The following is a 55,628-nucleotide window of genomic DNA, read 5'->3' as shown; positions in this document are numbered from 1 at the left end:
CGCGACGAAGCCGAAGTACAGCTCGGTCCGCGAGCCGATCGTGCCCGCTCGGCCCACCGCGGGCGGGTTGGCCGGGTACTTCAGGAACGGCACCAGGAACACCACGGTGAACGCGCCCGCGGTGAGCAGCAGCGCCGTCACCCTCGGGCGCAGCGAGCCGAGCCGGCCCTGGGCGAACGCGAACGCCAGCGAAAGCAGGCCGCCGATCGCGACGCCGTAGACGAGCACGCCGGTCAGCAGCCCGACGGTGCTCTGGATGTCCCGGGGGACGAGCTCTTCCTCTTCGGCGGCGGGGGCGGAAGCGGCGGGAGCGGAATCTTCGTGGGAGTGTGCGTGGCCGCCGGACTCCTCGAGCCCGATCGCGACGTTCACCGACGGTTCGCCGAAGGCGTAGGCGAACCCGAACGCGAGCACGCCGGCGACCAGGCCCGCGAGCATGCCGCGGACCAGCAGGGTCTTCATCATGGGAAGTCGTGCCCGCCGATCAGTGGCAGGGGAAGGCCAGCAGGTGCCGGCCGTCGTGCACGAACTCGTGGACGTACATGTTCGCGAACACCGCGGTGGCGCCCTGCTCGGCGCTCACGAAGTACAGCGCGATCAGGGCGAGGAGCACCACGAACACCGCCCACGGCACGATCTCACGGATCGGGATGCGGATCGGGAGCGGAACGGCGGGAGCTGCCGTGTGGGTCATGAGCGTGGCCTCCTCGGGCTTTCGCGGCCTCATCGGGGTCGGTCACGACGGTCCGGGTCTGGCTTCCCCCGGGTGGGGGTCACAGTGGCGCGACCGCGCGGACTTGCACCGCGTTCCGGAATCCGTCGTCTGGCCGGATGAGCGTAGGTCCGCCGTTCGGGCCGCGTCAATGTGACAATGCCGCGGTGACTCGAATGGTGGCGGCCCTGGACGTGGGCGGGACGACGATCAAAGCGGCGTTGCTCGACGAGCAGCTGCAGCCGAAGGCGGCGCTGCGCGCGGAGACGGCACGCAGCGCGGACGGCACGGCGCTGGCCGCGCAGGTCGCGGACATCGTGGCCGCGCTGGCGGACCAGGCGGGCACCGGGCGGCCGGCGGCGGTCGGCGTGGTGGTGCCGGGGATCGTCGACGAGCAGACCCGCGTCTGCCACTTCTCGGCCAACCTCGACTGGCGCGAAGTGCCCTTCGGCGAGCTCCTCGAAGACCGGCTCGAGCTGCCGGTGGCGTTCGGCCACGACGTCACCGCGGGTGGCATCGCCGAGTTCCGCGTCGGTGCGGGCCGGGGCGCGGCGAACGCGGCGTTCATCCCGGTCGGCACCGGCATCGCGGCCGCGCTGCTGCTCGACGGCCGGATCCACCGCGCGCACGGGCAGGCCGGCGAGGTCGGTCACATCGACGTGGGCCACCCGGGCCGGTGCGGCTGCGGCGCGACGGGTTGCCTGGAGGCGATCTCGTCGGCGGCCGCGATCGCCCGCCGCTACACCGAGCGCACCGGTCGCCCGGCCGACGGCGCCCGCGAGGTGGTGGAGCTCGCCCGCCGCGGGGACGAGGTCGCGGTGGCGGTGGTCCAGGACGCGCTCGACGGCCTCGGCCACGGGATCCGGACGCTGCTGACGCTGCTGGGCCCGGAGGTGATCGTCCTGGGCGGTGGCTTGTTCACGGCCGCCGACTACGTGCTCGCGCCGGTGCGGGAGTGGCTGGCCGCGCACCTGACGTTCCAGAAGATGCCGGAGCTGCGGATCGCCGAGCTGGGCGACGAAGCCGGCCGCCTCGGCGCGGGCCTGCTGGCCTTCGACCTGCTCGAGGCTTGATGCTCCGGAGGCCACCACCGGTCGTCCGGTGGTGGCCTCCGCACCCCCAGCGTCAGAGTGACCGCAGGAACGCCAGCGACGGCATGAAGAAGTACTCGCCGCCCCGCAGCGTCACCGCCTGCGGTACCGGGCCCGCCGTGCGCTGGGCGGCGCCACCCCAGTCCACGGTGTAGTCCGACGATCCGCGCTCGCCCTGGCCGATCACCGGGTCCAGCCCGGGCGTGACGCCGTCGACGATCGGGAAGCCCGGGTTGTCCGCCCAAAGCGCTTGCGTGAACTCGAACTGGTTGTCCAGCACGGAGTTGAAGGCCATGAACAGCAGCCCGACCCCGCCGCTCGGCCGGACGGCGGGCGGCACGTCGGCGTTCGGGTCGTCCGGGCGCTCCCCGTACGTGACGCCCCGGCGGGCCATCAGGTGCCGCCGCTCGCCGGCCGGATCTTCGGCGCTGCCGGAGCCGCGCGGGTTCGTCTTGCGGATGTGCGCCTGGAACGGGCACTTCAGCGCGGCGCGGTCGCTGTCGTAGGTGAAGTTGTTCGACACCGGGCTTTCCGCGCCGTCTTCCCGCTGGGTGGTCAGCGGCGTGCCGTCCTCGAACCGGCCGATGATCATCGCCCCGGCCCGCTCGCGGTCTTCGCCGGTCAGGCCGAGCGTGTCGGCCAGATCCGCTTCGGCCTGCTTGAACCGCCGGACGTTCTGCTCCAGTTTGCGGAAAACGAAATAGCTGCCGAAATGTACGAGGGGATCCGGCGCCGCGGAATCGGGCACCAGTACCTGCTCGAGCGGTGCCGCCGGATTCCACACGTTGATGCCGTCGGTGTTGTTCTTCTCCGCGTCGACGTCTTCGGTGAGGAACAGCGGCTGGCTGCGGCCGTCGACGTACCCGAAGTGCTCGATGCCTTCGCCCCGCGCGTTGACCCGGCCGAGGCCGGTTTCCTCCGTGAGCACCGTAGCCGAGTCCGGCAGCAGGCCGAGGATTTCGGTGCGGCGGGCGGTCATTGCTTTGTCGGTGGCGTCGCCGACGAGCACGACGGCGTGGACTTCCCCGCGGTAGCCCGGATCGAACGTCGAGCGCGGCGGGTCGTTCAGCTTCCGCCGCGTCTCCGGTGCCGTCATCCCGCGCAGGAACGCTTCGTCCTGCGGGAAGTTCTCGACGCCGAGAGCGCGGTAGCCGGCCGCGGTGAGCCCGACGCCGACGTACGGCGTCCCCGCGCCACCGCCGGTCTTGAACGCGGCGACCTCGTCGAGGTGGGCCTTGGCGGACTTCATCTTCCCGGTGATCGAGACGAGGAAGGCCCGCGCTTCCGCCTCGTTCCCGAACGTGAGCAGCAGTGCGGACAGGTGATCGCGGACGTGGGCCTTGAGGATGTTCGGCTGCAGTTCGCCGAGCGTCGTCGCGGCGTCACCGGTCACCGTGGTCCAGGACAGCGTGGTGGACAGATCGATACTCATTCGGGTCCCCTCCCGTGTGAAAAGCCCGCCTTTCGGCGGGCACCCGGCCGACCGAATCCCCCCTCGGCCGGCCGGGTCCCCTGACTACAGGGTGCAGTGCCGGGGGCGGGGTGTGCCACCCGTCCGCCGGTTTCACACGAAAGTTTAAGTTGAGCGCGAAATTGTTCGCGGAAAAGAAAAACGCGGGCCCCGGCCGGGGCCCGCGTTTTCACCTTGCCTGCCGGATCAGAACCACCACTGGGACTTGGCGCCCGCCATGAAGTCCCACAGCTGCATCCGCGTGCCGTTGCCGCCGACCGAGCCCTCACCGGTCAGGTAGCGGTTGCTCGCGACGGTCTGCAGCCGCAGGTAACCCTCCGGGTTCACGGTGTCGATCCACTGCTGGTTCTTGCCGCCGGGGCTGTAGGCCCACAGCTGGACCTTCGTGCCGTTGGCGCCGATCGTGGTCAGGTCGGCCTCGAGGTACCGGCCGCTCTGCACGTTCTGGAAGCGGAGGTAGCCCTCCGGGTTCCGGGTCACGTAGAACGCCTGGTTGGCGGCGTACACGTTGCAGTCCCACAGCGCCATGATCGTGCCGTTGCCGCCGATCGTGTTCAGGTCGGCGTCCCAGCAGCGGCCGAAGGCGGCCGACTCGATCAGGTAGGCGTCGGCCTCGGCGACCTGGGCGCCGGCGACCCCGGCGGTGGAGCGCTGCGCGGCAGCGACCTTGGAGGGCCGCAGCTTGATGCCCCCGGCAAGGGCCTGGACCTGCACGTCCCCCTTGCCGTCGACCGGCTCGGCACCGGCCTGCGGAACGGCCACCAGGCCGAACAGCCCTGCCGCCGCGGCGACCGTCACCATCAGGCGCGTCATCTTCGTCATGGTTCCCCTTATCGTCGCTTCACCCGTGACGACGAAGGGAGAAAGCATGCGGCAACCGGCTCCGGGCCACAGTGGACCCGGCGCGTGGTCGTGCCGGCGATTCCCCCTCGTCGAGACCGTCAAACCCCCGAAAGCGGTCTCTCCAGACATCATTCAGGGCCTTCCGCCCGCCGTCGAGGAGATTTCCGGGAGAGGCCAAGACACAGGTCAGCGGTGTAACGGAACGAGATCATCGGCCGATGGACGGGCAGACACTCCGGGGGGGAACGTGCGCATCGGACTGACGTTGCCGGACCTCGTCCGCGTCGCCCTCGCGGCCGCGGCCGATCCGATGGGGGAGCTGACCGCGAGCTTGCAGGTGCTGCAGCGGCGTGACGGCGGCCGCCAAGCGGCCTCGGCGGCGTTCAACCGGTGGCGCCACCGGGTGTGGCAAGGACTGCCGGACTCGGCGTCGGTGCTGATGTGGCTCTGCCGCCCGGACGCGCCGATCCCGGAGTTCCTGCTGCCCGCCGCGGGCCGCTACGACCTGGAGTCCGGGCTCGCCGCGGTGCTCAAGACCGAATCGGTGAGCCTCAAGGTCGCGTTGCGCACCGCCCCGGTCGAGCGCGACCTGCCCGCATGGGCGGCCGCGCTCGCCGACGGCGACACCGCGGGCCTGCCGCGGCTGGTGCAGGCGTTGCAGGAGTACCACGACCTCGCCGTCGCACCGTGCTGGGACATCGTGTGCGCGCAGGTGGACGCCGACCTCGGGATGCGCACGCAGGTGCTGCTCCACGGCGGGGTCGAAGCACTGTTGACCGGCCTGCGGCCGAAGGTGCACTGGGCGGCGCCGGTCCTCGAGACCGACGACGGGATCGCCGGGACGGTTCCCTCCGAAGGCACCGGCCTGCTGGTGGTCCCGACGTACTTCTCGGTGGGCCCGGCCCTCGTTCCGCCGTCCCCCGGTGGCACGCCCCGGCTGCACTACCCGTGCGTCCGCCACGCCGTGCACCCCGCGGGATTCGCGAGCCCGAGCGCCCGAAGGGCCCCGGGCAACGCACTGGCGGCCCTGCTGGGCCCGACCCGCGCGGCGGCGCTGACGGTCCTGGCGGTCGGGTGCTCGACCTCCGAACTGGCGGCGCGGCTGGGGGTCACGCCCTCGGCGGCCAGCAAGCACACGACGGTGCTCCGGCGGGCGGGGCTGATCATCACGCACCGGGAGCGCAACACGGTGCTGCACTCGCTGACCCCGCTGGGAAGCGCACTGCTGGACAGCTGACGCCGGTTCGTCGCAGCGCGGCGGTGAACCAGGCGCCGCCGGGCGTGGCCCGCGCAGCCGGACGACCGTGAAAACGATTGCTGCGGCTGAGAAGGGGAACAGCGCCGGCGGGGGTGGCGACAGTGACACCCCCGCCGGCGCCGGGTCTTACGCCATCGGCCGGTCCGTCGGCGCGATCGGCGCGGGCAGGAAGCCACGCCCGGTGAGGTAGGCGTCCACCCCGGCCGCCGCCGAGCGGCCTTCCGCGATCGCCCACACGATCAGCGACTGGCCGCGGCCCATGTCGCCGGCCACGAACACGTTGTCCAGGCTCGTCTTGAACGCCTTGTCGCGCGCCACGTTGCCGCGCGCGTCCAGCTCGACGCCGAGGTCTTCGAGCAGGCCCTTCTTCTGCGGTCCGAGGAAGCCCATCGCCAGCAGGACGAGCTGTGCCGGCAGCTCGCGTTCCGACCCGGGCACGGGAACGAACCTGCCGCCCTCGTTGCGCACCTCGACCAGCTTCAACGCCCGGACCCGGCCGGCCTCGTCGCCCAGGAACTCCTGCGTGTTCACCGCGTACAGCCGCTCGCCGCCTTCTTCGTGCGCCGAGGACACCCGGTAGATCATCGGGTACGTCGGCCACGGGTGGGCGTCGGAACGGGCCTCCGGCGGCTTGGGCATGATCTCCAGCTGCGTCACCGAACGCGCGCCCTGGCGGTGCGACGTCCCGACGCAGTCCGCGCCCGTGTCGCCGCCGCCGATGACGACGACGTCGAGCCCCTCGGCCGAGTAGGGCGATTCGGCCAGCTCGCCCGAAGCGACCCGGTTGGCCGGCGGCAGGAACTCCATCGCCTGGTGGATGCCGTCCAGCTCCCGGCCGGGAATCGGCAGGTCGCGCCAGTCGGTCGCACCGCCTGCGAGCACGACGGCGTCGTAGGAAGCCGTCAGTTCCGAAGCGGAGACGTCCACGCCGACGTGCACCGACGTCCGGAACTCCGTGCCTTCCGCCTCCATCTGCGCGAGACGGCGGTCGAGGCGGTGCTTCTCCATCTTGAACTCGGGGATGCCGTAGCGCAGCAGCCCGCCGATCTTGTCGGCTCGCTCGAGGACCACGACGCTGTGGCCCGCGCGCGTGAGCTGCTGCGCCGCGGCGAGTCCCGACGGGCCGGACCCGACGACCGCGACCTTCTTCCCCGTCTTCGACGTCGGCGGCTGCGGGGTCACCCAACCCTCTTCGAAGGCGCGGTCGACGATGGAGATCTCGACGCGCTTGATCGTCACCGGGTCGTCGTTGATCCCGAGCACGCACGCGGTTTCGCACGGGGCAGGGCACAGGGTGCCGGTGAACTCCGGGAAGTTGTTGGTCGCGTGCAGCCGTTCGATCGCCTGCCGCCAGTCGTCCCGCCACACGAGGGTGTTCCACTCCGGGATGAGGTTCCCGAGCGGGCAGCCCTGGTGGCAGAACGGGATGCCGCAGTCCATGCAGCGGCCGGCCTGCTTCTCCAGCTTCGTGGTGGCGAAGTCTTCGTAGACCTCGCGCCAGTCCATCAGCCGCAGGTCGACCGGACGCCGCGTCGGCTCTTCGCGGGTGGTGGTCAGAAAGCCCTTGGGGTCAGCCATGTGCGGCCTCCATGATCGCCTCGTTCACGTCGCGCCCGTCCCGCTCGGCCTGCACCTGGGCGGCGAGCACGCGCTTGTAGTCCTTCGGCATGACCTTCCCGAAGCGGTCGACGCCCGCGTCCCAGTCGGCCAGCAGTTCCCGCGCGACCGCGGATTCCGTTTCGTTGTAGTGCTTTTCCAACGTTTCCCGCAGGAAGTCCGCGTCCTCGGAGTCGAGCGGGTCGAGGTCGACCATCTCCGGGTTGACGCGGTGCGCGGGCAGGTCCAGCACGTACGCGACGCCGCCGGACATGCCGGCCGCGAAGTTGCGCCCGATCGGGCCGAGCACGACCATCCGGCCGCCGGTCATGTACTCGCCGCCGTGGTCGCCGACACCTTCGACGACGGCCAGCGCGCCGGAGTTGCGCACGCAGAACCGCTCGCCGACCTTGCCGCGGATGAAGATCTCGCCGCTGGTCGCGCCGTAGGCGATGACGTTGCCGGCGATGATCTGCTCTTCGGCGACGTACTGCGCTTCACGAGGCGGCCGGACGATCAGCCGTCCGCCGGAGAGACCCTTGCCGACGTAGTCGTTGCCGTCGCCGTAGAGCCGCAGCGTGATGCCCTTCGGCACGAACGCGCCGAACGACTGGCCTGCCGTGCCGGTGAAGGTGACGTCGATGGTGTCGTCCGGCAGGCCTTCGCCGCCCCACCGCTTGGTCAGCTCGGAGCCGAGCATGGTGCCGACGGTCCGGTTCACGTTGCGGACGGGCAGTTCCAGCCGCACCTTGTCGCCGGAGTTCAACGCGCCCTCGGCCAGCTGGATCAACGTGTTGTCGAGCGCCTTCTCGAGACCGTGGTCCTGCTTCGTCTGCTGCAGCCGCAGCCCGGCCGGGGCCACCGCGGGCACGTGGAAGATCGGCGACAGGTCGAGCCCGGCCGCCTTCCAGTGGTCGATGGCCTTGCGCTTGTCGAGGAACTCGGCGTGGCCGACGGCCTCGGCGATCGACCGGAAGCCCAGCTCCGCCAGGTACTCGCGGACCTCCTGGGCGATGAACTCGAAGAAGTTGACGACGTACTCGGCCTTGCCGCTGAACTTCTCGCGCAGCTTCGGGTTCTGCGTCGCGACACCCACCGGGCAGGTGTCGAGGTGGCAGACGCGCATCATGATGCAGCCCGACACCACCAGCGGCGCGGTCGCGAAGCCGAACTCCTCGGCGCCGAGCAGTGCCGCGATGATCACGTCGCGGCCGGTCTTGAGCTGGCCGTCGGTCTGCACGACGATCCGGTCGCGCAGCCGGTTGGCCAGCAGCGTCTGCTGCGTCTCGGCCAAGCCGAGCTCCCACGGGCCGCCCGCGTGCTTGATGGACGACAGCGGCGACGCACCGGTCCCGCCGTCGTGGCCCGAGATGAGCACGACGTCGGCGTGCGCCTTGGAGACGCCCGCGGCGACCGTGCCGACGCCGACCTCGGACACGAGCTTCACGTGGATGCGCGCGTTGGGGTTGGCGTTCTTGAGGTCGTGGATCAGCTGCGCCAGGTCCTCGATCGAGTAGATGTCGTGGTGCGGCGGCGGGGAGATCAGCCCCACGCCCGGCGTCGAGAACCGCGTCTTCGCGATCCACGGGTACACCTTCGCGCCGGGCAGCTGCCCGCCCTCGCCGGGCTTCGCGCCCTGCGCCATCTTGATCTGGATGTCGTCGGCGTTGACGAGGTACTCGCTCGTGACGCCGAACCGGCCCGACGCGACCTGCTTCACGGCACTGCGCCGCTCCGGGTCGTACAGCCGCTCCGCGTCTTCGCCGCCCTCACCGGTGTTGGACTTGCCGCCGAGGCGGTTCATCGCGATGGCGAGCGTCTGGTGCATCTCCATCGAGATCGAGCCGTAGGAGATCGCGCCGGTGGCGAACCGCTTGACGATCTCGGAGATCGGTTCGACCTCGTCGATCGGCACCGGCGCGCGCTTGCCGTACTTGAAGTCGAACAGCCCGCGCAGCGTCAGCAGCTTCTCGGCCTGGTCGTCGACGGCCTTCGTGTACTCCTTGAAGACCTCGTACTTCCCGGCCCGCGTGGAGTGCTGGAGCTTGAACACCGTCTGCGGGTTGAACAGGTGCGGCTCGCCTTCGCGGCGCCACTGGTAGTCCGCGCCGGTCTCGAGCTCGCGGTGGGCGGCCCGGACGCCGTCGGCGGGGAAGGCGTATGCGTGCCGCTTCGCGACCTCGTCGGCGAGCGTCTCGAAGCCGACGCCGCCGAGGCGGGACGTCGTGCCGGTGAAGCAGTTCTCGATGACCTCTTCGCCGAGCCCGATCGCTTCGAAGATCTGCGCGCCGGTGTAGGACGCCACGGTCGAAACGCCCATCTTGGACATCGTCTTGCGGACGCCCTTGCCGAGCGCCTTGATCAGGTTCTGCGTCGCCTGCTTCGGCGTCACGCCGGGGATGAGGCCCTGGTGGGCCATCTCCTCGACGGTCGCCATCGCCAGGTACGGGTTCACCGCGGCGACGCCGTAGCCGATGAGCAGCGCGATGTGGTGCACCTCGCGCGCGTCGCCGGCCTCGACGATGAGGCCGACCTGCGTGCGCGTCTTCTCGCGGACGAGGTGGTGGTGCACCGCGCCGGTCAGCAGCAGCGAGGGGATCGGCGCGTGGTTCTCGTCGACACCGCGGTCGGACAGCACGATCAGCCGGGCGCCGTCCTCGATCGCCTCCGACACCTCGGCGCGGATCTCGTCGAGCCGCTTGATCAGCGCGTCGCCGCCGCCGTGCACGTTGTACCGGCCGAGCACGGTGACCGCCTGGAACTCCGGCAGGTCGCCGTCGTCGTTGACGTGCACCAGCTTGGCGAGCTGGTCGTTGTCGAGCACCGGGAACGGCAGCACGATGCGGCGGCAGCTGGCCGCGTTGCCGGCCAGGAGGTTCGGCTCGGCGCCGATCTGCGTGCCGAGCGCGGTGACGAGCTCCTCGCGGATGGCGTCCAGCGGCGGGTTCGTGACCTGAGCGAACAGCTGGATGAAGTAGTCGAAGATCAGCCGCGGGCGGCTGGAGAGCGTCGCGATCGGCGAGTCGTTGCCCATCGAGCCGATCGGCTCCGCGCCGGTGCGGGCCATCGGCTCGAGGATGGCTTCGAGCTCTTCCTCGGTGTAGCCGAACGCCTGCTGGCGGCGCACGAGCGCGGCGTGCAGCGGCACTTCGCGGTCGCGCTCCGGCAGGCCTTCCAGGTGGACCAGGCCGGCCTCGACCCATTCGTCGTACGGGTGCGCGGTGGCCAGTTCGTTCTTGACCTCGTCGTCTTCGACGATCCGGCCCTCGACGGTGTCCACGAGGAACATCCGTCCGGGTTCGAGGCGGCCCTTCCGGACGATCGTCGCCGGGTCGAGGTCGAGCACGCCGACCTCGGAGGCCAGCACGACGAGGCCGTCGTCGGTCACCCAGTACCGGCCGGGGCGCAGGCCGTTGCGGTCGAGGACCGCCCCGATCTGGCTGCCGTCGGTGAAGGCGACGAGCGCCGGGCCGTCCCACGGTTCCATCAGCGTCGAGTGGAACTCGTAGAACGCGCGCCGCGCCGGGTCCATCTCCTGGTGGTTCTCCCAGGCCTCCGGGATCATCATCAGGACGGCGTGGGGCAGTGAGCGGCCGCCGAGGTGGAGCAGCTCCAGCACCTCGTCGAAGGACGCCGAGTCGCTGGCGCCGCGGGTGATCACCGGGTAGATCCGCTTGAGGTCGCCCGGGATCAGGTCGGTCTCCAGCAGCGCCTCGCGGGCGTCCATCCAGTTGCGGTTGCCGCGCAACGTGTTGATCTCGCCGTTGTGCGCGACGTACCGGTACGGGTGCGCGAGCGGCCACGAAGGGAACGTGTTGGTGGAGAAGCGGGAGTGCACCAGGCCGATGGCACTGGTGACGCGCTCGTCGGTCAGGTCGGCGAAGAACCGCTCGACCTGGGGCTCGGTGAGCATTCCTTTGTAGACGATCGTGCGCGAGGACAGCGACGGGAAGTAGACGTCCTCCTCGGCGAGCTCACGCTCGGCGCGCTTGCGGACGCAGAACGCGCTGCGCTCGATGGCGAGCGGGTCGGAGTGTTCTGGTTTCGGGCGGCGCGCGGCGAGGAACAGCTGCGTGAAGTGCGGCATGGTCTCGGCCGCGGTCGGCCCGCAGTGCTCGGTGTGCACCGGCAGCTCGCGCCAGCCGAGGACGCGCATGTCCTCTTCGGCCGCGATGCGCTCGATGGTCGTCATGGCCCGGCCGCGGCGCTTTTCGTCCTGGGGCAGGAAAGCCGTGCCGACGGCGTACGTGCCGGGCTCGGGGAGCTCGAAGCCGACGACCTCGCGGTAGAACTCGTCCGGAATCTGGATCAGCAGGCCGGCGCCGTCGCCGGTGTCCGGTTCGGCGCCACGAGCCCCGCGGTGTTCCAGGTTGCGCAACGCGACCAGGGCCTTGGCGACGATCGCATGATCTCGGCGCCCGGTCAGGTCGGCGACGAAGGCGACACCGCAGGCGTCGTGTTCGTAATCGCTCCGGTAGAGGCCCTCGGCCTCGGCGTTGCTGAGCTGCTCCCCGGACGGGAACAGGGAACTGGCACGGTGGGTCACGGCTGGCCGCCTCCCAAGGCGTTGGCGCGACCGGTACTCACTCCATCGGGTGGTTCGAACTGAACCGGTTAACGAAGTGGTCCGATACTGCGATGGTCAGTCGAGAACAGTTGCTGTCGTCGGCGCTGCTGTTGTCGGCGTTGTCGGTTTCGAAGTGCAAGATGCCGCGCGGGATTTGCCGGACGGTTCGTCTTCGCACCGCCGGAAACCGGACGCGGGTCATCTGGGAGGCCGCACAACGCTGGGCAGCCGAACATGCCGGGTCCTGCGTGCGCGCACAGAGCGGCCACTGTGGTGGGGAGCCGTCCGGAGCGCGCGGTGTTACTCCCGGGTTCGCCGGGTCTTATGACGATAGTGTGAATTCGCTGTTATCGACATACGTCGTTGCGCCCGGGTGGGAAATGCCACGCTGGCGTTGACGCGGCCCGGGGTAGTCCCATATGCCGGACCGGGTCTCCCGAATAACGATCGCGAACCGGTCTGACCTGCGGAAACGTCTGCCCCAAGTGGCCTGGGGTGGCTGTCGCGACCCCGGTCCAGGGTGCGAAGCTGGGTGCATGGCGGACTCGTCCGATGACTGATCGTTATCTCTCCGTGGCTCGTGAAGGGGTCCACGAGATCGAGATCAAGCGCTCCCGGTTCCGGTGCGCGCTGGCGCCGGTGTCGTCGGAGGCGGCCGCACGCGAGTTCATCGCCGCCCGCCGCCGCGCGGATCCGGGGGCGCGGCACCACTGTCACGCCTTCGTCCTCGGTCCGGACGGGCGGACCCGGCGCTCCAGCGACGACGGTGAGCCGGCAGGCACCGCGGGCACGCCGATGCTGGAAGTGCTGCGCCGCCGTGAGCTGACCGACACCGTCGCGGTGGTGACGCGGTACTTCGGCGGAGTGCTGCTCGGGGCCGGGGGACTGATCCGCGCGTACGGTCAGTCCGTTTCGGATGCTCTGGAAGTCGTCGGTGTACTAGAACACCGGCGTCTCGATCTGGTCGAGGTGGCGGTGGGCTACGACCGCGCGGGCCGGCTGGAGAACGACCTGCGCGCGTCGCCGTACCCGGTGCACGCGACCCGCTTCGACGAGCGGGCCCGCTTCGAGATCGGTCTGCCTCCGGGTGCGGCGCCGGCTTTCGCGAGCTGGCTCGCCGACCTGACGAACGGCGAAGCGACGACGACGGAACTCGGCGAGACCTGGGTCCAGGTCCCGTGATCCGGGCCGGCTCTCACGTGACTGAGCCCGTAACTCGCGTGACTGAGCCCGTAACTCGCGAGATCCGGCCTCGGTCACGCGAGTTACGGGCCTGATCACGCGAGTCCCGGCTTCGGTCACGCGAGTCCCGGCTTCGGTCACCGGGTGGTCCACGGCCGCTGAGTGGTCCGGTCGCGGAATCCCTTTGCCGGGCAACGAACTTTTGGTGCTACCGCGAAGGAGTCCTCTCGTGCCACCATGTCGTGCCACCGAGTTCCGGTACCACTTCGATCCCCTGGATGTTGTCAGCACGGCGCAAGCCGCGCTGACAACGTTGTCACCACGCCCGACAACGTTGTCGCCCGGCGTTCGCGTGCGACAAGGAGAGGAAAGGTTCCATGTCCGGACCACTCGCCAGACGTCTGCGCGCGGCCGTGCTCGCCGCGGTCCTCGTGGGTGCGGGGCTCACCGCGCTGCCCGCCACGCCCGCCGGCGCCGCCACGCTCGCCCTCACCCAGTACGTGAATCCCTTCATCGGCACCGACAACAGCAACTCGCCCAACCCGGTGCCCGGCGGCGCCGGCGGCAGCACGTACCCGGGTGCCGCCGTGCCGTTCGGGATGGTGCAGTTCAGCCCGGACACCCCGACGGCGTCGCCGTCCGGCTACCGCTACAGCGACACGAGCATCGAAGAGTTCAGCCTCACCCACTTCAACGGCGCCGGCTGCGCGAACAACGAGGATCTCGGCCTGCTGCCGATCACCGGCGCGCTCGGTACCTCGCCGGGCACCGGCTGGACCGGGTACGCCGGCCACTACACCAAGGCGAACGAGTCGGCCGCGCCCGGCTACTACAAGAACAAGCTCGACACCTACAACACGACCGTCGAGCTGGCCGCCACGAAGCGGTCCGGCGCCATGAAGCTGACCTATCCGAACACGACGTCCGCGCGCCTGCTGGTCAACACGAGCCGCAGCGCGACCGGCAGCCGGAACGGGTCGATCGCCATCAACGGCAGCCAGGTCACCGGCTCGGTGACCGGCGGCGGGTTCTGCGGTTCTTCGAAGACGTACCAGATCTTCTACGTCATCCAGTTCGACCGCGCGCCCAGCGGGTTCGGCACCTGGCTCGGCGGCACCGTGAACGCCGGTTCCGCGAGCACCAGTGGCACGAACTCCGGCGGCTACGTCACTTTCGACACCTCCACCAACACCACGGTGCAGGCGAAGGTCGGCATTTCGTTCGTCAGCCTGGCCAACGCGCAGGCGAACCTCGCCGCCGAGAACCCCGGGTTCGACTTCGCCGGGGTCCGGGCCTCGGCCGACACGAGCTGGAACGACGTCCTCAACCGCGTCCAGGTCGCCGGCGGGACCGCCGCGGACCTCCAGAAGTTCTACACCGCGCTGTACCACGTGTTCCAGAACCCGAACATCGCCAGTGACACCAACGGCCAGTACCGCGGGTTCGACCAAGCCGTGCACACCGCGTCCCACACCGTCTACCAGAACTACTCCGGCTGGGACATCTACCGGTCGTGGGCCGCGCTGATCGGGCTGATCGCGCCGAACGAAGCGAGCGACATCGCGAAGTCGATGGTCCTGGACGGCCAGCAGGGCGGGCTGCTGCCCAAGTGGTCGCACAACAGCAACGAGCACTTCGTGATGACCGGGGATCCCGGGCCGATCATCGTGGGCAGCATGTACGCCTTCGGGGTCCGCGGCTTCGACACCGCGGCGGCGCTGACGCTGATGGACAAGAGCGCGAGCGGTGGCACCACGCAGGGACAGGCGATCCGCGGCCGGGAAAGCGGCTACCTCAGCCGCCACTACGTCTACGAGGACCCCTCGGACTCGCTCGAGTATTCGGCGTCCGACTTCGCGGTGGCGCAGTTCGCGAAGGCCGTCGGGGACACCGCGAAGTACACCACCTACATGCAGCGGGCCCAGTGGTGGCAGAACGTGTTCGGCCCCGACTCCGGCTACATCCAGCCGCGGGGCAGTGACGGGAACTGGGCGTGGCCCGTCGTGCCGTCGAGCAACAGCGGCTACACCGAGGGCAATCCCTCGCAGTACACGTGGATGGTGCCCTACAACTACCAGGGCGTGATCAACCTGATGGGTGGCCGCCAGACCGCCGTGCAGCGGCTGGACCACCACTTCACCCAGCTCAACGGCGGCCTCACCCAGCCGTACTTCTACATCGGCAACGAGCCCGAGCACGGCGTGCCGTGGGCGTACAACTACGCCGCCCACCCGCAGGGCACCAGTTCGGCGGTGCGGCGCGTGCTGAACGAGTCGTTCACCACCGGCGCGGGCGGGCTTCCCGGCAACGACGACCTCGGTGCCACCTCGGCGTGGTACGTCTTCGCCGCGCTGGGGATGTACCCGGCGACCCCGGGCGCGGACGTCCTGGCCCTGCACGGCCCGCTGTTCCCGTCGGCCTCGATCGTCCGGCCGAGCGGGACGATCCGGATCACCGGCACCGGCGCGGGCCAGGGCGCCCAGTACGTGCAGAACCTGAGCGTCAACGGCGTTTCGACGACCAGGTCGTGGATCCGCTACGGCGACATCGCGGGCGCGTCCACGCTGGACTACACGATGGGTTCGTCCCCGGGGACGTGGGGCACGAGCGCGGCGGACGTGCCGCCGTCGTACAACGACGGGTTCACGCCGCCACCCGCCGCGCCGGCGCTCGGCACGAACCTGGCCCAGGGCAGGACGGCCACGGGCTCGGCGCCGTGCAACTCGGCCGAGGGCGCGGCCAACGCGTTCGACGGCAGCCTGGCGGGCAACAGCAAGTTCTGCACCGCAGCCGCGACGAAGTTCCTCCAGGTCGACCTCGGGTCGGCGCAGAACGTGTCCTCGTTCGTGGTCAAGCACGCCGGCCTCGGCGGGGAGACCACGAGCTGGAACACCGGCGCGTTCACGATCCAGACGTCGGCCGACGGCTCGACGTGGACGACGGTCGCGTCCGTGACCGGGTCGCGCGCCAGCCGCACCTACCACCCGATCACGACGCGCTCGGCCCGGTACGTGAAGCTGAACCTCGGCACCCCGGCCAACGACGGCAACGGCGCTGCGCGGATCTACGAGTTCGAAGTGTACGGCTGAGCGGTCTGCCGCAGCTGTCGTGAGTGGTAATTCGGGTTAGAACCCGAATTACCACTCACGAGCCGGCGGCCCACTCCTCGCGGGTGATCGCGTACTCCACCTCGCCGTGCTCGCTGCCCGGGGCGCGTTCGTGCTCCGGGAACTCCTCGAAGTAGGTCCGGACGAGCCTCATCCCCAGCTTTTCCATCACTCGCCGCGAGCGCTCGTTCACCGCCATGGTGGCGGCTGTCACCCGGGTGACCCCCAGTTCGGTGAACCCCTTCGCGAGCAGTGCCGCCGAACCTTCGGTGCCGTACCCCTGGCCCCAGGCCGCCTGGTGCAGCCGGTAGCCGAGTTCGGGCTCGTCGGGCGGATCAGCCGGCCGCGGACGGTAATGGAACCACCCCAGGAAGGCGCCGGTGCGCTTTTCGATCGCCGCCCAGAACCCGTAACCGGGGAAACGCTCGTAGTAATCGAGGAACGCGGGGAGATCCAACGTGACGATCTCGGTGCGGTCCGCCGGCTGTCCCCCATTGAGGTACTTCATCACGGCGGGGTCGTTGTAGAGCGCGTAGAGCGCGTCCGCGTCGTTCTCGGTGAACCGGCGGAGGATCAGCCGCTCGGTTTCGAGGAATACGTGCATCGGATGATGCTGGCAGTAACCCCGGTGTGTGGCAACGCGATTACGCGGCGGCGGCGAAGACCTCGCCCAGCGCCCGCGAGCCGTCCTCGGTGAGCAGGGCGGGCACGCGCTCGCCGCACTTGCCGGGCCGGGCCGGCGCGATCAGGCCGAGCCGGGCGAGCCGGTGCACGGTGGACTGGTCGCAGCAGCTCAGGCCGTCGATGAAGAGGTCGGGCTCGCAGCTGCAGCTGATCTCGGCGTGGCCCCCGGCCACGGCTCTCAATGTGGCCCGCTCACGATGGTTCAATGTGGTGATCATGGCGGCGCCTCCTTCCCGTCGTGCTCATTAGACGCCCCGCCACCGACAGTTTCCGCCTCCGAGCGTGCGAACCCGGGTATTTCAGGGGTACACGTAGGGGTGGCGTGTCGCCCGGTTACGGGATACCCCTACGGGAGCGGTTCAAGCGTCGTCTTGCGCAGGTGCCGGAAAACGATCGACGTGCGGAAGCCGACGATCTCCCGGCGCAACGCCAGCCGGTCGGTGAGGAATGCGTGCAACCCGTCGATGTCCGGAGTGGTCACTTCGATCAGGAAATCGTCGTTGCCCGCCGTGACGTACACCGCCAGCACTTCCGGGAGTTCGGTGATCGACCGCTGGAAGGAATCGATCACCGCCCGGCTCAGCGGCCGCACCTGCGCCGTCACCAGCGCCCGGACGCCGCGGTTGAGGCTCGGCAGGTCGATGTCGGCGTGGTAGCCGCGGATGACCCCGCGTTCGCGCAGGAGCCGGATGCGTTCGAGGCACGTCGACGGCGCGATGCCGACCTTCCGGGCGATGTCCCGGTTGGTCTGCCGCGCGTCTTCCTGCAGAAGCCGCACGATCGCCGAATCAAGTTCGTCCAGCATGGTGCCCTCCGGGTCCCTTCCGAATTTCGTTCGGCAGCGATATCAGTCCGCCGTTGTCCGACCTAATTTCAACGCTCATGACCGCACATGAGCAACTCGTGGCCCGACGTGGCCGTCGATCCGGCATCACCACCATGGTCGCGATCCATTCCACCGCGCTGGGCCCGGCCGTCGGCGGCTGCCGCCTGCGGCCCTATCCGGACCTGACCCACGCCGTCGACGACGTCCTACGGCTGTCGGCCGCGATGACGGCGAAGTGCGCCGTCGCGGGCCTCGCGTTCGGGGGCGGCAAGAGCGTCATCGCGCTGGAGCCGGGGCGCGTGCTCTCGCCCGGGGAGCGCCGCGCTGTCCTGCTCGACCACGCCGACCTCATCGCCGAGTTCGAGGGGAGCTACCGGGCGGGGCCGGACGTCGGCACCGGACCGGCCGACATGCTGGTGTTCCGGGAGGCCTCGCCGTACGCGTTCTGCACGCCGGAGGCCGCCGGCGGAACCGGTTCCTCCAGCGGCCCGACCGCCGTCGGCGTGCTCGCCGCGCTCCGGGCCGCGGCCGGCTCGGCGGACATGACCGGACGCCGGGTGGTGATCAGCGGCTACGGCTCGGTGGGTGCCCACCTCGCGGCGAGCCTGCACGCGGCCGGCGCCGACGTCGTCGTCTCCGACATCGACGCGGCGAAGCGCGCCGAAGCCGAGCACTGCGGCTTGACCTGGGCCGAGCCGGAGAAAGCGCTGACTCTCACCGCCGACGTCGTCATCCCGGCGGCGGTCGGCGGCGTGCTCGACCCGGAGACGGTGGCCCGGCTCGACACCCCGCTCGTCGTCGGGCCGGCCAACAACCAGCTCACCGACGACACCGTCGCCGACGCCCTTGCCGCCCGCGGCATCCGGTGGATCCCGGACTACGTGGCGAGCGCGGGCGGGATCCTCTACACGCTCTCGCGGGAAGCCGAGGGCCTGGACCACGACGCCGCGCTGGCCCGCGTCGAGACGATCGAACGGACGGTCGGGGACCTGCTGCAGGCCGCGAAGACCAACGGGACCACCCCGTTCCACGAGGCGGCCGCGCTGGCCACCCGACGGCTCGCTGCGGGGGCTCCCTAGCTTCGGTGGGCGGCCTCGCGCAGGGCGGCCAGCACCTCCGGCGACGTCGTGCACTCGCCGAGGCGGACCGGCTTGCGGTCGCCGTGGAAGTCGCTGGACCCGGTCGCGAGCAACCCCAGCCCGGCGGCGACTTCGCGCAGCCGGTGGCGGACCTCCGGCGGCTGCTCGGGGTGGTCCACCTCGATCCCGGCCAGCCCGGCCGCACCGAGGCGGGCCAGCTGGGTGTCCGACACCTCGGCGCGCCGCTTGACCGAGCGTGGGTGGGCCAGCACCGCCGCGCCCCCGGCCGCGCGGACCAGCGTGATCGCCTCCACCGCGGACAGGACGTGCTTCGGCACGTCGGCCCGGCCGCCGTCGGCGATCCAGGCGGGGGTGAAGGCGTCGGTGACGCCCACGGCGGCCAGTGCGGCGGCGATGTGGGGGCGGCCGAGCGGGGCGCCCCCGGCGATCGCCCGCACCTGCGCCAGGGTGATCGGCGCACCCAGCTCGCGGCAGCGCTCGACCATCCGCACCGCGCGCCGGTCCCGGTCGGTGCGGATCAGCTCCAGCTCCGCGGCCAGCGGCTCGTGGCCGGGATCGGCGAACAGCCCGAGCAGGTGCACCTCGGCGTCGTCGAGGCGGCACGAGATCTCGACGCCGGGGAGCACCTCGACCCCCGCGGCGGCCGCGGCGGCCGCGTGCAGGCCCGCGAACGTGTCGTGGTCGGTGAGGGCGAAGACGGTCAGCCCGGCCGCGGCGGCCAGCCGCGGGAGCTCCGCCGGTGGCGTCGTGCCGTCCGAGGCCGTGCTGTGCGTGTGCAGGTCGATCGTCATGCGCCGGATCGTCGCACGGGTTCGGCACGACGACGTCCGGTCGACTTGAATGGGGGCGTGGAGATCCTCACCGACGCCGCCACGCTCGCCCTGTACACCACCGACGCGTCCAACTACCGCCACGTGCCCCGCGGCGTGGTGCTGCCGGAGACCGTCGACGACGTCGTCGCGGCGGTCGCCGAGGCCCGCGCGCGCGACCTGCCGGTGATCGCGCGCGGCGGCGGGACGAGCATCGCCGGGAACGCGTGCGGGCCCGGGCTGGTGATCGACACGTCGAGGCACCTCGGCGGGGTGCTCTCGCTGGACCCGGGGGCACGGCTCGCGCGGGTCCTGCCCGGCACGGTGCTCGACGACCTGCAGGCGGTGGCGGCCCCGCACGGCCTGCGGTTCGGCCCGGATCCCTCGACGCACAGCCGGTGCACGCTCGGCGGGATGATCGGCAACAACGCGTGCGGCTCGCACTCGGTGGCCTGGGGGCGCACGGTCGACGTCGTCCGCTCGCTGGAGGTCCTGCTCTACGACGGCACCCGGCTGCGGGTCGGCCCCGGCGAGCCCGCCGAAGGCCGGATCTTCGACGAGCTGCGCGCGCTGGTGCGCGACAACCTGGCGTTGCTCCGCAAGGAACTCTCGACGTGGCCGCGCCGGGTTTCCGGCTACGGGCTCGAACACCTGTTGCCGGAGAACGGCTTCGACGTCGCCAAGGCGCTCGTCGGTTCAGAAGGCACCTGCGTCACGGTGCTCGAAGCCACGGTCGCGCTGGCCGAACTGCCGCGGCGCCGGGTGCTGGCCGTGCTGGGTTTCCCGTCCGACATCGCCGCGGCCGACGCGGTGCCCTCGATCCTGCCGTGGTCCCCGCTGACCGTCGAGGGCGTGGACGCCGAGCTCGTCGCGATGCTCCCGGCACGGGCGGGCGACCTGCCGCCGGGCGGAGCGTGGCTCTTCGTCGAACTGGCCGGCGACGATCCGGCCGGGCGGGCCCGCGCGCTGGCCGCGTCGCTCGACCTGACCGGGTTCACGATCCTCGACGACCCGGCCGCGCAACGCCGGTTGTGGCGCATCCGCGAGGACGGCGCCGGGCTCGCGACGCGGCTCGCCGACGGCTCGGAGGCGTGGCCCGGCTGGGAGGACGCCGCCGTCCCGCCCGAGCGGCTCGGCGCGTACCTGCGCGAGTTCAAGGAACTGATGCGGTCGCACGGGCGGCGCAGCGTCGTCTACGGCCACTACGGCGAAGGCTGCCTGCACCTGCGGCTGGACTTCGACCTGCTGTCGGCGTCCGGCGTGGCGGACTTCCGGCGGTTCCTGGAAGAAGCCGCGGACCTCGTCGCCGCGCACGGCGGTTCGCTGTCCGGCGAGCACGGCGACGGCCAGGCGCGGTCCGAGCTGCTGTCCCGCATGTACAGCCCGGAGATGATGGCCCTCTTCGCGCGGTTCAAGGCGATCTTCGACCCGGCCGGGCGGATGAACCCCGGCATCCTCGTGGCGCCCCGCGCGGTCGACGCGGACCTGCGCGTCCGGGCCGCCTCGCCGTCCGTCGAGGCGGCTGTCTTCCTCGGCTACCCGGAGGACCGGGGCAGTTTCGGGCAGGCGATGCGGCGCTGCGTCGGGGTGGGGAAGTGCCGCAACACCGGCGGCGGTGGCGTGATGTGCCCGAGCTACCGGGCCACCCGCGAGGAACAGCACTCGACGCGCGGGCGGGCGCACCTGCTCGCGGAGATGATCAACGGCGAGGTCATCACCGACGGCTGGCGCTCGGCCGAAGTCCGCGATGCCCTCGGCCTCTGCCTGTCCTGCAAGGGCTGCCTTTCGGACTGTCCGGTCGATGTCGACATGGCGACGTACAAGGCCGAGTTCCTGCACCAGCACTACCGGCGCCGGCTGCGCCCGGCGTCGCACTACTCGATGGGCTGGCTGCCGTTGTGGCTGCGGCTCAGCGCGCGGTTGCCGCGCCTGGCCAACGCCGTCGCCCGGTCGCCCCTGGCGCCCTTGGTGAAACGGCTCGGCGGGATCGCGCCGGAGCGCGCGCTGCCGGAGTTCGCGCCCGCGCCGTTCACCCGTGCGCGGGCGGACCTGCGCCGCTGGGCGACGGGCGAGCGTCGCGTGGTGCTGTGGCCGGACTCGTTCAACAACTTCCTGACGCCTTCGGTGCTCGACGCCGCCCACGAAGTGCTGACCGCGGCCGGGTACGACGTCGTGCTGCCCGACCGGGGAGTCTGCTGTGGACTGACGTGGGTGTCGACGGGCCAGCTCGGCGTCGCGCGCCGGGTGCTGGACCGGACGCTGGAGGTGCTGGCGCCGTACCTGGCGGACGGGTACGAGGTCGCCGGCCTCGAACCGAGCTGCACGGCGCTGTTCCGCGGCGATCTGCCCGCGCTCATGCCGGGCGACGCGCGCGCGGAACTGCTGGCCTCCCGCACGTTCACGTTCGCGGAACTGCTGGAGCGGGCGCCGATCCCGTTCGCGGCGCTCGACGTCGACGCGATCACGCAGGTGCACTGCCACCAGCACGCGGTGCTGGGCTTCGGCGCCGACGAGTCCGCGCTGGCGGCCGCGGGCGTCCGCAACACGACGCTGGACTCGGGCTGTTGCGGCCTGGCCGGCAACTTCGGCTTCGAGCGTGGCCACTACGACGTCTCGAAGGCGGTGGCGGAGGACCGGATGCTGCCCGCGATCCGCGCGGCCTCCCCGGAGACGGTGGTGGTGTCGGACGGCTTCAGCTGCCGGACGCAGATCGCCCAGGAGTCGGGCCGCACGCCGGTGCACCTGGCGGAACTGCTGCGCCGCGCGCTGCCGTGACTACTCGCTGCGCTCCAGCAACGTCTTGGTCGCGGCGAGGACCAGCCGGCAGATGTCGTCGGGATCGGCGCCGGCCAGGGGTTCCAGCCCGGAGATCTCGCGGACCAGCGCGATGCCCATGAGCCAGGCGAGCGCCAGGTCGGCGCGCAGTTCGGCGTCCGGGGCGTCGGTCAGGGTGGCGAGGACCCCGGCGTACTCGCGGCCGACCTCGTGCCGGATCGTGGCCGCGACGCCGTCGCTGCCCGAGGAGCGCAGGTAGGTCTCCAGCGCCCGGTTCGGCTGGCCCGCCGGGTCCAGCATGCTGCGCAGGGACGTGCTGAAGAGCCGCTCGGCCGGGGTGGCGGCGAGCTGCTCGCGTCCCGACCGGGCGATGACCGCCTCGAACAGCGCTTCCTTGCTGCCGAAGTAGCGGAAGAGCAGGGACTGGTTCACCCCGGCCAGCTTGGCGATGTCCCGCACGGTCGTCCGGTCGAACCCGCGCTCGGCGAACAGCTTCGCGGCGGCGTCCAGCAACGCCTGCCGCGTCGCGGCCGCGTCCCGTTTGCGGCCCGGCTCTTCGCTCTGTGCCGTCATCGGAGCAGGTTAACCGGCAAACCGGACGCGGGCGCGACGGCCCTACGCGGTGGCGGAAAGGCGGATCGCGGCGGCCGGGCAGGTCAGTTCGGCCTGCCGGACCGCCTCCTCCTCACCGGGCGGTGGCTCGGCCGCGAGGAGAACGACCGTGCCGTCGTCTTCGCTCTGGTCGAAAGTCGCGGGCGCGAGCAGGACGCACTGACCGGACGAGACGCAGCTTCCCGGGTCGACGGTGATCTTCACGCTCACCACTCCACGGGCACGCGCTCGACGCCGCCGGCGACGCGGTTGGTGCGGACCGGGATCTCGGCGAGCCCGACGGCGAGCCGCAGACCCGGGAAGCGGCGGAACAGCTTCGGGAACACCGTCCGCAGCTCGGTGCGGGCGAGGTTGGCGCCGATGCAGACGTGCGCGCCGGTGCCGAAGGCGAGGTGCACGTTCGGCGTCCGGTCCGGGTCGAACCCGTCGGGGTCGGTGAACACCGACTCGTCCCGGTTGGCCGCGTCGCTGGAGATCAGCACGGCGTCGCCGCGCATGATCCGCGTCCCGGCGATTTCGACGTCCTCGTGGGCGTAGCGCAGCAGGCCGGTGCCGCTGGTGGCGGTCAGCCGCAGGATCTCCTCGACGGTCTGGTTCACCTGGCCGTCGGGGTCGGCGGCGAAGCGGTCGCGGCGGGCGGTGTCGGAGAGCAGGAACAGCGTGCCCATCGCGATGCGCGTCGACGTCGTCTCGTGGCCGGCGAACAGCAGCCCGGCACCCAACCGGGCGAGGTCGTCGTCGGTGAAGGTCGGGTCGTCGGCCTGGACGGCGACCAGGTCGGAGATGACGTCCGGCTGCGGGTCCGCGCGCTTGGCGTCGGCCAGCTTCGTCATGTACGCCATGAACTCCGCCATCGCCGCCTGGGCGTCCTCGCCGCCGTCCATCACCGCGATCCGCTCGGACAGCGCGCGGAAGTGCTCACGGTCGGCGTACGGCACGCCGAGCAGCTCGCAGATCACCAGCACCGGCAAGGGGAACGCGAGGAAGTCGGTCAGGTCGACGGGTTCGCCGGGGTGCGCGTCGCGCGCGGCCTGGAGGTCGTCGAGGCAGCGGTCGGTCAGCTCCGCGATGCGGTCGCCGAGGGCGCGCATGCGGGGCGCGGAGAACGCGGGCGCCAGCACCCGGCGCATCCGCTTGTGCACCTGCTCCTCGGTTTCGAAGTCGCCGCTCGGGCCGTCCTGCAGCGCGGCGTAGGAAATCCGCGACGCCTCTTCCGGTTTCGGGTGCGAGCGCCCGAAACGGCGGTCGCGGAAGACCTCTTTGGCTTCCTCGTAGGACGTCACCAGCCAGGCCGGGTCGCCGGCCGGGGTGAGCACCCGGCTGATCGGCGCCTGCCGGCGCAGGGCCGCGTAGTCCCGGGCGATCGCGAGTGCGTCCGCACGGGCGAAGGGGAGGCGAGGCGTTTCTTCGGTGGTGGTCATGCGGTTCCCCTCGGATCGGTTTTGAGGTCGGCGAGCCAGCGCAGCTCGGCGTCGAACTTTCCCAGCACGTGGTGCAGCGCGGCGCGGCTCCACGGATCGGCCTGCCCGGCGGCGAGCCCGGTGAGCCGGGCGTGCTCGGCGGTCAGCGCGGTGGTGCGGACTTCGAGTACGCGGGCTCGTTCCGCCGGGTGCAGCCAGGCGAAGTTCCCGACGCGGGCCAGGAATTCCGGCTCGTTGAGCGCCAGGTCGGCCGGGAAGTCCGCGAGCATGTCGTGCAGCAGTTCCCGCCCCACTTCGGTGATCGTGTAGACGTGCCGCGGCGGTTTGGCTTCCTGCTCCTCCGCGCTGCGGCTCACCGCGCCCGCGTCGACGAAGCGCCGCAGCGTGGGGTAGAGCGAGTTGTTCGACAAGGTGTGGCCCGTCGATGCCTCCACGGCCTTGCGCAGTTCGTAGCCGTGCATCGGCGCGGTGGCCAGCTTGGACAGCAAGAGGATCTCGATCCACACCTAGGTCACCGTAACCTAGTATCCGGTGACCGGGCAATGGCGGATCGTGACAGGTGGAAAGAAACTGTGTAGCGTTGTAAGCGTCTGCTTACAACGCTGGAGCACGGGGGTTCGCATGACCGTCACCCACACCGAACCGCTCTCCTACCCCTTCAACGAGGAGGCCGGGCTCGACCTGAACGAGGCGTACGCGGCGGCCCGGGAAGCCGACGGCCTGGTCCGGGTGAAGATGACCTACGGGGAGGCGGCGTGGCTGGCCACCCGCTACGCCGACGCCCGGCTGGTGCTGGGCGACCGCCGGTTCTCGCGGGCGATGGAGAAGGAAAGGGACGCTCCGCGCCGCTCGCCCGTGGTCCGGGACGGCGGCATCCTGCAGATGGACCCGCCCGACCACACGCGGCTGCGGACGCTGGTCGCCAAGGCGTTCACCATGCGCCGCGTCGAGCTGCTCCGGCCGCGCGTCGCCGCGCTGGCGACCGAGCTGATCGCCGGCATGAAGGCGGCCGGCGCGCCCGCCGACCTGGTCGACGCCTACGCGCTGCCGATCCCGGTGGCGGTGATCTGCGAGCTGCTCGGTGTTCCGGTCGCCGACCGGCCGAAGTTCCGCGTGTGGAGCGACGCGGCGCTGTCCACCAGCGGGCTGACGCCCGAGGAGTTCGAACGCAACCGCGAGGAGCTGCGCGACTACATGCGCGGCCTGATCGCCGAACACCGCGCGCGGCCCCAGGACGACCTGATGACGGCGCTGATCGAAGCCCGCGACGTCCGCGACCGGCTGACCGAGCTGGAGCTCGTCGACCTGTGCGTCGGCATTCTCGTGGCCGGGCACGAGACCACCGCGAGCCAGATCCCGAACTTCGTCTACGCGCTGCTGGACCAGGACGGCCGGTGGGAGCGGCTGTGCGCCGACCCGGGCCTGATCCCGGCCGCGGTCGAGGAGCTGCTGCGGTTCGTCCCGCTGGGCGCCGGTGCCGGATTCCCGCGGTACGCCACCGAAGACGTCGAGGTCGGCGGCGTGCTCGTCCGGGCGGGCGAGCCGGTGCTGGTGGCGGTCGGGGCGGCCAACCGGGACGGCCTCCGGTTCGACGACGCGGACGAGCTGCGCTTCGACCGCCCGGAGAACCCGCACCTGGGCTTCGGCCACGGCGTCCACCACTGCCTCGGCGCGCCGCTGGCCCGGCTGGAGCTCCAGGAGGCGCTGCGCGCGTTGGTCACCGGAATGCCGGGCTTGCACCTCGCCGGCGATATCGTGTGGAAGACGCAGATGCTCGTCCGCGGACCGCGGTCGATGCCCATCGGATGGTGACGCGGAAGGTGGCCATGAGCTGGCACGTGGAAGTCGACGAACACACCTGCATCGGCTCGGGGATGTGCGCCGCGCTGATGCCCGGGGTGTTCACCCTCGACGGCGCGGTGGCGCACCCGGTGACGTCTTCCGTCGAAGCGGACGAAACGGTCCTCGACGCGGCGGACTCCTGTCCGGCGATGGCGATCACGGTGACCGACGGCGGGCGAGAGATCGGCCCGCGTCCTTAGGGTGTGAACCGGCCGTGCTCGGTGACGACGGCCGTGACGAGTTCGTGCGGGGTGACGTCGAAGGCGGGGTTGAAGACGCCCGCGCCGGGCGGGGTGATCGGCACCCCGGCGTACTCGGTGAGCTCGCGGGCGTCGCGTTCTTCGATGGCGATGCCCGTGCCGTCCGCGAGCGTGCTGTCCACTGTGGACGAGGGCGCGACGACGACGAACGGCACGCCGTGGTGCCGCGCGGCGATCGCCAGCCCGTAGGTGCCGATCTTGTTGGCGACGTCGCCGTTCGCCGCGATCCGGTCGGCGCCGACGAGCACGCAGTCGACCAGCCCGCGGGCCATCGCGGCGGCGGCCGCCGAGTCCGGCTGGACGCGGTAGGGGACCGCGGCCTGCGCGAGCTCCCACGCCGTCAGCCGGGCGCCTTGGAGCAGCGGCCGCGTCTCGTCGACGAGGACTTCTTCGACGAGCCCGCGTTCGTGCAGGTGCCAGACGACGCCGAGCGCGCTGCCCCAGCCGACGGTCGCCAGCCGTCCGGCGTTGCAGTGGCTGAGCAGCCGCAGCGGCCGGCGTGGGCACTCGGCCAGCACGATTTCGGCGGCGTGCCTCGAGGCGGTCTTGTTGAGTTCTTCGTCTTCGGTGAGCAGCGCCAGCGCTTCCGCGAGGACGGCGTCGGCGCCCTCGTCCAGCTTCGCGAGGGCCCGCCCGACGCCCCAGGCCAGGTTGACGGCGGTCGGCCGGGCGCGGGCGAGCACTGCGGCAGCGCCCCGGACGTCCCCGCCGCACCGGGCCGCCAGGGCGACACCCAAGGCACCCGCGGCCCCGAGCGCGGGCGCGCCCCGGACGGCGAGCCGTTTGACGGCGTCGACCAGCTCGCCGACGGTCCGCAGCTCGAGCAGCCGGTACTCGGCGGGCAGCGCGGTCTGGTCGACGATGACGATGGCGCCGTCAGCCCAGTCGATGGTCCTGCGCACGCGGCCTCCCGAACCCGGCAATGATGTCGTCGACACCATTGAACGGCATCCAGTCACGCGAGTTACGTCCTCAATCACGCGAGTGACGTGCTCAATCACGCGAGTGACGTGCTCGATCACGGGACTCGCGTACCTGGGTGGACGACACGCGGTGTCAGAGACCTGCCAGCAGGTCCGTCTCCGTGATCCCCGGCCCTTGGCCCGCCCGGATGAACCACTCCGTGCCGAAGGCGACCGTGAACGCCTCGTCCGGCATGGCGAGCATGAACATGTCCTCGCTGATCTGGCTCGGATGGGCCCGCATCGCCGCGCGCTTCACCGGCGCGTACTTCGACACGTCGACCGCCGCGGTGATCTCCGCCTCGGGTTTGCCGAACTCCACGTTCTCCGGTGGCTTCGGCGCCGCCTCCGGGGGCATCAGGCCCTGCTCGACGGCCGCTTCGAAGCCGCGCTGCATGAACTCGCGGTTGAACGTCGCCTGGAAGACCCGGGCCGTGCCGGCCAGCTCGGCGGCCCGGACGCCGACGCGGTGGACCTGGATGTGGTCCGGGTGGCCGTAGTCGCCGTTGTCGTCGTAGACCGTCAGCACGTCGGCGGACTCCTCGCGCAGGATCGCCGCGAGCTGCTCGGCCGCCTTTTCGACGTCGGCGCGCCAGAAGCACGCCGGGTCGTCGTTCGTCGGCTCGCCCATCATCCCCGAGTCGCGGTAGCCGAGGAACTCGACGCGCTCCACGCCGAGGATCTCCGCGGCCGCGTGCGACTCCTGGACGCGCCGGTCCTCCAGTTTTTCGCCCTCGGCGAGAAAGCCTTCGGGTACTTCGCCGACCTCGCCCTTGGTGGCGACGACGAGCACGACCCGGTGCCCCTCTTCGACAGCTTTGCGCATGACGCCCGCGGTGCGGAGGCACTCGTCGTCCGGGTGGGCGTGGAAGGTGACCAGTGTTGCCATGTCCCCGACGTTACCGAACGGCACCGACAAAAACCGTCTGCCAGGGTGCGCTGACGACCGCTAAGGTCCGCGACGTGGCTGGCACCGAGAAATCCACGTTGCTGATGTTCCTGCGTGCGCAGCGCGAGAGCGTCCTGGCGATCCTCGACGGACTCGGCGAGGCCGCGCTGACGACCGCGGTCCTGCCGTCCGGCTGGACCCCGCTGGGCATGGTGGAGCACCTCGGGGACGCCGAGCGGCACTGGTTCCAGGAGATCGTCACCGGCACCGCGGATCCCCGGCCCTGGCCTGAGCACGAGCCGCCGAGCACGCCGCGGAGCCCGGCCGCCGTCTTCGCCTACTACCGCGCGCAATGCCGCCGGTCGGACGAGATCTTCGCCGCGACACCGTTGTCCGCGCCGCCGCGGGGCCGGCACCCCGGTCCGCTCGGAGCGCAGACCGCCGACCTGCGCGGAGTGGTGCTCCACATGATCGAAGAGACCGCGCGGCACGCCGGCCACCTGGACGTCGTGCGGGAGCTGCTCGACGGCCGGACCGGCCTCGGGCCGCGCTAGCCGGCCTGTTCCTTCGAGCACCACCAGGTCGACCGGCCGCCGACCGTGCCGTGGCTCATCTCCGCGCCGCAGCGCGGGCAGTGGTCGCCCGGACGGCGGTGGCCGATGATCTCGCCGGTGTGGACGCCGCCGTGGCGGATCGCCGCGCGCAACGCCTTCCGCAGTGCTTTGTGCAGGTCGGTGAGGTCGGTGCCGGCCAGCTCGTGCACCGGCCGCGCCGGGGGGAGCGCCGCCTGCCAGAGGGTTTCGTCGGCCAGCAGGTTGCCGATCCCGGCCACCACCGACTGGTCCAGCAGCCGCGCCTTCAGCGGCGCCCGCCCGCGGCCGACGCGGTCGGCGAAGTCGCGGCGCGAGATCTCCCCGGCGTCGGGGCCGAGCGCGTCGAGATCCGGGTCGAGCCGCACCCGGCTGAGCCGCCGCGTGTCGAACAGGCGCAGCTGTTCGCCGTCGGCGAAAGTGATCCCGAACCGGAACCACTCGGGTTTCTCTTCGCGGCCGCTGAAGCGCTGCGGACCCGGCGGGCCGCTCTCGCCCGCGAACCGCAGCTGCCCGGCCATCCCGAGGTGCAGACCGAGGTGGGGGCCGGGCCGCCCGTCGCGGTTTTCCGTTTCGCACCAGAGTGTCTTGCCCCGCCGGTGCGCTTCGGTGAGCCGGCCGCCTCGCAGCGCGGTGGCGATGTCGCCGGGTGCGTGCGGGCGGCAGACCCAGTCGTCGTGGTCGTCGACCTCCCGGATCGTCCGGCCGAGCGCACCGGCGAGGACCTGGCGGGCGAGTTCCACTTCGGGGAGTTCGGGCACCCGACCAGTGAAGCTCATCCGGCCGCCGCCTGCCGCGTGACCCGCGGCCGATCAGGAGAGGCTCGCCGACGCGGGGGTTTCCCAGGCGAACCCGTCCGGGTCGGTGAACGGCTGGGCCGCGCCGCCGACCGCGATCCGGTGCGAGCCGCTGCCGTCGGGGGCGACGCCGGCGTCCTTCGCGAGCGCCTTGCGCCGGTACAGCGCCAGCTTGAGGGGGCTGTCCCCGGCGTCGAACTCGACGTACATCCGGCCGAAGCTCTTCCCGACGGTCAGGCCGCGGTCGAGGTAGAACTTCTTGCTCGCGGCCACGTCGCCGACGCCGAGCAGGAGCACGACGGCGTCGATCTTGCGGGTGGCCGGGCCGGTGTTCTTCTTCGCGGAGGTCGCGAGCTTCCAGATCGTCCCGTCCGGGGCCTGCACTACGCCGCCGTAGCCCCAGATGGACTTGGTCGCCGGCTTGATCGTTGTGGCCCCGGCCGCGATGGCGGTCCCGATCAGGGAGTCGACGTCGGCGGGCTCCGGCACGGTGAGGGACAGGGTGAACCCGCGGAAGCCGGTGCTCGGTTCCGCCGAGGCCCGGAAGCGCAGCTGGGTGGTGAGTCCGAAGGCGTCGGCGTAGAAGCGCTCGGCGGCGGCGGTGTCGGCAACTTCGAGGGTGATGGTTTCGATGTTCGTCATGCCGGTAACGCTAGGTCCGGCCGGCTGACCGGCGCTTCTCGATTCCTGACCGGTCCGGCGGGCCGCCGCCGCGAAAAGGGTTTGGCCGGCCGGGCGGCGGGCTGATAGCTTGCCGCAGACCCGTGAGCCGGCTTGAGGAGGTGAGACCCGTGAACGCTGTAGCGCTGTGGGTGCTCCCCCTCGTCGTCACGGGCGGGCGGCCGGCTTAGGTGTCGCCGGGAGCGCCTCGATCAGGTACTCCCGAAAGGCGACACCATGAACTTCACGCACCACGAGCCGGTGGTCACCCGCGTCGCGGAGCAACACTGGCACGCTCTCGACGACGGCCGGGTGGTCGGCCGAGGCGAAGCGTCTCCGCGGCCCGACGGCCGGCTCTTCCTCAGCATCGACACGTGGCTCGACGCGGACTTCCCGCGGCTGGCCGGCGCCATGCTGCCCGCACTGCCCAGGCCGCTGTACACAGTGGTCGACGAAGCCGACGAGGGTCTCAGATCCCGGTGGGAATCCGCCGGTTTCACGACCCGGCGCCGCGAGTGGGAATACGTCGTCCCCACGGCGCCGGGCCCGGTCCTCCCGCCGCCGGGGGTGACGATCGTGCCCGCGGCCGACCAGGAGCTGCTGCGCTCGCTCGACGACGTGATCCGCGCCGAAATCGAGGCCACGATCGGCTGGCCGGAGATGCCCGCGGAGGTGCTGGGCCGCTCGGACGGCGGCCTGGACCTCGCGAAGTACGTGGTCGCGGCGGAACCCGGCGGTTACGTCGGTCTGGCGCGGGTGGTGGCGGTGACCCGGCAGCCGCGGATCGGCCTGCTCGCGGTCCGCGCCGACCGCCGGCGTCGCGGAATCGCCCGCGCGTTGCTCACCCACGTGCTGGATGCGTTGTACCACAAGGGAATTCAGACGGCATCGGCCGAAGTGAACGAAGCGAACCCGGCGGCCACCACGCTGTTCGAGGGCGTCGGAGCCCGCCGGGTGAGCAGCAACCTCGAGCTGGTGCTGCGCTGATGGCGAACAACGCAGGCGGCATCGAAGTCGAGGGCACGGTCGTCGAGTGCCTCCGCAACGCGACGTTCCGGGTGGAGCTGGAGAACGGGCACAAGGTTCTCGCGCACATCAGCGGCAAGATCCGGAAGAACTTCATCAAGATCCTGCCGTTCGACCGGGTCCTGGTGGAGCTGAGCCCGTACGACCTGAACCGGGGCCGGATCCTGTTCCGCTACCGCACCTAGTGCGCCGGACCGGGTAGGCGAATCGTCGCCAGGGCTCCGGCTCCGGCGACGGTTCGCGCCCGACCGCTCGATCAGTACTCGCTTCTTGATGACGAAGTAGGAGCCGCGGATGGTGCCGGCCAGCTTCGACTTCTGGCGGGCGAACTTGAACGAGGAGAGTTCCTCGGGGATTTCCATCCCTTCGGAGAGTTTGAAGCCGACCGCGCGCTTCCCGGATTCGCCGACGGTGTACAGCACGTTGATCGACAGGCCGTTCTCGTAGAAGACATAGCTGAACCGGATGTCCTCGACCTGGAACGCGGTCGCCTCGAGCGGACGGGAGGTGATGACGATGCCGCGTTCTTCCTCGAGAATCCGGTGCACCAGATCGATGATCGGCTGGGCCTTGTCCGCGGGCTCGACCGTGAAGACGTGGTCGTACTTGTTCTTGAAGTACCGGGCCTCGTTCGCCCGCAGCCCGGCGAGCGCGCCCGCGACCGGCGACGACTCCAGGCCGTCGGTCGATACGGTGTCGAAGTCCACGGTCTGGGGCATGGCGATCCTCCGCGTGTCTGTCCGGGTCGGACTCAGCGTATGCGCTGGTGGCGAAGGTAGGCGACTCGGGAGCTCGGGGTCAGGGGCACCGCAGCCGGACGCGCAGTACGCCGGTCAGCAGCGGGAGGACGAATTCGCCGTCGGCGGTTTCGGGCCGTCCGACGAGGAAAGCGTGGATCCGGCTCAGCGTGGCCGCCCGTTCCTGCTCCGGCATGACGAGCACCCCCGCGCGCGTCGCGAGGGTCGCGACGAGGGAACCGGCGGTGCGACGCTGCCCGTGCGGGAATTCGGCCTGTTCCGCCGAGCCGGACCGGGCGGTCAGGCCGGAGCCGGGCCGGTGCAGGCCTGCCGTCGCGGAACGCCAACCGCTGAACGTGTCGCGCGGGCCGATGGCCGCGCTGCCGCCGACCCGCTGCAGTCCGGCCACCCAGCCGATCCGGTCGTCCACGACGTTCCACAGGTCGGCCAGGGTGCCGCCGGGTGCGAGCACCCGGGCTATCTCGGGTCCCGCGACGGCCATGTCGAACCAGTGCAGGGCGTTCCCGGCCAGGACGGCGTCGACGCACGCGTCCGGCAGCGGGATCGCCTCGGCGCTGCCCGCCACGGCACGGACAGCGGGCAGCGCGCGGCGCAGCTCGGCCAGCATCGCCGGGTCGGGCTCGACCGCGATGACGTCGGCGCCCAGGGCCGCCAGGGTGCCGGTCAGCTTGCCGGTCCCGGCCCCGAGGTCCAGCACCCGCGGGCCGGGCGCCGGCGCCAGTGCCCAGCGGACGGCGGCGGGCGAGTAGTCCGGGCGGTGCTCGGCGTAGCCGGCCGCCGCCGCGCCGAACGACGAGGCAAGCCGCAGCCGCGCACCGTGGTCCATGGGCCACGACCCTATCCGCGCGTAAGTTCTTCAAAAGAAATCCGGGACGCGGTGTCGGATCGGGGTGGCGGCGTTCGTAGCAGGGGTGAGGCCGCCCGCACGGGGACGGCGCCCCGAAGGAGAGGATGGCCGGATGCAATACCTGGTTTCCGTGATCGATGACAAGAGCAATCCCGGCAGCACGGACCGGCAGCCTGCCATCAGCGAGTTCAACGATCGACTGATCGCCGAGGGCTACTGGGTTTTCGCGGGCGGGCTCGCGGACACCGACGCGGCCACGGTCATCGACAACCGGGGCGGGCAGGCGGTGTTCACCGACGGGCCGTTCGTGGAGTCGAAGGAATACCTCGCCGGCGTCTGGGTGTGGGAGGCCCCCGACCTGGATGTGGCGCTCGAGCTCGCCGCCGAGGCGTCGAAGGTCTGCGATCGGAAGATCGAGGTGCGGCCGTTCCGGTGAGCGACGTCGAGGAGACGATCACCCGGGTCCACCGCACCGAGTGGGCGCGGGTGGTCGCCACGCTGACCAGGCGCTTCGGTGACCTCGACGTCGCCGAGGAAGCGGCCGCCGAGGCGTTCGCGACCGCCGTCGAGCGGTGGCCGGCCGACGGCGTGCCGCCCAACCCCGGTGCCTGGCTGACCACCACCGCGCACCGCAAGGCCATCGACCGGATCCGGCGAGAGAACAAGCGCGACGACAAGCACAAGGAGGCTCGGATGGTGCACGACGACGACCCGCCCGAGCCGCTCGGCGCCATCGACGACGACCGGCTCCGGCTGATCTTCACCTGCTGTCACCCGGCGCTCGCGGTGGAAGCTCGCGTGGCGCTCACTTTGCGCCTGGTCGGCGGGCTGACCGTGGCCGAGATCGCCCGCGCCTTCCTGGTGCGCGAGAGCACCTTGGAGCAGCGGATCACCCGCGCGAAAGCCAAGATCAAGGCGGCCCGCATCCCCTATCGCGTGCCGTCCGCCGAGGATCTCCCGGTCCGCGTCTCCAGCGTGCTCACCGCCCTGTTCCTCGTGTTCAACGAGGGCTACCTGGCGACCGGCCCCGGCACCGATCCCGTGCGGCACGACCTGACCGCCGAGGCCATCCGCCTCACCCGCCTGATCCGGGCCCTCCTACCGGACGACGGCGAGGTGGCCGGGCTGCTGGCCCTGATGCTCCTCACCGAAGCCCGGCGCACCGCCCGGGTCTCGGCCGGTGGCGAACTGGTCACCCTCGACGAGCAGGACCGCGGCGCCTGGGACGCGGAACTGGTCGCCGAGGGCCACCGGCTGGTGCGCGAACGCCTCGCCGCGGCCGCCGCCGGGGTCGCTCCGGGCCGCTACCAGATCCTCGCCGCGATCAACGCCGTGCACACCTCCGCCCGCGACGTCCGCGACACCGACTGGTCCCAGATCGCCGCCCTTTACGACCAGCTCGTGCGGCTCGACCCCTCGCCGATCATCGCCCTCAACCGGGCCATCGCGATCGCCGAGCTCGACGGCCCGGAGGTGGCGCTGGCGGCCGTCGACCGGCTCGGGGACGAGCTGGCCGGCTACCACGCCTACCACGCCACCCGCGCCGACCTGCTGCGCCGGCTGGGCCGAAGCGAGCCGTCGCGGGCGGCGTACGACAAAGCCATCGAGCTGGCCGGGAACACCGCCGAGACGGCGTCCCTGATCCGCCGCCGCGACCAATTGCGTTAGCCGCCAGGGAAGATCCTGCTACGCTTGCCGCGATGACTACCTACTCGAACAGATCGGGGGTTCCGTTCGCCACAGGTGAGTGCTGATGCACTTCCTGACCGCGAACGAGGACTCCCGCCTCCGTTTCTGGGCGCGCGTGCGCGAATTCGCCGTGCCGCCGTCGATGATCGAGTCAGCGACAGCCCGCCGGGTGGCGGGCGACTGGGCCGGGGCCTGCGCCGCCGCCCGCGTCGACGTGGATCTGAACCTGCGAGCCGTGCGGCGCACCCATGGCCATGGGCTGGCGGCACAGGTGCGCGCCGATCTGCGTCAGCTGGCTCCCGACCTGCTTCGCTGGCATTTTCCGCGGATCGGCCCGGCCGGCCTGCTGCGGCCCGGTCTCACGGTTTCCCTGGCCCGCTACGGTTCGCCGGCTGATCGCGGCGCGATCCACCTCGTGGCGCGGACGCCCCCGGCGTGGGCGGATGCCGGTCAGCGGATCAGCCTCGCGCTGTGGGTGCCGTCCCAGCGGGCGGCGGGTCTGCACCCGCATCCCCGTCCCGACCGGCGCTTCCGCCTCGACCTGCACCGCCACCTGTGGGACGTGCGCCGGGCCGGTGAGCTGCGGGAGCGGGCCGGTCCCCGGCCGCCGGAGGGCCGGCTCGCACGGGACCGGATCCCGGCCGGGGTGGGCGCCTGCGCCGTGGACCGGTGGCTGGCCGAGGCGGCGCTGCTGCTGCGCGCGGAGGGCCGCGGGGGCGACGTCGTCGCCGTGCGGCTCACCAGCCGGCACCGGCTGCTGCTGAACCTGGGCTCGCCGGGTGAGGCAGCCGACGGCCGTGCGGCGCCGGTCCTGCCCGACGCCGCGACCTGGGTCCTGCCCGACCTCGAGCTGCTCCACGCCGGGTTGATCGACGCCGGCCGGCTGCACCCGCTCGTCGCGTCGGCGCTCCGGCCCGCCTACCGGCCGGTCGATGCGGCACGGAATCCGGACGGCGCAAGCAATACGCGCCTCGTCGAGTGTCGTGGTGCCCCGCACCGGATCGGCGTGGTGAACGGGGTGCTCGTCCCGCTGGACCACGACGCGGGCGAGATCCGCCGCGAGGAGCTGCTGGGCGCGCTGGGTGGCACCGAACTGCCTTGCCTGCGGGCGATCGACGAGGCACACCGGCATCCGGAAAGCCTCGTCGACGTGCGCGCCCGGCTGGACCACGGCGACACCGCCGGTGCCCTCGCCGCCGTCGAAGGCCTGCTCGGCCCGGACGTGCTCCTGCGCAGCGGCGCACTGCGCGATGAGCTGGAGACGGCGGTGCGCCGCCAGGTGGCGCACGGGCTGTACCGGGCCGGGCTGGCCGGGTACGGGCCACCTCCGTCCACACGGGACACCGTCCGTCGGGCGCGGCGGACCCGTCCGCGCCACGCGACCTGTCACTGACCCGCATTTCCCTCGCCGGGCCGGTGCCCGGCCCCCGATTCGACCGCAAAGGTGATCAAAACTGACTACTGCCATGGATTTTTCTTCCCCGGCGGCGCACGTCCGGCCGCTCGACGTCGCCGCCGATCTGCTCGCCCTGCTGCACGACACGACCACCGAGCCGCGGACCGATACCCAGCTGGAAGCCTTGACGCTGGCCGTGTCCGCCGATCTTCCGGTGCTGCTGTGGGGCGAGCCGGGCATCGGCAAGACCGCGGCGCTGAACCAGCTCGCGGACGCTCTCGAACTGCCGCTGACCACGGTGATCGCGAGCGTGCACGAGCCGTCCGACTTCTCCGGTCTGCCGGTGGTCGGCGACGATCCCGCGGAGCAGGGGGTGCCGATGGCCCCGCCGGACTGGGCCGTGCGCCTGGTCCGGGCCGGCCAAGGGCTGTTGTTCCTGGACGAGCTGTCCACCGCGCCGCCGGCCGTCCAGGCCGCGCTGCTGCGCGTTGTGCTCGAGCGCCGGGTCGGTGCGCTGCGGCTGCCGCCGGGTGTCCGGATCGTGGCCGCCGCCAATCCGCGTTCCTCCGCGGCCGACGGCTGGGAGCTGAGCCCGCCGCTGGCCAACCGGTTCGTCCACCTGCAGTGGACCTACGACCACGACGTCGTGGTGCGGGGGCTGGGCGGGACGTGGCCGAAGGCGGAGCTGCCACGGCTGGACCGGGAGCGGCTGCCCGGCGCCGTGACGTTCGCCCGCCGCGCGGTCTGCGGGCTCCTGACGGCCCGGCCCGGCCTGGTTCACCAGCTCCCGAAGAACGAAGCACGTCGTGGCGGTCCGTGGCCGTCGCCGCGCAGCTGGGAGATGACCCTGCGGCTGATCGCGTTCGCCACCGCGGCGGACGCCTCCCGGGACGTGTTGTCCATGCTGGTGCGGGGCGCCGTCGGCGACGGGCCGGGTCTGGAGCTGCTGGCCGCCCTGGACCGGATGGACCTGCCGGACCCCGAGGTGCTGCTCGCGGATCCCGGGGCGGCGGTGCTGCCCGAGCGCGGCGACCTGCGTCAGACGGTGCTCGACGGCGTGGTGGCGGCGGTGCGCAAGCGGCCGGAGGAGTCCCGCTGGAACGCGGCGTGGTCGCTGCTGGTGCAGGCACTGGAAACCGGCGCCCCGGACCTGGTGGTCGTGCCGGCGGCCACGCTCGCCGCGCTGCGCCGCGACGACTGGCAGGTACCGGCGGCGATCGAGCGGCTGTCCGGGGCGGTGTCGTTGTCACGGCGGGCGGACCGGGCCGCGGCCGGCGCGGGTGAGCACCGATGACGCCGGGGACCATGGACGAGGAGAAGCTCTTCGCCGCCCGGCTGCACGCCGTCCGGAACCGGCCGTACCTGGCGACGGCGTTGTTCGCCCTGCACACGGTGGAATCGCGGTGGGTCCCCACGATGGCCGTGGACCGCCACTGGCGCTGCTACGTTTCGCCGGCGTTCGTGGACCGCACTCCGCTGGCGGAGCTGGCGGCGGTCTGGGTGCACGAGGTCTCCCACCTGCTGCGCGACCATCACGGGCGCAGCGACCGGTACGCCGCGAAGCACGAGCTGACCGGGCCGGGCGAGCGGTTGCGGATGAACATCGCCGCGGACTGCGAAATCAACGACGACGTGTTCGGCGACGGGCTGGCCCGGCCGGAGGGCGCCGTCCGCCCGGCGTTGCTGAGGTTGCCCGAGGGGCAGCTGATGGAGGACTACCTGCGCCGGTTCCGGCTCGGCCCGTACACCGACCGCTTTGCCTGGCTCGACTGCGGCAGCGGCGCCGACGGGCTGGAACGCGGCTGGGAGCTGGGTCCCGAAGGGGCGCACGGGCTGAGCGCGCAGGAACGGGACGCCGTCCGCTTCCGGGTCGCCCAGGGCATCACCGGCAGCCCGGGCAGCGTCCCGAAGGGCTGGCAGCGCTGGGCGCAGGAGGCGTTCCACCCACCGCAGCCGTGGCGGGACCTGCTGGGCGCGGCGGTCCGTTCGGCGATGTCCGGCGCGGGCGAGGACTACACCTACGGCAGGCCCGCGCGCAGGTCGGCCGGCCTGCCCGGCGTGGTCCTGCCGAGCCTGCGGCGCCGTCCGCCGCACGTCTGCGTGATCGTCGACACCTCCGGCTCGGTCAGCGACGCCGAGCTGGGGAGCGCGCTCCTCGAAATCGCGGCGATCGTCCGCGCGATCGGCGGCCGCCGCGACCTGGTGTCGGTGCTCTCGTGCGACGCCGCCGCCCACGTCACGGCCGAGCTGTGCCGCGCCGAGGGAATTTCGCTGGTGGGCGGCGGCGGGACGGACCTGCGCACCGGCTTCGCCAAGGCCCTGCGCGGCACGCCCCGCCCGGACGTGATCGTGGCGCTGACCGACGGCCAGACACCCTGGCCCGAAGCACGCCCGCCCGCCAGGACGATCGTGGGCCTCTTCCCCCGGCAGTGCCCGGCGGACGAGACCGATCCCTACTACCGACCCGACACACCACCGGCCTGGGCGCGGGTGGTCACCGTGGGCTGACTTGCCGCAGGTACCGGGGTCCGGTTCCGGGCGAGGAGATGCTCGTGGCGAGCCGGCCGGGCCCGGGAAGCCGTCTGCTGGACGAGCCTGCGGAAGCTCGCGCGACCGACTGGCGCGGCACCGCCGTGGCCGCCCACTCGGCATCAGGCCGCCGGGGTGAGGACGGTGCGATCGAAGGGCCCGCCGTGTCCGGCCGCGTAGGCGACCGCGTCGTTGACCTCGTCGAGGCCGAACCGGGTGACGCGTTCGGGGGTGAGGTCCAGTGCGCCCGTCGCGATGAGCCGGATCATGCCGGCGTTCGCCGTGCGGGGGTACATCCATTGGCCGCGCACGGTCACCGAGTTGCGCATGATCCAGGGGTAGGGCAGCGCGAAGTCCGCGCCGCCGAGCATGCCGACGCCGCCCATCAGCACGACACGCCCGTGCTCGCGCACGGTCATGGCGGCCGCGCGTGCCGCCGAACTGGGCGCCCGGGGCGGGAGGAGGTCGAGCACCAGGTCGATCGGGCCGTCGGCGGCCGCGGTCAGTGCGGCGCGGTCGGCATCCTCGTCTCCGCTGAGCCCGACCGGGCTCACCCGCGGGCCGAACCGGTCGGCGAGCAGGTCGAGGGCAGCCCGGTTGCGGCCCGGGGCCACCACGTGCCCGGCGCCCATGGCGAGCGCGACGGCGACCGCGCTGCTGCCGAGGTTGCCGGTCGCCCCGCTGATCAGCACCGTCTCGCCGGCCGCCAGCCGGCCGGCCAGCAGCCCGCCGTAGGGAATGGTGTGCACGCCCAGCGCGGACCAGCGCGCCGGATCGGCCGCCGCCCCGGCGGGCAAGGGGTACACGTTCTCGGTCGGAACCCGCATGAGTTCGGCGAACGGTCCGTCGTGCAGGTACCGGGCCAGCCGTGCGCCGCCTTCGCCGCGGGAGCTCCAGCCCTGCAGCGTGATGTCCGGGGTCAGGACGTCGTCGCGGGCGCGGACCGTCGAGTCGCACCACACCAATTGGCCCACGCCCAGCTTGGTCGCGTCCGGTCCCACGCGGACCACCCGGCCGATGCCGCCGACCCCCGGCACGACGGGTGGTTCCACCGGATAGCGCCGTTCACCGCTGAACACTTCGGCCGCGTACGGCGGCACGCAGGTCGCCAGGACCTCGACCAGTACCTCGCCGCCGCCGGCTTCGGGGTCGGGCACCTCCCGCACCGTGAGAGGGGAGCCGAACGCGGTCAATGTCGCTGCACGCATGGAAAAACCCTTCTGCTCGTCCTTCGCCACGCTAGGGGGACCCGGGGTATGCGGGAAGCGCTGATCCGACATCTCTGGTATGCGTAGTCGGCATGGACGTGTCGAGTGCGAGCCTGCGGGTGCTGTGTCAGATCGCCGAGTCGGGCAGCTTCACCGCGGCCGCCGCCCAGCTCGGCTACACGCAGTCCGCGGTCTCGCGCCAGGCCGTGGCCCTCGAACGCAGCGCCGGAGCCACCCTGTTCGAGCGGCGGACCGACGGGGTGCGGCTCACCCAGCCCGGGCTGACGTTGCTGCGCCACGCGCGAACGATCCTGGAGTCGGTCGACGCGGCCGGACGCGACCTGACCGGTGAAGCGCCCGGCACGGAGCCGGTGCGGCTCGGCCTGGTCCCCAGCGCCGGACCGGTGCTGCTGCCCGCCGCGCTGGCCCGGCTCGCCAGGACAGCGCCACTGGTGCGGGTCACCACCCGCGAAGGCACCACGCCCAGCCTGGCCCGGGCGTTGCGCACCGGTTCGATCGACGTCGCCGTCCTCACCTCCCGCCCACCGCACCGGCCACCGGACGGCGAGTCACCGCGCCTGCACACCACGACCGTCCAGGACACCGAGCTCCTCGTGGCGGCGCCGGCCACCGGCACCTTCGCGGGCCGCACGTCCGTGCACGTCGACGAACTCCTCGACGCCCCGTGGATCGCCGCACCCGCGTCGAGCGCGGAGTCACTGCTCGGGGTGTGGCCCGGCCTGCCGGGGCGAGCGCGCATCGTCCACAGTGCCCGCGACTGGCTGGCGAAACTGCACTTGGTCGCCGGCGGGTTCGGCGTCACCACGATCCCGGAAGGCTTGGCGCCGGTGGTCCCGCCCGGCGTGATCTCCCTGAGCGTCCAGGGCGCACCGCCCGAGATCCGCCGGGTTCTCGTGGCCCGGCTCCCCGGTGGCGCCACGCCGGCGATCACCGCGGTCACCGAGGCGATCACCTCGACCGCCCGGCCGTGACGTTCACCGATCGGCGGCCAGCACGGCCCCGAGGCCTTCTCGCAGATCCTTGACGAAATACCCGGGAACCTCCAGCGACGGGAAATGCCCCCCGGCTTCCGGCGAGTTCCAGCGGACGATCCGCCGGTACCGCTCCTGCGCCAAGGCACGCGGGTACTTCTCGATGTCGCGGGGATACACACTGATCGCCGACGGGACGTCGACCCGGAGGCCGGGGTCGAGCGAGTTGTGGCTTTCGTAGTAGATGCGGGCCGACGACGCACCGGTCCGCGTCAGCCAATACAAGGTGACGTCGTCGAGAACGCGGTCCCGGGCAATCGTCTCGAAGGGACTGTCTTCGGTATCCGTCCACTCGGCGAACTTGTCGAGGATCCAGGCGAGAAGCCCCACCGGTGAGTCGACGAGCGAGTAGCCGATGGTCTGCGGCCGGGTTGCCTGCTGCTTCGCGTACGCCGCGCGGTGACGCCAGAAATCGCGGGTTTCCTCGGTCCACTTGAGCTCGGCCGCCGTCAGTCCGTCCGTGGGCAACCCGGGCGGTGCCTGCGCGGTCGTGGTGTGGATGCCGAGAACGTGCGCCGGGAACCGGCCGCCGAGGATCGTGGTGATCACGCCGCCCCAGTCGCCGCCGTGGGCCGCGAACTTGCGGTAGCCGAGCCTTCCCATCAGTTCCACCCACGCGGCCGCGATCTTTTCGGTTCCCCACCCGGTGACGGCCGGCTTGTCGCTGTAACCGAAGCCGGGCAGCGACGGAACCACGACGTGGAACGCCGGCGCACCGGCATCTTCCGGGTCCGCCAGCTCGTCGATCACGTCGATGAACTCGGCAATGCTGCCTGGCCAGCCGTGCGTCAGGATCAGGGGAGTGGCATCCGCGCGCGCGGATCGGCGGTGCAGGAAGTGGATGCCCAGCTCGTCGATGGTCGTGCGGAACTGGCCGATCCGGTCGAGGCGTTCTTCGAACGACCGCCAGTCGTACCCGGTGCGCCAGTAGTCCACGACCTCGACGAGGTCGGCGAGAGGAACGCCCTGCGCCCATCGGCCAGGCCCGGGTGCGGCGCCGTGGACCGTCTCGGCTTCCGGCAGCCGCGCCGCGGCCAGCCGCGCGCGCAGATCGTCGAGATCGGCATCGGTTGCGTGGGCTTCGAATGCTTGCACGTCGCGGGTGGGACGGGCCATGAGACCTCCTGGCTGTCGTGGAACCGGCTAAGACGGTTCTAACACGGCTCGAGGCCGGCAGGCAACCTGCTAAGGTGGTTCCATGCCCGCTCGGTTCCCCGACTTCCGTCTCGGCACCGTGCTGGCGACCAGCTTCACGGGGACGCTGTCGGAGCGGCGTGGCGACGCTGTGGAGCGCATTCCCACGCCGCAGCGGCTCGTCGACTGGCTGGCGGTGAACGGCCTCGCCGTGGAGTCCTGCACCTCCGCCCAGCTCGAACTCGCTTGGGAGCTCAGGGAATCCATTCACGCCGCCGCCACAGCGGCCGCGGTCCAAGCCGCTCTCCCGGTGTCCGCTGTCCAGATCATCAATGACCGCAGCATCCAGGGCCGGGCCGCGGCCGTCCTGACACCCGAGGGCCACCGGCGATGGCAGCTCAGCTCGGCTTCCTGCGTGGAAGACGCTCTGGGCGTGATCGCCGCCGATGCGATCAGCATCATCGCCGGCGAGCGGGACGGAAAACTGGCCTTGTGCGCATCGCCGACCTGCCAAGCGGCTTTCTTCGACACCAGCCAAAGCCGCACCCGCAGGTGGTGCGACATGAACACGTGCGGGAATCGCCAGAAGAAGGCGCGCTTCAACGCCAACCAGCGCAAAACCCCGCCCGGCGAGCGGTGACGGGCGGCCGGGCCGAAGCCGGTGGAGAGCGGAAGCGCGGATCGCTGCGGGCGGAACGCGGTCGCTGTGGCAGCCCGTTGGGGCCGGGCGCGCGGAGCGTCCTGTTCGGACCGCCTCGGTCGACGTCCCCTCGGCGGCCATGAGAGAATTTGGGCAGCGTCCATAGAAGGGCATGGTCTCGCTGTGGTGGTACCTCCGACAGGTGAGCACGCCGACTACGTGTCGATAGGCCCACGGGAGTATTTGGACCGTTTCCTCGACGAGTATCACCTCACCTCGGCTGACGTGCATGGCAAGGTCATCCTCCGGCCGACCATAGGAGTGGGTGGAGGGCGCGGAGACGACGACTACACGATTCACGAGTCGTTGCTGCGGTCGTGCGGCGAGTTCCTGTGCGCGGGGGACGCGGAAGCATTGGAGTTCTGCCGCGGGATCGTCGAGGAGATGGTGGCAGGACTCGGTGTGACCCGCGTCGAAGCGGTGGCCCGCGTCAACAGGCAGTGGTCTGCCCCTCACCCGGGTGGTCGTACTCCGCGAATCTGGATCGTTGGCTTGGCCATGGTCTACCACGAGGATGCCGAGTTCTGGGCACGCGTCATCTACTACGGGGAAGACTACTTCTGGCGGGATCCAGGATCGACGTCCGACTCGCTTCCGCCAGCTTCGTAGGGCCTGCAACGCCGGCGAAGCGGTGACGGCGTTGGCGGCCGCCACGTTTGGTCGGCAGGAAAATGGGTTGGGCGGCACGACGTCCGGGCTGGTAGCGTCTCGGAGGCCGTGGCATTGCGCGAGGAGGTGAGACCCATGAACGCTGTATCGAGTGGGTGCTCCCTTCTCTTCACGGCCGGGCGATTGACGTAGGTGTCGCCGGGAGCGCCTCGACAACAAGGCACTCCCGAAAGGCAACAACCTGTGCATTTCACTGCGGAGACAACGTCGAGCGGTGTCACTGAACGCAGCTTCACTGTGGGTGAGGTTCCCGGTGTGCTCTGGTCGCCCGCATCCGGTTCCGATCACGCGCCCTTGGTGCTGATGGCGCACAGTGGCGGCCAACACAAGAGAGCACCGGGAATCCTGGGCCGTGCACACCGCTTCGTGACCGGTTGCGGTTTCCATGTCGCTGCCATCGACGCGCCCGGACACGGCGACCGCCCCCGAACGGCGGCCGACGAGCAGCACATCGCCGTCTTGCGGCAGGCTCAAGCGGCGGGTGAGCCGATCAGCCCGGTCATCGTGAGACTCCACATCGACCTGGCGGCGCGCGCCGTACTGGAATGGCAGGCGACCCTGAACGCCCTCCAGCAACTGCCGGAGATCGGCGCCAACGGACCGGTCGGTTTCTGGGGCATCATGCAGGGCACCGGGATCGGGGTGCCGTTGACGGCAGTAGAACCCCGGATCACCGCGGCGGTCTTCGGTTGCCTCGGGCATGAATCCCTGACCGAGGCGGCAGCAGCGATCACCGTCCCGATCGAATTCCTGCTCCAGTGGGACGACGAGCACGTCGAACGTCAATCCGGTCTGGCGTTGTTCGATGCCTTCGCCTCGACGGACAAAACGTTGCACGCCAACGCAGGCGGGCATTTCGAGGTGCTCAGGTTCGAGGCCGGCAGCGCGGCCCAGTTCTTCGCCCGGCATCTTGGCCGGGACGCCGGGGCGTGAGGTCGTGCTCGAGACGGATCGCCTGTTGCTCAGACCTTGGCGGGTGGCCGAAGCTGTCGTCCAGCGTGAGCTGTGGACCGAACGTGATCCACGAGTGCCGCCGCACCGCCGGATCGACGTGGATGGGCATCCCACGGTCGCGGAACTCGAGGATGCGATCCGCGCCGGCCGGCCGTCGTCGACCGGGTTGTTGGCGGTCGAGCGGAAGGCCGAAGGTGACGTTATCGGCTGCTGCGGGCTGATCGACGGCGGTCGGGGGCTCGAGGCGGAATCGGAGCTGGCGTTCGAGCTGCTGCGCCGTGTCTGGGGCCGGGGATACGCGACCGAGGCCTCGAAGGCGATCTTGGACTGGGCCAGATCGTCCGGGTACGTACGTCTAGGGGCCACGGTCTGGGAGTGGAACACGGCTTCTCGTCGTGTGCTGGCCAAGCTCGGGTTCACCGAGACCGGCCGGAAGGAAGTGGACGCGGTCCACGGGACCACCCTGTTCATCGCAAAACGGCTCTGACGCAGCCGGTGTCGGTCTTGAGAACGGCTCGGCGCGGCGACGGCAGGCCGCAGCTGTCCCATCCGAGTTCGTGCTGGCTGCTTCGGCGGCGGCCTTCGCTGAGAGGCGGGACTGAAGAACGAGCTCGATCGGCTGCAGGCGAGTTGTAGTGCCAGGCGCAGGCGATTGTCACATCGGCATTGCCCGCGCTCGCGCCAGAGCGTCAGTCCAGGCGCTGGCATACTCGGCAGCCGTCACCCAGGACAGGCTGCGGAACGGTGGCTCGTCTGCGCCCTCGGCGATGGAGACCCGGTCGGCGTGCCGCCAGATCAGGATGCGCCAGGACTGGTCGAGATCGCTGTACGGCTGGCTGACGTCGCCCAGGGGGACATCAGCCAAGGTCCACGACCGCAGATCATGGCCAACGTCGTCCCACCAGGGAAAACCTGCGATCTGCCGTCCCTGACCATCCGTGAACCGCAGTGCGGTGCTGGTGCCGCGCGCGAAGAACTCGATCTCAAATCCAGCAGCCCGCGTGAAGAGGCCGTGAGATGGCGTGGCGTGACCAGGACATTGGGGAAGCCGTCGCCCACGGCAACGCCGCCGCGTTACCCTACTGTGGCTTGTCGCGGGTGGGAGGTTCCGGTTCCCCGATCACAGGGGCTTGGGGAGGGTGCTGATGGATGCGGAGGATGCCGGCGACAGATCTGCTTTGGGATGGCCCGTCGCCGTCGCGAACGTGATGAGTCGGATTCACCTCACATTGAGTCTGCGTCCCGAGGAAAAGCTGCATCAAATAGCCGCCCCTGCGGAATGCGATACTGCCGGCGGGCCGGCGTACTCGGTGGACTTTCGTCGCACTCTCGGCGACCTTGACGTGTTTGCGCTGTGGGATGGCAACGAAGGTAACCCCGCCGGCATTTATCAGGCGAGGCTCACCGCGGTGGTTTCGCCTCCGCGCGACCTGGTGGCCACCCGAGGTGATGACTGGGTGTTGCAGGTCGACCTCTCCACTCGTCGCGAAGTAACGGCGTCCGGGGCGTTGGACCTGGCGCTGACGTTCACTCGGCTGCGCGGAGCACTTTTCCGTGACGGCAGCGAATTCCGGCCGCCACGCGAGAATCCCGATCTTGTCGTGTATCAGCACCGGGATGGCAGTCCGCGTGGATTCGCCTGGCGGTGCACGGTCGTGGGGGACACCGATCACGAGTCGACGGTGACCGATGACGTGTTCGTCGAAGCTGTCACCGGCGAACACTTGGGGACCACGAGAATCAGTATCAGCTGAATTCTGTCCTCTTGCGCGGCTGCGGTCGCTGCTGCAGCGCAGGGCAGGGCCGCACGCTCTACAGCGGAACGGTGCTTCTCGCTCGTGGTGGCCGTAGAAGCGGGGAAATGACCGGGGCGCAGACCATGGCCACCCCAGGTGACGGAACCCCCGGCCGAGGTCGACCTGCGTGCCCGGCTCGTCCGTGCCGCGGCTTGACCCGCGGAGCCGGTGACGTACCCGTGTCGCTCGGGCAGCAGCGAGCCAGTGGCCGCATACGACGGAACGCCGGTGTACTACCCGTGTGCTGTGCTCACCGACGACGTCATTGCCACCGCCGGGCTGGCGTACACCAACCACGCTCTTGCCGGTGGCATCCGTCTCAGCCCGGGTGCCAACCGTCCCGAGCTGGCCGGCACCACGTTCGAACCGATCTCCTGCGGCGGCTACCTCCGCCGAGCGGGCGGCCACCGCGACGATCCGGAAGTCACTCTCGAGACGCTGAATGTCAAGCTCTCCAGCACTTCCGCTTGGCGTCTCGCCACGTCGCCGCGAGTGGGGAAGGCCGGCACCGTCAACGGCGTCGAGTACCACAGGCTCCCGGACCGAGGCGACGACGAAGTCACAGTAACCTTCGACGACGGTGGTCACGGCGCGGCCAACGCCTTCACCCTCAACCTGCGTCACTTCTCGGCGATTGCGGACGGCGAGAACGCACTGGCCAAGCTCGTCGACGGCATTACCAAGAACATCGCTGCAGGCCCCCGGCCGATGCCTGAGCGCAGCTACCCGGAGCCCTGCAACCTGACCGCAAAACCGTGCGACGCCATGTCACCCGAGGTCTTCACCACGGTCACCGGCGTGCCGACCGACGGACTCCAGAAGGACTTGTTCAGCGTGGACGAGAACTACGTGGTGAACAACCATGCGGTCCAGATCACCTGCGAGCGCATGTCCCTGCTCGACCGGACCGAACGGGATCCGGCGAGCCTGTCCGTCGAGCAGACGATCTACGCGGAGGGCCCTGCCGTCGCGGCCGACGACGTCCAGCGCATGTGCTCCTACGAGGCGACGACAAAGGACAGCAGCTCCCTGCCGCAGCCCGATTGCCCGCCCCCCATCGCCGAGTCGGATACGAGGAAATCACCGAAATCGAACCGGCGGGCGGTCCGCGTCCAGGATTGCTCCGAATGGCCCATGGGTGGCGTCGGGGCCGAGATGGGCACAGAGCGTCAAGAGATCGGATCGTTACTCAACTTGGGGCGGTCTGGAACGTCTGATGGTTCGTGAGAGTGATCCGTATCGCCGGGCTCGGCTTGGCTGTCTTGTTGCTGGCTGCGTGCAGTGGGCCGACCGAGACCGTGGGGGCCGCGCAAGCGGTCGGAGCGGCCGGGGCGGCCGCGACGCCGACGCAGCCCGGGGTACCGGCCGCGACGGTGGCGTTCGAGGGCGGGGACCAGCTGAGCCCGAAGGACCCGATCGTCGTCAAGGCGTCCGGTGGCACGTTGCAGGCGGTCACCGTCACGAACCCGCAGACCGGCAACGGCGTCAAGGGCGACCTCTCGCCGGACAAGACGACGTGGACCAGCAGTGATCACCTCCGGTACGGGTCCACGTACCAAGTGGTCGCCACCGCGGTGAACCAGGCGGGTGCGCCAACCGAACAGCGCGGCGAAGTGCACACGCTCAAGCCGTCCGGAGTGGCCACCCCCGCGCTCTTCCAGCCGGCGGCGGGCGACTTCGGCGTCGGCCTGATCATCGGCCTGAAGTTCGACCACGACATCAGCGACAAAGCCACGGTGGAGAAGTCCTTCAAGGTGACGTCCTCGCCCGCCCAGGACGGCGGCTGGTACTGGGTCGGCAAGCGCGAAGTGCACTTCCGGCCCAAGGAGTACTGGAAGGCCGGCTCGACCGTGAAGCTCGAGACCACGACCTTCGGCACGCCGATCGGCGGCGGCGTGTACGGCGGCCAGGACGTCTCGGCCACGTACAAGGTGCACGACTCCTGGATCGCCAAGGCGGACGGCAAGACCCACCAGATCAAGGCGTACCACAACGGGCAGCTGGTGAAGACCGCGCCGACCAGCATGGGCAAGACCGCCGACACCCCGCCGCGGGGCGCGACACCGACCTTCAACGGCACGCACACCGTGCTGGGGAAGGAAGACCACAAGATCATGGACTCCTGCAGCTACGGCGTGTGCGAGGGCGATCCCGGCTACTACAAGGCCCCGGAGAACTGGAACGTCCGGATCTCCAACGACGGCGAATACCTGCACGAAAACCTGAAGACGGTCGGCGTGCAGGGCAGCGACAACGTCTCCAACGGCTGCCTCAACATGAACACCGAGAACGCCAAGTGGTTCTTCGACACCTTCGACGTCGGCGACGTCGTCGAGGTCACCAACTCGGGCGGCCCGCAGCTGTCCATCAACAACGGCCACGGTGACTGGGCCATCAGCTGGAGTGCCTGGCAGGCCGGCAGCGCGTTGCACGGCTGATTCGTCACGCGGGGTGTTCGCGGCGGAGCCGGATGTCCTCACCGGCGCGGTGCAGGGCGGTGACCACGGCGACGACTTCGGCGCCGGGGTCCGGTGAGGTGACGGCCACGGTCAGCCGGCCGAGCCACCCCGGGTCGTCGACGCCGACGGTCGCCACGCCGGCCGGGATGGACAGGGCGGCCACCTCGGGCACCAGGCACACGCCCAGTCCCGCGGCGACCAGGCCCAGCCGGGCGGGCCAGCCGCGCACCGCGTGGCCGATGACCGCGTCGGTGAGCGTGGGCCAGGCCCGGAACTGGGGGTCACCGCCCGCGCCCGCCCCGGCGATCCAGGTCTCGCCGGCCAGCTCCGCCACCGGGACGACGTCGGTACCGGCCAGCCGGTGGCCGGCGGGCACCGCGACGCGCAGGCCGTCGGTGAACACGATCTGCTGTTCCAGCCCGGCCAGGTCGTAGTCCGGCAGCCCGGCGCCGACGCCGATGACGGCCACCGCCAGCCGCCGCGCCCGCAGCTGCCGCAGCAGGGTGGGCGTCGGCCCCTCGGCCAGCGCCACCTCCAGACCGGGGTGTCCGGCACGGAGCCGCGCCAGTGCCCGGGGGACCAGGACCGCGGTCGCGGACGGGAACGCGCCGAGCTTGAGCCGGCCGGCCAGCCGGTCGTCCAGCGCGGCCAGATCCTGCTGCAACGTCTCCACCCCGGCCAGGATCCGGCCGGCGTGCTCCACCACGACGGCGCCGGCCGGGCTGAGCCGCACGCCGCGGCCCTCGCGGACGAAGAGCGGGTATCCGGCCGCCGTCTCCATCGCGGCGACCTGACGCGAAATCGCCGGCTGCGAATAGCCGAGCAGCCTCGCCGCCGCGGTGAACGAGCCGGTCAGCGCGATCTCCCGGACGACCCGCAGGCCGGCCACCGTCAGCTCACCCATGCCCGCCACCCTACCCATCCGCAATGCGTATGGCTTCGATCCGGATCTGTCATCGCGGACATGGATTTTTGGTGCTGGGCTTGACGTTGTCGAGATCAGGAAGGAAAGCAAACGGATGAGGAGACCACCACCATGACGAAGACCTGGTTCGTGACCGGCGCTTCCCGCGGGATGGGCCGCGAACTCGTCGAGCAGGTACTGGCCCGCGGCGACCGGGTGGCGGCCACCCTGCGCCGTCCCGGGCAACTCGACGACCTCGCGGCCCGGCACGGCGACCGCTTGTGGGTGCGTGCGCTGGACGTGACCGACACCGCGCGGGTGCGCGCCGTGGTCGACGAGGCGTTCGCCGCGCACGAGCGCATCGACGTCGTCGTGTCCAACGCGGGCCACGGGGTGTTCGCCACCGCCGAGGACCTGACCGACGCGCAGATCGACCAGCTGATCGCGACCAACCTGACCGGCTCGATCCACCTCGCCCGCGCGGTGGTGCCGCACCTGCGCGCACAGGGGGGCGGGCTGCTGATGCAGATGTCGAGCATGGGCGGCCAGCTCGCCTTCCCCGCGTTCTCGCTCTACCACACGACCAAGTGGGGTATCGAAGGGTTCTTCGAGGCGCTGGCCGCAGAGGTGGAGCCGTTCGGCATCCGCACCACCCTGATCGAGCCGGGCATGGTCCGCACCGGCTTCTTCGACGCGGCCACCCGGGTACCGGTCAGCGCGCCGTACCGGGGCGGACCGGCCGACCAGGAGCCGATTCCGGTGGAAGAGATGACCGACAGCCAGGAAAACACGGTCGCGGGTGTCATCCGCGCCGCGGTCTCGCCGGATCCGCCGCGCCGCTTGGTGCTGGGCTCGGATGCCTGGCGGCTGTTGACCGGCGCGCTGCGGGAGCGGCTGGCGGAAGTCGAAGCCCAGCGCGACAACGCGGCCACCGCCGACGCCGAGGACGGCCGCCTCCGAGCCGATGCGACTGCCGCGAGCTGAGCGTCGGGGCTACGGGACAGTCATCGCGGTCGGCGACCTGCGCGGGAGGCGACCCCACAGCGTCGCGGCGACGATGGCGGCGGCCAGCAAGGTGACGCTGCCCGCGACGTCGAGAACGTAGTGGTTCCCGGTGGCGAGCACGTCCGCCACCATGAGCAGGGGGAACAGCCACGCCACCAGCGCTCCGCGTGGATGCGCACCCCGGAGCGCGACCCACCCGGCGTACCCGCACCACAGCGCCCAGCCGACGTGCATGCTGGGCATGGCCGTGTAGTGGCCGGGATGCACCCAGCTCTCCCGGCCGGCCTGGTCCAGGATGTCGTACCGGGCCACGACGTCGACGGCGCCCGGCAGCGCAAGACGCGGCGGCGACATCGGCACGAGCCAGTAGACCGGCAGGACGAGGACCATCATCGCGACCATCGTCCGGCGGACCGTGCGGTAGACGTCGGCGTGCCGGACGAACACCCACAGCAGTACGCCGGCGATCACCGCGTAGTACAGCCGGTACAGGTACACGGCCGCCCGGCTGAGACCCGCATTGCCGGCCAGCCCGCCGTTCACGCTCCGCTCGATGTCGATGTGCACCGCGTGTTCCGTGGCCTGCAGGGCCAGCGCATGGGCGGTGGCGGCCGCGAAGTCCTTGCCCGCCAAGGCGGCGAGCCGCGTGAAGAGCAGAAACCAGAGCAGGAGAAGGGGTAGCTCGACGAGTACTCCGGGCCGCCCGCCGGTACCCCGGAACAGTGCCCGAGTCCGCTCGGTCGGGCTCGCCGGCGGCGGATTCACGCGGTCACCCTAGCCGACCGGGCGATAATGGCGGTGTGCTCGCGCCTCTCGGAGAGCTGCCGGACGTGGCCCGTGCCGTCGTGGTCGTCAGCGTCGGCGCCTTCGCCGCGGGTGAACTCGTCCAGGCGTTCCGCACGCGCCGCGGTGCGCAGCTCGTCGACCTGCGTGCCGAGGTCGTCTTCCGGGTGATGTTCCTCGGCGCGATTCTGGTGTGGCCGATCGGCCGCGCTGTCGTTCCGGGCGCCGGCATCGGCGGCGGCGCCTGGCTGTTCGCGTCCGGGATCGTGCTCGGGTGGCTCGGCCTGCTCCTGCGCTGGTGGTCCTTCGCCGCCTTGGGCGAGTACTTCACGGTGACGGTGCGGACCGCCGAAGATCAGCCCGTGGTGGAGCGCGGCCCCTATCGGGTCCTGCGGCATCCGAGCTACACCGGCCTGCTGCTCACCTTCGCCGGTGGCGGCCTGGTCGTGGCCAACTGGGTCAGCGCGGCGGGTGCGGTCGCTGTCCTGCTGGCCGCCCTGAGCCACCGCCTCCGCATCGAGGAGCGCGCCCTCGGCGAAGCGCTGGGCGACCGTTACCGGCAGTTCGCCGCGAACCGCGCCCGGCTCGTCCCCTTCGTGTGGTGACCTCGAGGAGTGCGCCCTTGACAGCGTGACCTCAGTCGCTAACCTCGTTCTGGGAGCGCTCCCAGGGACGACGTATTGCTCAAAGGAGAGCAGATGACGCAGTGGAGAAAGGCGTTCGGCGCCCTGGCCGCGGCCGTGGTGGCCGCGAGCGGGTTGGTCGCCTTCGGCGCGACCGGCCACGTCGCGGCGGCGGCGGCCGGCGGCACGGGTACCGGGTACCTGCACACCAGCGGCAACAAGATCCTGGACAGCACGGGCGCGACGGTCCGGCTGACCGGCCTCAACTGGTTCGGGATGGAGACCGACAACAAGACCTTCCACGGCCTGTGGTCCAGCCGCACCTGGCGCCAGCAGCTCGACCAGATGGCGCAGCTGGGCTACAACACCCTGCGCGTGCCGTTCTCCGACGACGCACTGAAACCCGGCGCCACGGCCACCGGGATCAACGACTACACCAATCCCGACCTGGTCGGGCTCTCGCCGCTGCAGATCCTCGACAAGGTGATCGGCTACGCGGGGCAAAAGGGGATGCGCGTCATCCTCGACCGGCACCGGCCGACCAGTGCGGGGCAGACCGCTCTCTGGTACACCGCCGGCGTTCCGGAGAGCACCTGGATCACCGACTGGAAGAACCTTGCCCAGCACTACGCGGGCAACACCACGGTCATCGGTGCGGACCTGCACAACGAGCCGCACGCCGAGGGCACCAACCCGGCCGCGACCGGCGCGTGCTGGGGCTGCGGTGACACCGCCCGCGACTGGCGGCTGGCCGCCGAACGCGCCGGCAACGCGATTCTGGGTGTGCAGCCGAACTGGCTGATCTTCGTGGAGGGCGTGAGCTGCCCGAGCGGCGGGCTGTCGAACGTCTGGGACGGCGACCCGTCGAACGACGAGGACTGCGGCTGGTGGGGCGGCAACCTGTCGAAGGCCGGCGAGTTCCCGGTGCGGCTGTCCGTGCCCGGCCGGGTCGTCTACTCCCCGCACGAGTACGCCACCTCGGTCTACAACCAGCCGTGGTTCAGCGCCCCCGACTACCCGGCGAACCTGACCGCGATCTGGGACCACTACTGGGGTTACCTGTACAAGCAGAACATCGCGCCGCTGATGATGGGCGAGTTCGGCACCACGCTGGCGAACCCGGTCGACAAGGTGTGGCTGGAGAAGCTGATGGCCTACACCGGCACCGGCGTCAACGGCATCTCGTTCACCTACTGGTCGTGGAACCCCAACTCCGGGGACACCGGCGGCATCCTGAACGACGACTGGACCACGGTCAACCAGGCGAAGCAGAGCATCCTCCAGCCCTACCTCATCCCGCCCACCGGCGGCGGCCCCGACCCGACGACGACCACCCCGACGACCCCGACGACCGGCGGTGGCACCGGCGGGTGCAAGACGGCGTGGAAGCTGGACAACTCCTGGCAGGGCGGCTTCCAGGGCACGTTGACCGTCACCAACACCGCGACGAGCGCGGCCAATCCGTGGACTGTCGTGTTCACCCTGCCTGCCGGGGCCACCATCGGCAGCGGCTGGAACGGCACCTTCACCCAGACCGGCACCACGGTCACGGTGAGCGCGCCGACCTACAGCCCGTCCCTGGGCGCGGGAGCGGCCGTGTCGCTCGGCTTCACCGCCAACGGCCCGTCCGGCGAGCCCTCGGTCGTCAAGCTCAACGCGGCGGCCTGCAGCAAGTGACCGGCCCCCTGGCTGCGGTGCCGGAAGCGCACCGCAGCCAGGGTTCTGGTCAGCGTGGCCACGCCTTCTCGAGGATGTCCGCGACGAGCGCCGCCTGGTGGCCGTCCGGGTCGAGGTCGGGGTCGAACACCGTCAGCTCGAAGCCCGCCGCTCCGGGCCGCGACAACAGCTCGCGCAGCACCGAAACCAACGCCGAAGGGTCCAGGCCGCCCGGATCGGGACTGTCCACTGCGGACACATACGCCGGGTCGAGCACGTCGATGTCCACGTGGATCCAGAAACCGTCCAGGCCGGTGAAGGCCGACCCGATCGTCACGCCGGAAGCCATGATCTCTTCGGACGTGACGTGGGCGATCCCCGCGGCACGCAGGTGCGCGGACTCGGCGGACCGCACGCCGAGCACCAGGACGTCTTCGTCGCGGACGTACGGGCGCAGGCCGTCGATACCGGCCAGGTCGTCGGCGCCGCGGCCGGTCATGATCGCCAGGTCCTCGCCCGCCGCCGCGCCGACGTGGTCGGCGATGCCCAGGTGGCGGAAGTCGTCGTGGCCGTCGAGGTAGGCGATCCCGAACCGGCCGGCGCGACGCAGCGCCAGCATCGCGCCCAGCGAGATCGAACAGTCGCCGCCCAGCACCACCGGGAAGCCGCCCGACGAGCGGACCGACGCCACCCGCGCCGCCAGCGCGCGCGTGTAGGCCGCCAGCTCGGCCGAGTTCCGGACGCCGTCACCCGGCTGCCACGTCCCGACGTACCGCCCCGGCGTGACGACCCCGCCGTCCGACGCGCCCAGGCGGCGCAGGATGGCTCCGCGGCCGGGAGCGTCCTAAGTTGGGGTGCCGACCAAGGAGGCGTGATGGCTGAGCAGACCAAATACGTCCTGGACGAAGCCGATCTCCCCACCCAGTGGTACAACGTCATCGCCGACCTGCCCGAGCCGCCGCCACCGCCCCTGCACCCCGGCACCCGCGAGCCGGTGGGTCCGGACGACCTCGCTCCGCTGTTCCCGCAGGCGCTCATCGCCCAAGAAGTGACGACTGATCGCTATGTCGACATCCCGGAGGAGGTCCGGGAGGTCTACCGGCTCTGGCGCCCGTCGCCGCTGTTCCGCGCGCGACGGCTGGAGAAGGTGCTCGGCACGCCGGCAAGGATCTACTACAAGTACGAAGGCGTCAGCCCGGTCGGCTCGCACAAGCCGAACACCGCCGTGCCGCAGGCGTTCTACAACGCGGCCGAAGGCGTCACGCGGCTGACCACCGAGACCGGCGCCGGCCAGTGGGGGAGCGCGCTCGCCTTCGCCTGCGCCCAGTACGGGCTGGAGTGCGAGGTCTGGCAGGTGCGGGCGTCCTACGACCAGAAGCCCTACCGCAAGCTGATGATGGAGACGTTCGGCGCGACCGTCCACCCGAGCCCGTCGGAGCTGACCGAGTCCGGCCGGGCGATCCTGAAGCAGCACCCCGACTCGACCGGCAGCCTCGGCATCGCGATCAGCGAGGCCGTCGAGCAGGCGGCGCAGGACCCGGACACGCGGTACGCGCTGGGCAGCGTGCTCAACCACGTGCTGCTGCACCAGACGATCATCGGCGAGGAAGCGCTGAAGCAGTTCGAGCTGGCCGGCGACACCCCGGACCTCCTGGTCGGCTGCACCGGCGGCGGCTCGAACTTCGGCGGGCTCGCTTTCCCGTTCCTGCGCGAAAAGCTGGCCGGCCGGATGGACCCGGTGATCCGCGCGGTCGAGCCGGCCGCGTGCCCGTCGCTGACGCGCGGGAAGTACGCCTACGACTTCGGCGACACGGCGGGGCTCACGCCGCTGCTGAAGATGCACACGCTCGGGCACGATTTCATCCCGGACCCGATCCACGCGGGTGGCCTGCGCTACCACGGGATGTCGCCACTCATTTCGCACATCTACGAGCTCGGCCTGATCGAGGCGATCGCCGTCGGGCAACAGGAGTGCTTCGCGGCGGGGGTCCGGTTCGCGCGGTCCGAGGGCATCATCCCGGCGCCGGAGCCGACGCACGCGCTCGCCGCGTGCATCCAGGAGGCGTTGCGGTGCAAGGAAACCGGAGAGGAAAAGGTGATCCTCACGGCGCTGTGCGGCCACGCGCACCTGGATCTGCCCGCGTACGGCGCCTACCTCGCCGGGGACATGGTGGACAACGAGCTCTCCGCGGCGACCCTCGAGCAGTCCCTCGCCACCTTGCCCTGACGCGAGCGTCCCGAGGTGGCCTTCGGGGCGTTCAACGCATCTGCCCCCACGTAGCGAACGGCGCCGACCGGGCCGAAGACCTCTTCCCGGACGATCGCCATCTCCCTGGTGCACTCGGAGAAAACGGTCGGACGCAGGAAGAAACCGTTTTCGTACGCC

The 55,628-nt window shown here is 71.0% G+C and carries 53 protein-coding genes and 2 pseudogenes (1 of these 55 running past the window's edge); 28 read left to right on the top strand and 27 right to left on the bottom strand.

The genetic code is table 11. From position 1 onward, the window contains the following. Both AB0F15_RS25455 and AB0F15_RS25450 read right to left on the bottom strand, forming a co-directional pair. A protein-coding gene (locus AB0F15_RS25455; protein WP_360274964.1) for a CbtA family protein crosses the window boundary here: on the bottom strand, positions 1-465 show its 5' portion. It extends 294 nt beyond the left edge of the window; 465 of the gene's 759 nt are visible here — the first part of the coding sequence; its start codon is at positions 463-465; its stop codon lies off the left edge, out of view. Positions 466-484: 19 nt separating this feature from the next. Beyond that, positions 485-694 carry a CbtB-domain containing protein gene (locus AB0F15_RS25450; RefSeq protein WP_257925397.1) on the bottom strand — a complete coding sequence of 70 codons (210 nt, stop codon included), beginning with the start codon at positions 692-694 and terminating at the stop codon, positions 485-487. A 194-nt stretch (positions 695-888) separates the two neighbouring features. On the opposite strand from AB0F15_RS25450, the gene AB0F15_RS25445 reads away from it, so the two are divergent. Beyond that, positions 889-1,785, top strand: a complete 897-nt coding sequence (locus AB0F15_RS25445; protein ID WP_360275054.1) for an ROK family protein — start codon at positions 889-891, stop codon at positions 1,783-1,785. 52 nt (positions 1,786-1,837) lie between these two features. Here AB0F15_RS25445 and AB0F15_RS25440 read toward each other — a convergent pair whose 3' ends face one another. Both AB0F15_RS25440 and AB0F15_RS25435 read right to left on the bottom strand, forming a co-directional pair. Continuing rightward, positions 1,838-3,235: a Dyp-type peroxidase gene (locus AB0F15_RS25440; RefSeq protein ID WP_360274960.1), complete on the bottom strand. Its 1,398-nt coding sequence runs from the start codon at positions 3,233-3,235 to the stop codon at positions 1,838-1,840. A gap of 225 nt (positions 3,236-3,460) precedes the next feature. After that, a complete protein-coding gene (locus AB0F15_RS25435; protein WP_360274957.1) occupies positions 3,461-4,096 on the bottom strand; it encodes an RICIN domain-containing protein in 636 nt (211 codons plus the stop codon). 268 nt (positions 4,097-4,364) lie between these two features. Between AB0F15_RS25435 and AB0F15_RS25430 the strand changes: the two genes are divergently transcribed. Then, a complete protein-coding gene (locus tag AB0F15_RS25430; protein ID WP_360274955.1) occupies positions 4,365-5,354 on the top strand; it encodes a winged helix-turn-helix domain-containing protein in 990 nt (329 codons plus the stop codon). Between the two features lie 147 nt (positions 5,355-5,501). On the opposite strand, the gene AB0F15_RS25425 is transcribed toward AB0F15_RS25430, so the two are convergent. Beyond that, complete coding sequence (locus AB0F15_RS25425; RefSeq protein WP_360274952.1) at positions 5,502-6,953, bottom strand: glutamate synthase subunit beta; 1,452 nt, start codon at positions 6,951-6,953, stop codon at positions 5,502-5,504. Beyond that, positions 6,946-11,517: a glutamate synthase large subunit gene (gene gltB, locus AB0F15_RS25420; protein ID WP_360274949.1), complete on the bottom strand. Its 4,572-nt coding sequence runs from the start codon at positions 11,515-11,517 to the stop codon at positions 6,946-6,948. Before gltB ends, AB0F15_RS25425 begins: the two co-directional genes overlap by 8 nt. A 573-nt stretch (positions 11,518-12,090) precedes the next feature. On the opposite strand from gltB, the gene AB0F15_RS25415 reads away from it, so the two are divergent. Next, positions 12,091-12,720, top strand: a complete 630-nt coding sequence (locus tag AB0F15_RS25415; protein WP_360274947.1) for a YigZ family protein — start codon at positions 12,091-12,093, stop codon at positions 12,718-12,720. 377 nt (positions 12,721-13,097) lie between these two features. Continuing rightward, positions 13,098-15,809 (top strand): GH92 family glycosyl hydrolase, encoded by a 2,712-nt coding sequence (locus AB0F15_RS25410; protein WP_360274944.1) that lies wholly within the window; start codon positions 13,098-13,100, stop codon positions 15,807-15,809. Between the two features lie 55 nt (positions 15,810-15,864). Here the strand turns inward: AB0F15_RS25410 and AB0F15_RS25405 are convergent, their stop codons facing one another. The 3 genes from AB0F15_RS25405 to AB0F15_RS25395 all read right to left on the bottom strand — a co-directional run bounded on the left by AB0F15_RS25405 (position 15,865) and on the right by AB0F15_RS25395 (position 17,316). Next, positions 15,865-16,431, bottom strand: a complete 567-nt coding sequence (locus tag AB0F15_RS25405; RefSeq protein ID WP_360274941.1) for a GNAT family N-acetyltransferase — start codon at positions 16,429-16,431, stop codon at positions 15,865-15,867. Between the two features lie 40 nt (positions 16,432-16,471). Next, on the bottom strand, positions 16,472-16,729 hold the full coding sequence (locus AB0F15_RS25400; RefSeq protein ID WP_360274938.1) for a hypothetical protein: 258 nt from the start codon (positions 16,727-16,729) through the stop codon (positions 16,472-16,474). A 128-nt stretch (positions 16,730-16,857) separates the two neighbouring features. Continuing rightward, positions 16,858-17,316, bottom strand: a complete 459-nt coding sequence (locus AB0F15_RS25395; protein ID WP_360274936.1) for an Lrp/AsnC family transcriptional regulator — start codon at positions 17,314-17,316, stop codon at positions 16,858-16,860. Between the two features lie 77 nt (positions 17,317-17,393). Between AB0F15_RS25395 and AB0F15_RS25390 the strand changes: the two genes are divergently transcribed. Next, entirely contained in the window at positions 17,394-18,416 is a 1,023-nt protein-coding gene (locus AB0F15_RS25390; protein ID WP_360274933.1) for a Glu/Leu/Phe/Val dehydrogenase dimerization domain-containing protein, read from the top strand. Here AB0F15_RS25390 and AB0F15_RS25385 read toward each other — a convergent pair. After that, positions 18,413-19,228, bottom strand: a complete 816-nt coding sequence (locus AB0F15_RS25385) for a PHP domain-containing protein (RefSeq protein ID WP_360274930.1) — start codon at positions 19,226-19,228, stop codon at positions 18,413-18,415. The genes AB0F15_RS25390 and AB0F15_RS25385 overlap by 4 nt on opposite strands. 57 nt (positions 19,229-19,285) lie before the next feature. Between AB0F15_RS25385 and AB0F15_RS25380 the strand changes: the two genes are divergently transcribed. Beyond that, positions 19,286-22,021 (top strand): FAD-binding and (Fe-S)-binding domain-containing protein, encoded by a 2,736-nt coding sequence (locus AB0F15_RS25380; RefSeq protein WP_360274927.1) that lies wholly within the window; start codon positions 19,286-19,288, stop codon positions 22,019-22,021. On the opposite strand, the gene AB0F15_RS25375 is transcribed toward AB0F15_RS25380, so the two are convergent. The 4 genes from AB0F15_RS25375 to AB0F15_RS25360 are packed head-to-tail and all read right to left on the bottom strand — an operon-like array spanning position 22,022 to position 24,560. After that, positions 22,022-22,594: a TetR family transcriptional regulator gene (locus AB0F15_RS25375; protein WP_360274924.1), complete on the bottom strand. Its 573-nt coding sequence runs from the start codon at positions 22,592-22,594 to the stop codon at positions 22,022-22,024. It lies immediately after the preceding gene. Between the two features lie 42 nt (positions 22,595-22,636). Further along, a complete protein-coding gene (locus AB0F15_RS25370; RefSeq protein ID WP_360274922.1) occupies positions 22,637-22,837 on the bottom strand; it encodes a ferredoxin in 201 nt (66 codons plus the stop codon). 2 nt (positions 22,838-22,839) lie between these two features. Further along, positions 22,840-24,054, bottom strand: coding sequence for a cytochrome P450 (locus AB0F15_RS25365; RefSeq protein WP_360274920.1), 1,215 nt, complete (start codon positions 24,052-24,054; stop codon positions 22,840-22,842). Next, positions 24,051-24,560, bottom strand: a complete 510-nt coding sequence (locus AB0F15_RS25360; RefSeq protein ID WP_360274917.1) for a PadR family transcriptional regulator — start codon at positions 24,558-24,560, stop codon at positions 24,051-24,053. Before AB0F15_RS25360 ends, AB0F15_RS25365 begins: the two co-directional genes overlap by 4 nt. A gap of 115 nt (positions 24,561-24,675) precedes the next feature. On the opposite strand from AB0F15_RS25360, the gene AB0F15_RS25355 reads away from it, so the two are divergent. Together AB0F15_RS25355 and AB0F15_RS25350 are read left to right on the top strand one after the other, a co-directional pair. After that, on the top strand, positions 24,676-25,866 hold the full coding sequence (locus AB0F15_RS25355; RefSeq protein WP_360274915.1) for a cytochrome P450: 1,191 nt from the start codon (positions 24,676-24,678) through the stop codon (positions 25,864-25,866). Positions 25,867-25,880: 14 nt separating this feature from the next. Continuing rightward, positions 25,881-26,096 (top strand): ferredoxin, encoded by a 216-nt coding sequence (locus tag AB0F15_RS25350; RefSeq protein WP_360274912.1) that lies wholly within the window; start codon positions 25,881-25,883, stop codon positions 26,094-26,096. Here the strand turns inward: AB0F15_RS25350 and mtnA are convergent. Then, positions 26,093-27,058, bottom strand: a complete 966-nt coding sequence (gene mtnA, locus AB0F15_RS25345; protein ID WP_360274909.1) for an S-methyl-5-thioribose-1-phosphate isomerase — start codon at positions 27,056-27,058, stop codon at positions 26,093-26,095. The two genes, AB0F15_RS25350 and mtnA, sit on opposite strands and share 4 nt — an antisense overlap. 154 nt (positions 27,059-27,212) lie before the next feature. Then, positions 27,213-28,007 (bottom strand): PIG-L family deacetylase, encoded by a 795-nt coding sequence (locus tag AB0F15_RS25340; protein ID WP_360274907.1) that lies wholly within the window; start codon positions 28,005-28,007, stop codon positions 27,213-27,215. 74 nt (positions 28,008-28,081) lie between these two features. Between AB0F15_RS25340 and AB0F15_RS25335 the strand changes: the two genes are divergently transcribed. Further along, positions 28,082-28,561: a DinB family protein gene (locus AB0F15_RS25335; protein ID WP_360274904.1), complete on the top strand. Its 480-nt coding sequence runs from the start codon at positions 28,082-28,084 to the stop codon at positions 28,559-28,561. On the opposite strand, the gene AB0F15_RS25330 is transcribed toward AB0F15_RS25335, so the two are convergent. Both AB0F15_RS25330 and AB0F15_RS25325 read right to left on the bottom strand, forming a co-directional pair. Further along, positions 28,558-29,358, bottom strand: coding sequence for a DNA-formamidopyrimidine glycosylase family protein (locus AB0F15_RS25330; protein WP_360274901.1), 801 nt, complete (start codon positions 29,356-29,358; stop codon positions 28,558-28,560). The two genes, AB0F15_RS25335 and AB0F15_RS25330, sit on opposite strands and share 4 nt — an antisense overlap. A 51-nt stretch (positions 29,359-29,409) precedes the next feature. Then, entirely contained in the window at positions 29,410-30,036 is a 627-nt protein-coding gene (locus tag AB0F15_RS25325) for a glyoxalase (RefSeq protein WP_360274899.1), read from the bottom strand. A 255-nt stretch (positions 30,037-30,291) separates the two neighbouring features. Here AB0F15_RS25325 and AB0F15_RS25320 point away from each other — a divergent pair, with 255 nt between their 5' ends. Beyond that, on the top strand, positions 30,292-31,041 hold the full coding sequence (locus tag AB0F15_RS25320; RefSeq protein ID WP_360274896.1) for a GNAT family N-acetyltransferase: 750 nt from the start codon (positions 30,292-30,294) through the stop codon (positions 31,039-31,041). After that, positions 31,041-31,265: a translation initiation factor IF-1 gene (gene infA / locus AB0F15_RS25315; protein WP_360275051.1), complete on the top strand. Its 225-nt coding sequence runs from the start codon at positions 31,041-31,043 to the stop codon at positions 31,263-31,265. The genes AB0F15_RS25320 and infA overlap by 1 nt, the downstream gene beginning before the upstream one ends. Before the next feature lie 84 nt (positions 31,266-31,349). Here infA and AB0F15_RS25310 read toward each other — a convergent pair. Further along, positions 31,350-31,799 (bottom strand): annotated as a pseudogene (locus tag AB0F15_RS25310) (phage tail protein); the annotation flags it as partial. Between the two features lie 79 nt (positions 31,800-31,878). After that, the gene (locus AB0F15_RS25305) at positions 31,879-32,664 is read right to left on the bottom strand and encodes a class I SAM-dependent methyltransferase (protein WP_360274893.1); all 786 of its coding nucleotides are present in this window, start codon (positions 32,662-32,664) and stop codon (positions 31,879-31,881) included. A gap of 133 nt (positions 32,665-32,797) precedes the next feature. Here AB0F15_RS25305 and AB0F15_RS25300 point away from each other — a divergent pair, with 133 nt between their 5' ends. The 5 genes from AB0F15_RS25300 to AB0F15_RS25280 all read left to right on the top strand — a co-directional run bounded on the left by AB0F15_RS25300 (position 32,798) and on the right by AB0F15_RS25280 (position 38,278). Next, on the top strand, positions 32,798-33,121 hold the full coding sequence (locus AB0F15_RS25300) for a YciI family protein (RefSeq protein ID WP_360274890.1): 324 nt from the start codon (positions 32,798-32,800) through the stop codon (positions 33,119-33,121). Beyond that, entirely contained in the window at positions 33,118-34,353 is a 1,236-nt protein-coding gene (locus tag AB0F15_RS25295; protein ID WP_360274887.1) for a sigma-70 family RNA polymerase sigma factor, read from the top strand. The genes AB0F15_RS25300 and AB0F15_RS25295 overlap by 4 nt, the downstream gene beginning before the upstream one ends. Before the next feature lie 85 nt (positions 34,354-34,438). Continuing rightward, the gene (locus tag AB0F15_RS25290) at positions 34,439-35,767 is read left to right on the top strand and encodes a hypothetical protein (protein ID WP_360274885.1); all 1,329 of its coding nucleotides are present in this window, start codon (positions 34,439-34,441) and stop codon (positions 35,765-35,767) included. A gap of 73 nt (positions 35,768-35,840) precedes the next feature. Continuing rightward, positions 35,841-37,064 (top strand): MoxR family ATPase, encoded by a 1,224-nt coding sequence (locus AB0F15_RS25285; protein ID WP_360274882.1) that lies wholly within the window; start codon positions 35,841-35,843, stop codon positions 37,062-37,064. After that, complete coding sequence (locus AB0F15_RS25280) at positions 37,061-38,278, top strand: VWA-like domain-containing protein (protein WP_360274879.1); 1,218 nt, start codon at positions 37,061-37,063, stop codon at positions 38,276-38,278. The genes AB0F15_RS25285 and AB0F15_RS25280 overlap by 4 nt, the downstream gene beginning before the upstream one ends. A 143-nt stretch (positions 38,279-38,421) precedes the next feature. Here the strand turns inward: AB0F15_RS25280 and AB0F15_RS25275 are convergent, their stop codons facing one another. Further along, positions 38,422-39,507, bottom strand: a complete 1,086-nt coding sequence (locus AB0F15_RS25275; RefSeq protein ID WP_360274877.1) for an alcohol dehydrogenase catalytic domain-containing protein — start codon at positions 39,505-39,507, stop codon at positions 38,422-38,424. A gap of 92 nt (positions 39,508-39,599) precedes the next feature. Between AB0F15_RS25275 and AB0F15_RS25270 the strand changes: the two genes are divergently transcribed. Further along, positions 39,600-40,499 carry a LysR family transcriptional regulator gene (locus AB0F15_RS25270; RefSeq protein ID WP_360274874.1) on the top strand — a complete coding sequence of 300 codons (900 nt, stop codon included), beginning with the start codon at positions 39,600-39,602 and terminating at the stop codon, positions 40,497-40,499. A 3-nt stretch (positions 40,500-40,502) separates the two neighbouring features. Here the strand turns inward: AB0F15_RS25270 and AB0F15_RS25265 are convergent, their stop codons facing one another. Next, on the bottom strand, positions 40,503-41,675 hold the full coding sequence (locus tag AB0F15_RS25265; protein ID WP_360274871.1) for an epoxide hydrolase: 1,173 nt from the start codon (positions 41,673-41,675) through the stop codon (positions 40,503-40,505). Positions 41,676-41,757: 82 nt separating this feature from the next. Between AB0F15_RS25265 and AB0F15_RS25260 the strand changes: the two genes are divergently transcribed. The 4 genes from AB0F15_RS25260 (at position 41,758) to AB0F15_RS25245 (ending at position 44,503) form a co-directional block, all read left to right on the top strand. Further along, the gene (locus tag AB0F15_RS25260; RefSeq protein WP_360274868.1) at positions 41,758-42,333 is read left to right on the top strand and encodes a CGNR zinc finger domain-containing protein; all 576 of its coding nucleotides are present in this window, start codon (positions 41,758-41,760) and stop codon (positions 42,331-42,333) included. A gap of 183 nt (positions 42,334-42,516) precedes the next feature. Beyond that, positions 42,517-43,002, top strand: a complete 486-nt coding sequence (locus AB0F15_RS25255) for a hypothetical protein (protein ID WP_360274865.1) — start codon at positions 42,517-42,519, stop codon at positions 43,000-43,002. A 315-nt stretch (positions 43,003-43,317) separates the two neighbouring features. Then, positions 43,318-43,995, top strand: a complete 678-nt coding sequence (locus AB0F15_RS25250; protein WP_360274862.1) for an alpha/beta hydrolase — start codon at positions 43,318-43,320, stop codon at positions 43,993-43,995. A 4-nt stretch (positions 43,996-43,999) separates the two neighbouring features. Beyond that, positions 44,000-44,503 carry a GNAT family N-acetyltransferase gene (locus AB0F15_RS25245; RefSeq protein WP_360274859.1) on the top strand — a complete coding sequence of 168 codons (504 nt, stop codon included), beginning with the start codon at positions 44,000-44,002 and terminating at the stop codon, positions 44,501-44,503. Between the two features lie 168 nt (positions 44,504-44,671). Here the strand turns inward: AB0F15_RS25245 and AB0F15_RS25240 are convergent, their stop codons facing one another. Then, complete coding sequence (locus AB0F15_RS25240; protein ID WP_360274856.1) at positions 44,672-44,881, bottom strand: hypothetical protein; 210 nt, start codon at positions 44,879-44,881, stop codon at positions 44,672-44,674. 280 nt (positions 44,882-45,161) lie between these two features. Here AB0F15_RS25240 and AB0F15_RS25235 point away from each other — a divergent pair, with 280 nt between their 5' ends. From AB0F15_RS25235 to AB0F15_RS25225, 3 genes are all read left to right on the top strand, one after another. Then, positions 45,162-45,770, top strand: coding sequence for a hypothetical protein (locus AB0F15_RS25235; protein ID WP_360274853.1), 609 nt, complete (start codon positions 45,162-45,164; stop codon positions 45,768-45,770). A 288-nt stretch (positions 45,771-46,058) separates the two neighbouring features. Next, entirely contained in the window at positions 46,059-47,039 is a 981-nt protein-coding gene (locus AB0F15_RS25230; protein WP_360274850.1) for a hypothetical protein, read from the top strand. A 2-nt stretch (positions 47,040-47,041) separates the two neighbouring features. Further along, on the top strand, positions 47,042-48,250 hold the full coding sequence (locus tag AB0F15_RS25225) for an Ig-like domain-containing protein (protein ID WP_360274847.1): 1,209 nt from the start codon (positions 47,042-47,044) through the stop codon (positions 48,248-48,250). A gap of 4 nt (positions 48,251-48,254) precedes the next feature. On the opposite strand, the gene AB0F15_RS25220 is transcribed toward AB0F15_RS25225, so the two are convergent. After that, the gene (locus tag AB0F15_RS25220; RefSeq protein WP_360274844.1) at positions 48,255-49,175 is read right to left on the bottom strand and encodes a LysR substrate-binding domain-containing protein; all 921 of its coding nucleotides are present in this window, start codon (positions 49,173-49,175) and stop codon (positions 48,255-48,257) included. Positions 49,176-49,307: 132 nt separating this feature from the next. Here AB0F15_RS25220 and AB0F15_RS25215 point away from each other — a divergent pair, with 132 nt between their 5' ends. Beyond that, on the top strand, positions 49,308-50,159 hold the full coding sequence (locus AB0F15_RS25215; RefSeq protein ID WP_360274841.1) for an SDR family oxidoreductase: 852 nt from the start codon (positions 49,308-49,310) through the stop codon (positions 50,157-50,159). A gap of 9 nt (positions 50,160-50,168) precedes the next feature. Here the strand turns inward: AB0F15_RS25215 and AB0F15_RS25210 are convergent, their stop codons facing one another. Further along, complete coding sequence (locus AB0F15_RS25210; protein ID WP_360274838.1) at positions 50,169-50,945, bottom strand: phosphatase PAP2 family protein; 777 nt, start codon at positions 50,943-50,945, stop codon at positions 50,169-50,171. A gap of 35 nt (positions 50,946-50,980) precedes the next feature. Here AB0F15_RS25210 and AB0F15_RS25205 point away from each other — a divergent pair, with 35 nt between their 5' ends. Both AB0F15_RS25205 and AB0F15_RS25200 read left to right on the top strand, forming a co-directional pair. Beyond that, the gene (locus tag AB0F15_RS25205) at positions 50,981-51,568 is read left to right on the top strand and encodes an isoprenylcysteine carboxylmethyltransferase family protein (protein WP_360274835.1); all 588 of its coding nucleotides are present in this window, start codon (positions 50,981-50,983) and stop codon (positions 51,566-51,568) included. A 93-nt stretch (positions 51,569-51,661) separates the two neighbouring features. Next, the gene (locus AB0F15_RS25200; RefSeq protein ID WP_360274832.1) at positions 51,662-53,263 is read left to right on the top strand and encodes a cellulase family glycosylhydrolase; all 1,602 of its coding nucleotides are present in this window, start codon (positions 51,662-51,664) and stop codon (positions 53,261-53,263) included. Positions 53,264-53,312: 49 nt separating this feature from the next. Here the strand turns inward: AB0F15_RS25200 and AB0F15_RS25195 are convergent, their stop codons facing one another. Then, positions 53,313-53,966, bottom strand: a complete 654-nt coding sequence (locus AB0F15_RS25195) for an arginase family protein (RefSeq protein ID WP_360275048.1) — start codon at positions 53,964-53,966, stop codon at positions 53,313-53,315. 150 nt (positions 53,967-54,116) lie between these two features. Between AB0F15_RS25195 and AB0F15_RS25190 the strand changes: the two genes are divergently transcribed. Then, positions 54,117-55,469, top strand: a complete 1,353-nt coding sequence (locus AB0F15_RS25190; protein WP_360274829.1) for a TrpB-like pyridoxal phosphate-dependent enzyme — start codon at positions 54,117-54,119, stop codon at positions 55,467-55,469. A 65-nt stretch (positions 55,470-55,534) separates the two neighbouring features. Here AB0F15_RS25190 and AB0F15_RS25185 read toward each other — a convergent pair. Further along, positions 55,535-55,628: pseudogene (locus AB0F15_RS25185) on the bottom strand (aldehyde dehydrogenase family protein); the annotation flags it as partial.

This window comes from Amycolatopsis sp. NPDC026612 (genome assembly GCF_040638285.1).
Classification (GTDB): Bacteria; Actinomycetota; Actinomycetes; order Mycobacteriales; family Pseudonocardiaceae; genus Amycolatopsis.
Note: the sequence above shows the minus strand (reverse complement) of the source record. Positions and strands in the feature narration are given on the sequence as shown.

What these genes read in the sequence shown, in the direction of transcription:
- AB0F15_RS25450 (WP_257925397.1), bottom strand. Translation starts at nt 694, where the DNA reads ATGACCCACACGGCAGCTCCCGCCGTTCCGCTCCCGATCCGCATCCCG.
- AB0F15_RS25445 (WP_360275054.1), top strand. Translation starts at nt 889, where the DNA reads ATGGTGGCGGCCCTGGACGTGGGCGGGACGACGATCAAAGCGGCGTTG.
- AB0F15_RS25440 (WP_360274960.1), bottom strand. Translation starts at nt 3,235, where the DNA reads ATGAGTATCGATCTGTCCACCACGCTGTCCTGGACCACGGTGACCGGT.
- AB0F15_RS25435 (WP_360274957.1), bottom strand. Translation starts at nt 4,096, where the DNA reads ATGACGAAGATGACGCGCCTGATGGTGACGGTCGCCGCGGCGGCAGGG.
- AB0F15_RS25425 (WP_360274952.1), bottom strand. Translation starts at nt 6,953, where the DNA reads ATGGCTGACCCCAAGGGCTTTCTGACCACCACCCGCGAAGAGCCGACG.
- AB0F15_RS25415 (WP_360274947.1), top strand. Translation starts at nt 12,091, where the DNA reads ATGACTGATCGTTATCTCTCCGTGGCTCGTGAAGGGGTCCACGAGATC.
- AB0F15_RS25410 (WP_360274944.1), top strand. Translation starts at nt 13,098, where the DNA reads ATGTCCGGACCACTCGCCAGACGTCTGCGCGCGGCCGTGCTCGCCGCG.
- AB0F15_RS25405 (WP_360274941.1), bottom strand. Translation starts at nt 16,431, where the DNA reads ATGCACGTATTCCTCGAAACCGAGCGGCTGATCCTCCGCCGGTTCACC.
- AB0F15_RS25400 (WP_360274938.1), bottom strand. Translation starts at nt 16,729, where the DNA reads ATGATCACCACATTGAACCATCGTGAGCGGGCCACATTGAGAGCCGTG.
- AB0F15_RS25395 (WP_360274936.1), bottom strand. Translation starts at nt 17,316, where the DNA reads ATGCTGGACGAACTTGATTCGGCGATCGTGCGGCTTCTGCAGGAAGAC.
- AB0F15_RS25390 (WP_360274933.1), top strand. Translation starts at nt 17,394, where the DNA reads ATGACCGCACATGAGCAACTCGTGGCCCGACGTGGCCGTCGATCCGGC.
- AB0F15_RS25385 (WP_360274930.1), bottom strand. Translation starts at nt 19,228, where the DNA reads ATGACGATCGACCTGCACACGCACAGCACGGCCTCGGACGGCACGACG.
- AB0F15_RS25375 (WP_360274924.1), bottom strand. Translation starts at nt 22,594, where the DNA reads ATGACGGCACAGAGCGAAGAGCCGGGCCGCAAACGGGACGCGGCCGCG.
- AB0F15_RS25365 (WP_360274920.1), bottom strand. Translation starts at nt 24,054, where the DNA reads ATGACCACCACCGAAGAAACGCCTCGCCTCCCCTTCGCCCGTGCGGAC.
- AB0F15_RS25355 (WP_360274915.1), top strand. Translation starts at nt 24,676, where the DNA reads ATGACCGTCACCCACACCGAACCGCTCTCCTACCCCTTCAACGAGGAG.
- AB0F15_RS25350 (WP_360274912.1), top strand. Translation starts at nt 25,881, where the DNA reads ATGAGCTGGCACGTGGAAGTCGACGAACACACCTGCATCGGCTCGGGG.
- AB0F15_RS25340 (WP_360274907.1), bottom strand. Translation starts at nt 28,007, where the DNA reads ATGGCAACACTGGTCACCTTCCACGCCCACCCGGACGACGAGTGCCTC.
- AB0F15_RS25325 (WP_360274899.1), bottom strand. Translation starts at nt 30,036, where the DNA reads ATGACGAACATCGAAACCATCACCCTCGAAGTTGCCGACACCGCCGCC.
- AB0F15_RS25320 (WP_360274896.1), top strand. Translation starts at nt 30,292, where the DNA reads ATGAACTTCACGCACCACGAGCCGGTGGTCACCCGCGTCGCGGAGCAA.
- infA (WP_360275051.1), top strand. Translation starts at nt 31,041, where the DNA reads ATGGCGAACAACGCAGGCGGCATCGAAGTCGAGGGCACGGTCGTCGAG.
- AB0F15_RS25305 (WP_360274893.1), bottom strand. Translation starts at nt 32,664, where the DNA reads ATGGACCACGGTGCGCGGCTGCGGCTTGCCTCGTCGTTCGGCGCGGCG.
- AB0F15_RS25300 (WP_360274890.1), top strand. Translation starts at nt 32,798, where the DNA reads ATGCAATACCTGGTTTCCGTGATCGATGACAAGAGCAATCCCGGCAGC.
- AB0F15_RS25290 (WP_360274885.1), top strand. Translation starts at nt 34,439, where the DNA reads ATGCACTTCCTGACCGCGAACGAGGACTCCCGCCTCCGTTTCTGGGCG.
- AB0F15_RS25285 (WP_360274882.1), top strand. Translation starts at nt 35,841, where the DNA reads ATGGATTTTTCTTCCCCGGCGGCGCACGTCCGGCCGCTCGACGTCGCC.
- AB0F15_RS25280 (WP_360274879.1), top strand. Translation starts at nt 37,061, where the DNA reads ATGACGCCGGGGACCATGGACGAGGAGAAGCTCTTCGCCGCCCGGCTG.
- AB0F15_RS25275 (WP_360274877.1), bottom strand. Translation starts at nt 39,507, where the DNA reads ATGCGTGCAGCGACATTGACCGCGTTCGGCTCCCCTCTCACGGTGCGG.
- AB0F15_RS25270 (WP_360274874.1), top strand. Translation starts at nt 39,600, where the DNA reads ATGGACGTGTCGAGTGCGAGCCTGCGGGTGCTGTGTCAGATCGCCGAG.
- AB0F15_RS25265 (WP_360274871.1), bottom strand. Translation starts at nt 41,675, where the DNA reads ATGGCCCGTCCCACCCGCGACGTGCAAGCATTCGAAGCCCACGCAACC.
- AB0F15_RS25260 (WP_360274868.1), top strand. Translation starts at nt 41,758, where the DNA reads ATGCCCGCTCGGTTCCCCGACTTCCGTCTCGGCACCGTGCTGGCGACC.
- AB0F15_RS25235 (WP_360274853.1), top strand. Translation starts at nt 45,162, where the DNA reads ATGGATGCGGAGGATGCCGGCGACAGATCTGCTTTGGGATGGCCCGTC.
- AB0F15_RS25220 (WP_360274844.1), bottom strand. Translation starts at nt 49,175, where the DNA reads ATGGGTGAGCTGACGGTGGCCGGCCTGCGGGTCGTCCGGGAGATCGCG.
- AB0F15_RS25215 (WP_360274841.1), top strand. Translation starts at nt 49,308, where the DNA reads ATGACGAAGACCTGGTTCGTGACCGGCGCTTCCCGCGGGATGGGCCGC.
- AB0F15_RS25200 (WP_360274832.1), top strand. Translation starts at nt 51,662, where the DNA reads ATGACGCAGTGGAGAAAGGCGTTCGGCGCCCTGGCCGCGGCCGTGGTG.
- AB0F15_RS25190 (WP_360274829.1), top strand. Translation starts at nt 54,117, where the DNA reads ATGGCTGAGCAGACCAAATACGTCCTGGACGAAGCCGATCTCCCCACC.